At 59.7% G+C, this 57,671-nt stretch carries 47 protein-coding genes and 6 pseudogenes (1 of these 53 running past the window's edge); 33 read left to right on the forward strand and 20 right to left on the reverse strand.

Annotated features, from left to right (window positions below; all coding sequences use genetic code 11):
- Positions 1–113: 113 nt before the first annotated feature.
- The 5 genes from ACKXF7_RS09700 to ACKXF7_RS09720 form a co-directional block, all read right to left on the reverse strand.
- Positions 114–806, reverse strand: coding sequence for a peptidoglycan-binding domain-containing protein (locus tag ACKXF7_RS09700; RefSeq protein WP_097781966.1), 693 nt, complete (start codon positions 804–806; stop codon positions 114–116).
- Between the two features lie 3 nt (positions 807–809).
- The gene (locus ACKXF7_RS09705) at positions 810–3,413 is read right to left on the reverse strand and encodes a peptidoglycan-binding protein (RefSeq protein WP_423741173.1); all 2,604 of its coding nucleotides are present in this window, start codon (positions 3,411–3,413) and stop codon (positions 810–812) included.
- Between the two features lie 128 nt (positions 3,414–3,541).
- Positions 3,542–4,423: a TlpA family protein disulfide reductase gene (locus ACKXF7_RS09710; protein WP_423741174.1), complete on the reverse strand. Its 882-nt coding sequence runs from the start codon at positions 4,421–4,423 to the stop codon at positions 3,542–3,544.
- A 4-nt stretch (positions 4,424–4,427) separates the two neighbouring features.
- Positions 4,428–5,318, reverse strand: coding sequence for a 4Fe-4S binding protein (locus tag ACKXF7_RS09715; RefSeq protein WP_005939881.1), 891 nt, complete (start codon positions 5,316–5,318; stop codon positions 4,428–4,430).
- Positions 5,311–5,454 (reverse strand): CD1871A family CXXC motif-containing protein, encoded by a 144-nt coding sequence (locus ACKXF7_RS09720; protein ID WP_337678835.1) that lies wholly within the window; start codon positions 5,452–5,454, stop codon positions 5,311–5,313. The genes ACKXF7_RS09715 and ACKXF7_RS09720 overlap by 8 nt, the downstream gene beginning before the upstream one ends.
- 151 nt (positions 5,455–5,605) lie before the next feature.
- Between ACKXF7_RS09720 and ACKXF7_RS09725 the strand changes: the two genes are divergently transcribed.
- From ACKXF7_RS09725 to ACKXF7_RS09735, 3 genes are all read left to right on the forward strand, one after another.
- Entirely contained in the window at positions 5,606–6,283 is a 678-nt protein-coding gene (locus ACKXF7_RS09725; RefSeq protein WP_044953424.1) for a response regulator transcription factor, read from the forward strand.
- The gene (locus tag ACKXF7_RS09730; RefSeq protein ID WP_423741175.1) at positions 6,280–7,428 is read left to right on the forward strand and encodes a sensor histidine kinase; all 1,149 of its coding nucleotides are present in this window, start codon (positions 6,280–6,282) and stop codon (positions 7,426–7,428) included. The genes ACKXF7_RS09725 and ACKXF7_RS09730 overlap by 4 nt, the downstream gene beginning before the upstream one ends.
- Positions 7,429–7,523: 95 nt before the next feature.
- Positions 7,524–8,405: an aldose 1-epimerase family protein gene (locus ACKXF7_RS09735; RefSeq protein ID WP_423741176.1), complete on the forward strand. Its 882-nt coding sequence runs from the start codon at positions 7,524–7,526 to the stop codon at positions 8,403–8,405.
- Positions 8,406–8,523: 118 nt separating this feature from the next.
- On the opposite strand, the pseudogene proS reads toward ACKXF7_RS09735, so the two are convergent.
- A pseudogene (gene proS / locus ACKXF7_RS09740) lies at positions 8,524–9,965 on the reverse strand (proline--tRNA ligase).
- Positions 9,966–10,087: 122 nt separating this feature from the next.
- Positions 10,088–10,324, reverse strand: coding sequence for an acyl carrier protein (gene acpP, locus ACKXF7_RS09745; RefSeq protein WP_044953468.1), 237 nt, complete (start codon positions 10,322–10,324; stop codon positions 10,088–10,090).
- A 296-nt stretch (positions 10,325–10,620) separates the two neighbouring features.
- Between acpP and dapF the strand changes: the two genes are divergently transcribed.
- The 6 genes from dapF to ACKXF7_RS09775 all read left to right on the forward strand — a co-directional run bounded on the left by dapF (position 10,621) and on the right by ACKXF7_RS09775 (position 14,982).
- On the forward strand, positions 10,621–11,460 hold the full coding sequence (gene dapF / locus ACKXF7_RS09750; RefSeq protein ID WP_423741177.1) for a diaminopimelate epimerase: 840 nt from the start codon (positions 10,621–10,623) through the stop codon (positions 11,458–11,460).
- A gap of 182 nt (positions 11,461–11,642) precedes the next feature.
- Positions 11,643–12,830 (forward strand): LL-diaminopimelate aminotransferase, encoded by a 1,188-nt coding sequence (locus tag ACKXF7_RS09755; RefSeq protein WP_249237013.1) that lies wholly within the window; start codon positions 11,643–11,645, stop codon positions 12,828–12,830.
- Positions 12,831–12,913: 83 nt separating this feature from the next.
- Entirely contained in the window at positions 12,914–13,333 is a 420-nt protein-coding gene (locus tag ACKXF7_RS09760) for a GntR family transcriptional regulator (RefSeq protein WP_423742626.1), read from the forward strand.
- 2 nt (positions 13,334–13,335) lie between these two features.
- Complete coding sequence (locus ACKXF7_RS09765) at positions 13,336–14,181, forward strand: ABC transporter ATP-binding protein (RefSeq protein WP_423741178.1); 846 nt, start codon at positions 13,336–13,338, stop codon at positions 14,179–14,181.
- Positions 14,178–14,822: an ABC-2 transporter permease gene (locus ACKXF7_RS09770; protein WP_423741179.1), complete on the forward strand. Its 645-nt coding sequence runs from the start codon at positions 14,178–14,180 to the stop codon at positions 14,820–14,822. Before ACKXF7_RS09765 ends, ACKXF7_RS09770 begins: the two co-directional genes overlap by 4 nt.
- Before the next feature lies 1 nt (position 14,823).
- Complete coding sequence (locus tag ACKXF7_RS09775) at positions 14,824–14,982, forward strand: hypothetical protein (RefSeq protein ID WP_348583156.1); 159 nt, start codon at positions 14,824–14,826, stop codon at positions 14,980–14,982.
- Positions 14,983–15,041: 59 nt separating this feature from the next.
- Here the strand turns inward: ACKXF7_RS09775 and ACKXF7_RS09780 are convergent, their stop codons facing one another.
- From ACKXF7_RS09780 to ACKXF7_RS09805, 6 genes and pseudogenes are all read right to left on the reverse strand, one after another.
- A complete protein-coding gene (locus ACKXF7_RS09780) occupies positions 15,042–15,281 on the reverse strand; it encodes a hypothetical protein (protein ID WP_348583157.1) in 240 nt (79 codons plus the stop codon).
- 19 nt (positions 15,282–15,300) lie between these two features.
- Entirely contained in the window at positions 15,301–15,777 is a 477-nt protein-coding gene (locus ACKXF7_RS09785) for a YhcH/YjgK/YiaL family protein (protein ID WP_015537814.1), read from the reverse strand.
- Positions 15,778–16,087: 310 nt separating this feature from the next.
- The gene (locus tag ACKXF7_RS09790; RefSeq protein ID WP_005939926.1) at positions 16,088–16,993 is read right to left on the reverse strand and encodes an SPFH domain-containing protein; all 906 of its coding nucleotides are present in this window, start codon (positions 16,991–16,993) and stop codon (positions 16,088–16,090) included.
- A gap of 50 nt (positions 16,994–17,043) precedes the next feature.
- Complete coding sequence (locus ACKXF7_RS09795; protein WP_423741180.1) at positions 17,044–17,493, reverse strand: NfeD family protein; 450 nt, start codon at positions 17,491–17,493, stop codon at positions 17,044–17,046.
- Positions 17,494–17,750: 257 nt separating this feature from the next.
- Positions 17,751–19,607 (reverse strand): glycoside hydrolase family 13 protein, encoded by a 1,857-nt coding sequence (locus ACKXF7_RS09800; protein ID WP_423741181.1) that lies wholly within the window; start codon positions 19,605–19,607, stop codon positions 17,751–17,753.
- A 75-nt stretch (positions 19,608–19,682) separates the two neighbouring features.
- A pseudogene (locus ACKXF7_RS09805) lies at positions 19,683–22,086 on the reverse strand (glycogen/starch/alpha-glucan phosphorylase).
- 425 nt (positions 22,087–22,511) lie between these two features.
- Between ACKXF7_RS09805 and ACKXF7_RS09810 the strand changes: the two are divergent.
- The 9 genes and pseudogenes from ACKXF7_RS09810 (at position 22,512) to mgsA (ending at position 31,805) form a co-directional block, all read left to right on the forward strand.
- On the forward strand, positions 22,512–22,946 hold the full coding sequence (locus tag ACKXF7_RS09810) for a cell division protein ZapA (RefSeq protein WP_348583163.1): 435 nt from the start codon (positions 22,512–22,514) through the stop codon (positions 22,944–22,946).
- 27 nt (positions 22,947–22,973) lie between these two features.
- A pseudogene (locus ACKXF7_RS09815) lies at positions 22,974–25,050 on the forward strand (DUF3656 domain-containing U32 family peptidase).
- A 94-nt stretch (positions 25,051–25,144) separates the two neighbouring features.
- Positions 25,145–25,591: a dUTP diphosphatase gene (gene dut, locus ACKXF7_RS09820; protein WP_249237002.1), complete on the forward strand. Its 447-nt coding sequence runs from the start codon at positions 25,145–25,147 to the stop codon at positions 25,589–25,591.
- A gap of 34 nt (positions 25,592–25,625) precedes the next feature.
- Positions 25,626–26,180 carry a Maf family protein gene (locus ACKXF7_RS09825; protein WP_249237001.1) on the forward strand — a complete coding sequence of 185 codons (555 nt, stop codon included), beginning with the start codon at positions 25,626–25,628 and terminating at the stop codon, positions 26,178–26,180.
- Between the two features lie 157 nt (positions 26,181–26,337).
- Positions 26,338–27,361: pseudogene (locus tag ACKXF7_RS09830) on the forward strand (rod shape-determining protein).
- Between the two features lie 143 nt (positions 27,362–27,504).
- A complete protein-coding gene (gene mreC, locus ACKXF7_RS09835; RefSeq protein ID WP_339395189.1) occupies positions 27,505–28,335 on the forward strand; it encodes a rod shape-determining protein MreC in 831 nt (276 codons plus the stop codon).
- A 12-nt stretch (positions 28,336–28,347) separates the two neighbouring features.
- Positions 28,348–28,881, forward strand: coding sequence for a rod shape-determining protein MreD (gene mreD / locus ACKXF7_RS09840; protein ID WP_423741182.1), 534 nt, complete (start codon positions 28,348–28,350; stop codon positions 28,879–28,881).
- Positions 28,882–28,900: 19 nt separating this feature from the next.
- Positions 28,901–31,207, forward strand: coding sequence for a penicillin-binding transpeptidase domain-containing protein (locus ACKXF7_RS09845; protein WP_423741183.1), 2,307 nt, complete (start codon positions 28,901–28,903; stop codon positions 31,205–31,207).
- Positions 31,208–31,400: 193 nt separating this feature from the next.
- Positions 31,401–31,805 carry a methylglyoxal synthase gene (gene mgsA, locus ACKXF7_RS09850; RefSeq protein WP_005939970.1) on the forward strand — a complete coding sequence of 135 codons (405 nt, stop codon included), beginning with the start codon at positions 31,401–31,403 and terminating at the stop codon, positions 31,803–31,805.
- A gap of 279 nt (positions 31,806–32,084) precedes the next feature.
- Here mgsA and ACKXF7_RS09855 read toward each other — a convergent pair whose 3' ends face one another.
- Both ACKXF7_RS09855 and rnhA read right to left on the reverse strand, forming a co-directional pair.
- Positions 32,085–32,615 (reverse strand): hypothetical protein, encoded by a 531-nt coding sequence (locus ACKXF7_RS09855; protein ID WP_423741184.1) that lies wholly within the window; start codon positions 32,613–32,615, stop codon positions 32,085–32,087.
- A complete protein-coding gene (rnhA, locus tag ACKXF7_RS09860) occupies positions 32,612–33,076 on the reverse strand; it encodes a ribonuclease HI (protein WP_249236995.1) in 465 nt (154 codons plus the stop codon). The genes ACKXF7_RS09855 and rnhA overlap by 4 nt, the downstream gene beginning before the upstream one ends.
- A gap of 399 nt (positions 33,077–33,475) precedes the next feature.
- Between rnhA and ACKXF7_RS09865 the strand changes: the two are divergent.
- The 14 genes and pseudogenes from ACKXF7_RS09865 to ACKXF7_RS09930 all read left to right on the forward strand — a co-directional run bounded on the left by ACKXF7_RS09865 (position 33,476) and on the right by ACKXF7_RS09930 (position 49,784).
- A pseudogene (locus tag ACKXF7_RS09865) lies at positions 33,476–35,303 on the forward strand (ribonuclease J).
- A 46-nt stretch (positions 35,304–35,349) separates the two neighbouring features.
- On the forward strand, positions 35,350–36,132 hold the full coding sequence (locus ACKXF7_RS09870) for a hypothetical protein (RefSeq protein ID WP_423741185.1): 783 nt from the start codon (positions 35,350–35,352) through the stop codon (positions 36,130–36,132).
- Positions 36,129–37,328, forward strand: coding sequence for a DHH family phosphoesterase (locus tag ACKXF7_RS09875; protein ID WP_423741186.1), 1,200 nt, complete (start codon positions 36,129–36,131; stop codon positions 37,326–37,328). The genes ACKXF7_RS09870 and ACKXF7_RS09875 overlap by 4 nt, the downstream gene beginning before the upstream one ends.
- 23 nt (positions 37,329–37,351) lie before the next feature.
- Positions 37,352–38,455, forward strand: coding sequence for a UDP-galactopyranose mutase (gene glf / locus ACKXF7_RS09880; protein WP_423741187.1), 1,104 nt, complete (start codon positions 37,352–37,354; stop codon positions 38,453–38,455).
- A gap of 290 nt (positions 38,456–38,745) precedes the next feature.
- On the forward strand, positions 38,746–39,201 hold the full coding sequence (gene rplI, locus ACKXF7_RS09885; protein WP_249236991.1) for a 50S ribosomal protein L9: 456 nt from the start codon (positions 38,746–38,748) through the stop codon (positions 39,199–39,201).
- 78 nt (positions 39,202–39,279) lie between these two features.
- A complete protein-coding gene (gene dnaB / locus ACKXF7_RS09890) occupies positions 39,280–40,680 on the forward strand; it encodes a replicative DNA helicase (RefSeq protein ID WP_339395263.1) in 1,401 nt (466 codons plus the stop codon).
- Positions 40,680–42,134, forward strand: coding sequence for a tRNA lysidine(34) synthetase TilS (tilS, locus tag ACKXF7_RS09895; RefSeq protein WP_423741188.1), 1,455 nt, complete (start codon positions 40,680–40,682; stop codon positions 42,132–42,134). Before dnaB ends, tilS begins: the two co-directional genes overlap by 1 nt.
- Positions 42,131–42,679, forward strand: coding sequence for a hypoxanthine phosphoribosyltransferase (gene hpt / locus ACKXF7_RS09900; protein WP_249236988.1), 549 nt, complete (start codon positions 42,131–42,133; stop codon positions 42,677–42,679). The genes tilS and hpt overlap by 4 nt, the downstream gene beginning before the upstream one ends.
- Positions 42,680–42,712: 33 nt before the next feature.
- Positions 42,713–44,863, forward strand: coding sequence for an ATP-dependent zinc metalloprotease FtsH (gene ftsH / locus ACKXF7_RS09905; RefSeq protein WP_423741189.1), 2,151 nt, complete (start codon positions 42,713–42,715; stop codon positions 44,861–44,863).
- A gap of 29 nt (positions 44,864–44,892) precedes the next feature.
- Positions 44,893–45,933: a hypothetical protein gene (locus ACKXF7_RS09910; RefSeq protein WP_423741190.1), complete on the forward strand. Its 1,041-nt coding sequence runs from the start codon at positions 44,893–44,895 to the stop codon at positions 45,931–45,933.
- A gap of 71 nt (positions 45,934–46,004) precedes the next feature.
- On the forward strand, positions 46,005–46,805 hold the full coding sequence (locus ACKXF7_RS09915; protein WP_423741191.1) for a hypothetical protein: 801 nt from the start codon (positions 46,005–46,007) through the stop codon (positions 46,803–46,805).
- A gap of 197 nt (positions 46,806–47,002) precedes the next feature.
- Positions 47,003–47,992 carry a LacI family DNA-binding transcriptional regulator gene (locus ACKXF7_RS09920; protein ID WP_423741192.1) on the forward strand — a complete coding sequence of 330 codons (990 nt, stop codon included), beginning with the start codon at positions 47,003–47,005 and terminating at the stop codon, positions 47,990–47,992.
- 18 nt (positions 47,993–48,010) lie between these two features.
- Positions 48,011–48,859, forward strand: coding sequence for an HAD family hydrolase (locus tag ACKXF7_RS09925; RefSeq protein ID WP_423741193.1), 849 nt, complete (start codon positions 48,011–48,013; stop codon positions 48,857–48,859).
- A 157-nt stretch (positions 48,860–49,016) separates the two neighbouring features.
- Positions 49,017–49,784, forward strand: coding sequence for a copper homeostasis protein CutC (locus ACKXF7_RS09930; protein WP_423741194.1), 768 nt, complete (start codon positions 49,017–49,019; stop codon positions 49,782–49,784).
- An 88-nt stretch (positions 49,785–49,872) separates the two neighbouring features.
- On the opposite strand, the gene ACKXF7_RS09935 is transcribed toward ACKXF7_RS09930, so the two are convergent.
- Entirely contained in the window at positions 49,873–50,325 is a 453-nt protein-coding gene (locus ACKXF7_RS09935) for an S-ribosylhomocysteine lyase (protein ID WP_249236981.1), read from the reverse strand.
- 17 nt (positions 50,326–50,342) lie between these two features.
- The gene (gene pyk / locus ACKXF7_RS09940) at positions 50,343–52,097 is read right to left on the reverse strand and encodes a pyruvate kinase (protein ID WP_249236980.1); all 1,755 of its coding nucleotides are present in this window, start codon (positions 52,095–52,097) and stop codon (positions 50,343–50,345) included.
- Between the two features lie 436 nt (positions 52,098–52,533).
- On the opposite strand from pyk, the gene ACKXF7_RS09945 reads away from it, so the two are divergent.
- Positions 52,534–53,712: a phosphopentomutase gene (locus ACKXF7_RS09945; protein WP_339395175.1), complete on the forward strand. Its 1,179-nt coding sequence runs from the start codon at positions 52,534–52,536 to the stop codon at positions 53,710–53,712.
- 189 nt (positions 53,713–53,901) lie between these two features.
- Here ACKXF7_RS09945 and ACKXF7_RS09950 read toward each other — a convergent pair whose 3' ends face one another.
- From ACKXF7_RS09950 to ACKXF7_RS09960, 3 genes and pseudogenes are all read right to left on the reverse strand, one after another.
- The gene (locus ACKXF7_RS09950) at positions 53,902–55,614 is read right to left on the reverse strand and encodes an LCP family protein (protein WP_423741195.1); all 1,713 of its coding nucleotides are present in this window, start codon (positions 55,612–55,614) and stop codon (positions 53,902–53,904) included.
- 19 nt (positions 55,615–55,633) lie between these two features.
- The gene (locus ACKXF7_RS09955) at positions 55,634–55,987 is read right to left on the reverse strand and encodes a NusG domain II-containing protein (protein WP_005940047.1); all 354 of its coding nucleotides are present in this window, start codon (positions 55,985–55,987) and stop codon (positions 55,634–55,636) included.
- 3 nt (positions 55,988–55,990) lie between these two features.
- Positions 55,991–57,671 (reverse strand): annotated as a pseudogene (locus ACKXF7_RS09960) (NAD(+) synthase); it runs 244 nt beyond the window's last position.

A 57,671-nucleotide genomic window follows, 5' to 3' on the forward strand; every position in this document is an offset into this window, starting at 1 on the left:
TGACGCCGTGCCAGCTCTCCCGAAGGGCGAGCTTTATGAGTGCAAACCATCAGATGCAAAAGAGCTCCCCCTTTCGGGGGAGCTGGCGAGCGAAGCGAGACGGAGAGGGTTTATCAATCGATCGTTGTTTTTGTCCGTCCCACGCCGATGACGGCGGTGCTGATCTTTTTCCAGCTGTTGCAGCCGCACACACCGTCCACACGCAGGCTCGTGCGCCGCTGGAAGCCTTTCAGCGCTTCCTCCGTCCGGGCACCGAAGATGCCGTCGATGCGGCTCCCGGTCTGGTAGCCCAGTGTGGAAAGTGCGTCCTGCAAGATCATCACATAGCAGCCGCGGCTTCCCCGCCGCAGGGTGGGGTAGCCTGCCGTGGTGCCGCTGCAGGCAGGCGTGCCGTAGCGGCGGTCCATGTGCACCCATGTGGGGGTCTGGCTCAGCGGCTCCACATAGCCCCACGCCCCGGTGCCCCGGGCTGCGTTGTAGATGGCCGTGCGGGCGGTCCGGGTCAGGCTTTGGCCCACGTCAAAGGATACGCCCGCGTAGTGCTGGCTGCGGGTGCCGTGGCCGCCCTCCCAGATGCGGCGGAAGGCATATCCCACCGGGATGCCCTTGCCGTACTTGCGGCGGGTCAGGTTCCACGCTTCCATGGCCGCAATGGTGGTCCACAGGGTGGGGCTGGCAGATTTTCCCCGGAACTCCCGCACCCGCAGGGTGGTGCCGGTGCTGTAGGGCATGGGGTCGTTCTCGTTCAGGTTTGCGTAGGTGTAGACCTTGTTCTCGTAGGCGTCGTAGATCAGAAGACGTGCCATCGCTCATTCCTCCTTGCTGCAGTGTGGGCAGCTCTGGGCCTGCAGTGCGGCCCATGTTCCGCGGTCCACGGTGCCGGTCACCAGCAGCCCGGCCCGCTGCTGTGTCAGTCGGACGGCGGCAGTCTCTTCCGGGCCGAAGCGGCGGTTCTCGGTCACATAGCCCTCGGTGCAGTACAGGCAGGAACGCCCGTTCAGCCATGTCTCCACCTGCGCCACGTCCGGCCCCACGCTGCCCGCGCCGATGGCCCGGCCCGGGTAGACCGGGCCATGCCCGATGCTGCGGTCGGGGTTGGGCATTTCGGCGGCGAGCTGCAGGCTCAACGCTTCCACCGCCGTCCATGTCTCGGCGTCCGCGATGCCGGTCTCCGGCAGACCCAGCAGCTCCTGTGCGCTGCGGGTGGCGGCGGCAGTCTCGTCGGTGTACCGGTCCGAAAAGGGCGGGGTCTCCACGCTGGAATAATAGTAGGCGATGCGCTGCAAAAGCAGGCTGTAGTACAGCACCGCACTGCCGGAAGAGCCCACCGCCAGCGGTGTGCCGGGGTAGGGCAGGCGCTTCAGGGTGACCACCGGCCCGGATGCCCGCAGGGTGGACGCCTTGTCGTACAGGCTGTTCCATGTGGTGCGGCCCACCACACCATCCACGGTCAGGCCCGCAAAACGCTGGTAGGCCCGCACGGCGGCTTCGGTGGAAGCACCGAACTGTCCGTCGATGCCGATGGCCGGGATGCTGCTCTCGTAGGCGCTCATGAGATAGAGGTAGAACTGCAGCTCCCGCACCGCTGTGCCGGAAGAGCCTTTGCGCAGCACGCCCGGGTACTCGCCGGGGCGCAGGGAAGAGGAAAGCAGCTTGTTGGCGATATCGTTGTACACCTCGTACAGCTTCAGCCACGTATTGCGGCCCACCACACCGTCGCTGGTCAGGCCAAAGTAGCTCTGGAACCGCTTAACGGCGGCGGTGGTGGCAGCGCCGAATCTGCCGTCCACAGTGATGTTGTTCAGTCTGGAATACACCGTGCGGGCGATCTTGAGCCAGAACTGCACCAGCCGCACGTTCTGTCCGCTTGCACCCTCCCGCAGAGCGGTGCCCGGGTAGGCGTTGGGGGTGCCGTTGTCGGACTGGATGCTGCGGAACTGGTCGTACAGCTCGGTCCATGTGCTCTGCCCCACCACGCCGTCCACGGTCAGGCCGTATTTGCGCTGGAAGGCCCGCACCGCTGCGGCGGTGCCGCTGCCGAACACGCCGTCCACCGTGACCGATGGGATAGAGGAAGTGTACTGGGCCAGTGTGTTCAGCCAGAACTGCAGCTGCTCCACGGCGCTGCCGGTGGAGCCGGTGCGCAGCACGGTGCCGCCCCATGTGCCGTCCGAGAGGGTGCCGCTGGACACCTCGCCCTCGCTGGTCAGCTCGGCCAGATCTTTGACCGAAACGTAGATATAGCTGATCTTGTACCATGTCTGCCGCCCCACCACGCCGTCGGCGGTCAGGTTGAACTGCTTCTGGAACGCCCGGACCGTGGCAGCCATCCGGGCCCCGAACACGCCGTCCACAGTCAGCAGACCGAGGAAGGGATAGTCCTTGGTGATGCGGTTCAGCTGGCGCTGCAGGGTGAACACTGCCGTGCCGCTGTCGCCCTGCCGGATGGGCGAACCGGGGTAGCTCTGGGGGATAGACTGGATGTTCGAGGTGCGGATGATCTCAATGTCGTTGCCGTAGTAATACTTCAGGATCTGCAAGGCGTTACGGCCCTGATTGGCCAGCGAGACCGTGCCCCACTGCTTGAGCCCCGGGCAGGTGACCGATTTGCCGTCGCAGTATTCAGAGTAGTAGGGGTTCACGGTGCCGGTCTTGCGGAGATAGGTGTTGAAGATATCGTCGGTGATGCGCACCATCACGTCGAACACCGCGCGTCCGTGGACGTAATACTGGTCATAGCTGGTGGAGTTGGTGATGTTGAAGGTATAGCCCTTGCTGGGATACCACTCGGTGTAGATGCGGTTGAGCGCCAGCGAGATCTGACAGTGGATGTTGGCCCGCAGGGCCTGCTCCGGCCATGTGGGATACACTTCGCTGGATGCCACATTGGCAATATAATCCCGGAAGGAGACGGTCACGTTCCGTGCGGAGGCTGCAGGCTTGCCCAGATGCACCGTGATGTTCTTGGGGATGATGACCCGGCTCAGCACCCGGGGCATGCAGTTCTCTATGGGGTCCGGGCCGCTGCCGCCGTCGCCGGTGAACAGTGAATGCTCCGGGATGACTATGGGCGGGTTTACCACGTCGCGATCCTCTTCGGTCTCAGGGATCATCTCCGGCTGGGCCAGTGTGACCTGCCCGGCAAAGATCTGCACACCCTGAATGCGCACGGTGCGGAAGCCTGCCTTTGCGGCAGTCAGGTCCACAACGGCATAGGGCCGGATGGTGTTGTCCTCCTGCAGGGACAGCGCACAGGAGGGAGCTTCAATGGAGAGGTCGGCAGCGGTGCCGGTCTCGTCGGTGATACGCTGAGCGGTAAAGCCGTTGCCGGACACGGTGACGAGAACACCCTCGATGGGCGAGGACTGACGGGCACCGAAAGCCTGAATGCGTAGAATGCCGGTGTTTTTCATAGGCGGATGCTCCTTTGCTGTGAGAATGGAATGCTTCTCCCACAGCGTATTCGGCCGCGCCGCCGGACGTGCATGGCAATGCACACCGCAAATAAAAAAGCCGCCCGAAGGCGGCAGGGGAGAAAGGTTTATTTGGCGCTGTCCTTGGCAAGGGCGGCGTCGATATTTTTTTGCAGAGCGGCAAGGTTTTCTTCCTTGTCGATGCCGCCAAGCAGGGGCTGCCCCACAACGTTGCCGTCCCGGTCAAAAACGTAAGTGGTGGGGAAGGCCATGATGTTCAGTGCAAACTTGCCGGCCTCACTGCCGGAGGCAAAGTAGATGTTGCGGTAGCTTGCGCCCGTTGTCTCCAGCAGTTTTTTGGCGGCATCAATGCCCTGCTGGTTGCCGTCCAGCGTCTCGGTGTTGATGCCGATGACCTCACCGCCCTGTGCCTTGACCTTCTCGTTCAGGGCGTTCAGGTCGTCCAACTCCTCCACGCAGGGCTTGCAGCCGTTGAACCAGAAATTCACCACCGTAAAGGCGTTGCCCGCAAACAGGCTGTTGTCCACCGGGTTGCCCTCTAAATCGCTGCCCTCAAACTTGGGGAAGGCGGTGCCCTGTGCGGCGGCACTGGAAGCGGCATCCTCTGCGGGGGCAAGAGCGGCGATCTGCTGTTCGATGGCACGAATCTTTTCGGCATCTGCGGTCAGGGTCTTGTACTCCTCGTCCGAGAACTGATCTTTGGCCTTTTCCACAGCGCTGAGCAGAAAATCGCCGTAGTTGGCGCTGATCGTGGTTTCGGTCACGTTTTTGTCCATGGATGAGAACACTTTCTCCCACAGAGCATCGTTTGCAGAAAGGATCTCGTTTTCCTCGGCCAGCAGCTGCTCCTCGGTTTTGCTTTCTGCTGCCGCAGAGGAAGCGGCAGAAGAGGATGCAGAAGATGCAGAGGATGCGCCCTGCCCGCAGGCGGCAAGGCTGAAAGCCAGCACAAGGCTGAGAAAAAGTGCGGCGATACGATGGATCTTCATGGTTTTACTCCTTTGTTGTTTCGGTATTTGATTGGTCCCCCAGCCCGAACTTGTACTGAATGGCGTCCGTGGGGCAGGCTTTCATGCACATCCCGCAGCGGATGCATTCGGCGTGGTTGGGGGTCTTGGTAATGTCTACGTCCATCTTGCAAGCCTTTGCACAGGCTCCGCAGGAGACGCATTTGTGGGTGTCTACGCGCATCTGGAACAGCGAGACCTTGTTCAGCAGCGCATAGAACGCGCCCAGCGGGCACAGCCACTTGCAGAAGGGGCGGTAGAACACCACGCTGCCCACGATGACCGCCAGCAGGATGCAGGCCTTCCATGTGAACAGCTTGCCCAGCGCAGCGCGGATGCCCGCATTGGTCAGGGAGAGGGGAATGGCACCCTCCAGCACGCCCTGCGGGCAGAGATACTTGCAGAAGAAGGGGTCGCCCATGCCCAGCTCATTGACCGCCAGCAAAGGCAGCAGCACCACCATGACCAGCAGCACCGCATACTTTAAATAGCGCAGCGGCTTCAGCTTTTTGGTGGAAAGCTTGGGGGATGGAATCTTGTGCAAAAGCTCCTGAAACCACCCGAATGGGCAGAGGAAACCGCAGATGAACCGCCCCAGCAGCACCCCAAAGAGGATGAGGATGCCGGTAATGTAGTAGGAAAAGCGGAACTTGGAAGAGCCCACCACCGCCTGGAATGCTCCCACCGGACAGGCACCGGCCGCGCCCGGGCAGGAATAGCAGTTCAGCCCCGGCACGCAGACGTATTTTCCGCCGCCCTGATACAGCGCTCCTTTTGCAAAATTGGGTAGGTGGAGATTGGTCAGCAGGGTAGCCCCGGCTTGTATAAAGCCCCGGAAGCGAGCAAGGGGAGAAAGCTTTTTCTTTTTCTTATCCAATGCCCACACACTCCATACACAGCCGGATGGCTTTTGAAAATACGGTGTCTGCCTCGCCCCGCCATAAGCCGAACAGCAGCATCAGAACCCCGGCGGCAAGCAAAAGCAGCTGCGCCTGTTTTTTTGTCATGAACATCATAGCCTCCTGTTGTTTGATGGCATCAGTATACACCATGCGGGATAAAATCTCTGCTAAGAAAATCTTAACACGAATCTTAACACCGTCTGCTATAATCTGTTATAATGAAGAAAAAACGCAATTTTTATGGGAAAGGTGGAAAACAAAGATGCGCCTTTTGGTGGTAGAGGACGAGCACTCCCTGCGGGAGGATATTGCCCGAAAGCTGCGGCTGTCCGGGTACGAGGTGGATGCCTGTGCAGACGGCGAGGCCGCGCTGGAGGCACTGGCAGCAGAGCGGTACGACCTTGTACTGCTGGACCTCAACCTGCCCAAGGTGGACGGAATGCAGGTGCTGCGCACCCTGCGCCGGCACGACCTTGAGACCTGTGTGCTGATCTTGTCGGCACGCAGTGAAATCGCAGATAAAGTGGAGGGGCTGGATGCCGGGGCGAACGATTACCTTTCCAAGCCCTTTCACCTTGCAGAGCTGGAAGCCCGGGTGCGCAGCCTGACCCGGCGCAAATTTATTCAGCAAGACGTCTGTCTGTGCTGCGGACGGCTGAGCTTCAACACCCGCAGCCGCGTTGCTGCTGTGGACGGTCAGACCCTTGCTTTGACACGGAAGGAGAGCGGCGTACTGGAATATCTGCTGCTGCATCAGGGACGCCCGGTCAGTCAGGAAGAACTCATCGAGCACGTCTGGGATGGCAGTGTGGACAGCTTCAGCAACTCCATCCGGGTGCATATCTCTGCCCTGCGCAAAAAGCTGCGGGCGGCGCTGGGCTACGACCCCATCCGCAACCGCATCGGGGAAGGCTACGAGATCGGAGGCGAGGTACAATGAAACATTTGTCCCTGCAATGGCGCATCACCCTGCTGACCGCGCTGCTCATCGCCTGCGCCTGCGTGTGCATGAACCTGCTTTTATACCACACCGGCGTTACCGGCATGGATGCCCTCAACGGCTTTATGATGCAGTACCAGCCCGGCAGTGCGGATCCGTTGACCATCGAGATCCCGCAGGAGGAAATGTCCAGTCTGCTGGCGCATTTTTCGCAGGAAGTCTACGATGCAAAGGTGGTCTTTGGCCGCAAGGGCTGGTGCATCACCGTCGTGGTCACCATCGTCAGCGCTGCCATTGCTTATTTTGTCAGCGGCAGAGCGCTGAAACCGTTACAGCAGCTTGCGCAGCAGGCGCAGCAGGTCGATCAGGACAGCATCGCCACCACCCGTCTGGACGAAAACACTGTGCAGGAATTCGGGCAGTTGAGCCGGTCGGTGAACCGGATGCTGGATGGTCTGGCGCAGTCCTTTGAGTTGCAGCGGCAGTTTGCGGGCAATGCCGCCCACGAGCTGCGCACCCCGCTGGCTATTTTGCAGACGAAGCTGGAACTGTTTGCAGAGGAGCACCCGGCCATGGACGCCGAAACTGCCGGGCTGATCCGCTCTCTGCGGGAGCAGCTGGACCGCCTGACCGCTCTTGTGCGCACTTTATTAGAGATGAGCAATCTGCAATCAGTCTCCCGCACCGACCAGATCGCCCTTGCGCCGCTGGTGGAGGAGATCCTGACCGACCTGACCCCCCTTGCCCAGAAAAACAATATCTCTTTGCAGCAGGACTGCGAGGAACTTGGCATGGTGGGCAGCGATGCGCTGATCTACCGGCTGGTGTTCAATCTGGTGGAAAACGGCATCAAGTATAACCGCCCCGGCGGTGCGGTGCGCGTCACCCTGCAACAGGAAAAGCAGACTGCTGTACTGCGCGTTGCAGATACCGGCCCGGGTATCCCCGCAGACTGCCGGGAAAGCATCTTCCAGCCCTTTTTCCGGGTGGATAAGTCCCGCAGCCGGGAGATGGGCGGCGTTGGGCTTGGCCTTGCCCTTGTGCGGGAGATCGCTGTGCTGCATGGCGGCAGTGTGACCGTGGAACGCAGCAGCGAAAACGGCACTACCTTTGCAGTCACCCTGCCGCTGGCACAGCCCTGCTGAAACTGGGCGGACTGGGACTTTATTTTTGGCACACGGGGGAGTATACTGGAAGCAGAAGACCCCGGAAAATAAGAAGGACAAAGGAGAATACAGCAATGCAGGCAACCATTCACAACGAATTTTTGACCCTCACGGTGGATACCCACGGTGCCGAAGCAGTCAGCCTGAAAAATGCAGCGGGCGAAGAAATGCTTTGGCAGGCCGACCCGGCTGTGTGGAAGCGCCACGCCCCCATTCTGTTCCCGTGGACGGGCAAGCTGCCCGGCGGTACCTTTGAGGTGGACGGCAAAACGTACAAGGGCGGTCAGCACGGCTTTGCCCGGGATATGGAGCACACCCTGCTCAAGGCCGAAGGCGATACCATCCAGTTGGAGCTGCGCTCGGATGACGCCATCAAGGCCGAGCGCTTCCCCTTTGATTTTGTGCTCACCAGCACCTTCCGGCTGGACGGGAAGACCGTGCACCACACGCTGGCCGTATCGAACCCCGGCAGCGGGGAGCTGCGGTTCGGCATCGGCTATCACCCTGCGTTCAACATTCCCTTCGACGATCAGCACACTACCACAGACTACGAGTTCCGCTTTGACCGGCCGGAGAGCCCGGTCATTCTCGACGCCAGCCCCAACGGCCTGCTGAGCGGCAGATGCTATTACCGGTGGAAGAACCAGCAGGCCATCCCGCTGACCGATGATCTGTTTGCAAACGACAGCTTCTGCATGGCAGGCCTGCGCACCGGCACCATCGGCATCTGCGAGAAAGATACCGGACGCAAGATCACCTGCAATGTGGAAGGCTACCCCTATTCGCTCATCTGGTCGGCTCCCGCAAAGCCGGTGCGGTTTGTGTGCATCGAGCCGTGGCACAGCCTGCCCGCCGCTGAGACCGACCCGCAGGCGTGGAGCCAGCGTGCAGCCGCTGCCTGCCTTGCCCCGGGTGAAAGCTGGGAGACCACCCTGAGCACCACGTTTGAACGATAAAACTCCCTCAGTCTCGTTTCGCTCGCCAGCGATGACGGAAGGAGTTCTGCAAACAAGAAAAAGCTCCCGGAACATCGAAATGCTCCGGGAGCTTTTGTGCTGTCAGTAAAAGGAAAGCTTAGTATGCCACGCCCCAGTAGACCATGGTCTTGGCGGGCTTACCGCAGCAGGGGCACACATCGCTCAGATGCTCCTGCTCAAAGGGCATGCAGCGGCTGGACAGACCGACTTCTTCCTTCATCTTCATTTCGCAGGCAAGGTCGCCGCACCACATGGTCTTGATGTAGCCGGTGTTTGCCTTGGCCAGCTCCTTCACCTCGTCCATGGTGGTGGCAGCCCAGGTGCGCTTCTCGCGGTTGGCAAGAGCACGCTCGTACAGGTCCTTGCGCAGGGCCTCCAGCTGGGCGGGGATGGCAGTTTCCAGCTCGTCCAGAGAGACAAAGACCTTTTCGCGGGTGTCGCGGCGCACCAGCACGCACTGGTTCTTTTCCAGATCCTTGGGGCCGATCTCCAGACGCAGAGGCACGCCCTTCATCTCCCACTGAGAGAACTTCCAGCCCGGGGCATTGTCGCTGTCGTCCAGCTTCACGCGGGCATACTTGCTGATCTTTTCTGCCAGCTCGGCAGCCTTCTCGCTGACGCCGGGCTTGTGGGCAGCAATGGGCACCACCACCACCTGAATGGGGGCCACTGCCGGGGGCAGGATCAGGCCGTCGTCGTCGCCGTGGGTCATGATGATGGCACCCACCAGACGGGTGGAAACACCCCAGCTGGTCTGGAACGGATGATGCAGCTGATTGTCGCGGCCGGTAAAGGTGACGTCGTAAGCCTTGCTGAACTTGTCGCCAAAGTAGTGGCTGGTGCCGCTCTGCAGGGCCTTGCCGTCCTTCATCATGGCCTCGATGGTGTAGGTGGCCTCGGCACCGGCAAACTTTTCCTTGTCGGTCTTGCGGCCCTTCACCACGGGAATGGCCAGTAATCCTGCTCGCAGACGTCTGCGTAGCAGTTCAGCTGCTGCTGGGTCTCAGCCTCCGCCTCGGCGGCAGTCTCGTGGATGGTGTGGCCTTCCTGCCACCAGAACTCGCGGCTGCGCAGGAAGGGACGGGTGGTCTTTTCCCAGCGCACCACGCTGCACCACTGGTTGTATTTCATGGGAAGCTCGCGGTAGCTGTGCAGCACGCGGGACCAGTGGTCGCAGAACATGGTCTCACTGGTGGGACGCACGGCCAGACGCTCTTCCAGCTTGTCGGAACCGCCCATCGTGACCCACGCCACCTCCGGCGCAAAGCCATTGACCAGTTCGCCTTCCTTCTGCAGCAGGCTTTCCGGGATCAGCACGGGCATTGCCACGTTCTCATGGCCGGTGGCCTTGAAGCGGGCATCCATGTCCTTCTGGATCAGCTCCCAGATGGCCTGACCATAGGGGCGCAGGATGATGAAACCCTTCACACTGGAATACTCCACCAGCTCTGCCTTGACGCAGATATCGGTGTACCACTGTGCAAAGTTTTCTTCCTGACTGGTGATCGCCTGTACGAGCTTCTTTGAATCTTTTGCCATTTGTATTTATCCTCCTAAGGCCGTGCGCCAAACGCTGTGCGTTCCGCACGAACCATAATAAAGCCCCGCCTGCAGCCGCGGCCGGGTGCCGCAGCGCGGAGAACGGGGCTTTTCGACTGAAATCAGTTCTGCGCGTGGCTGTCCACAAAGTTTACCACATCGCCCACGGTACGCAGGGACTCGATGGCGTCATCCGGCACCTCGATGCCGAACTCATCCTCCAGCGTCATCACCATGTCCACGATGTCCAGACTGTCGGCCTCAAAATCGCTCATGATGTCACTGTCCATCGTGATCTTTGCCGGATCGACATCCAGCTGCTCCGCCAGCAATGCACGGATTTTTTCAAAAGTATCCATTCCTGTGGTCTCCTTTTTGCAGTTGTTTTGCTGGTCTGTACACTGGGGCCGTGGGTGCGGCGCTGTGATGGTGCGCCTGCGGATGCTGCGCGGCTCCACCGGGCTGTACAGAACGCTCTCTTTTTTTATATCCCATGCCGTGGCTGTTGTCAAGCCCTGTTTTCGCTTTCCCGTCCGGGAACACGAAAAAAGTTCCAAAACGCATATTTTCGCTTGACAGAAGCCCCCGGGTTTCTTATCATTATAGAGAAGTAAGTTCAGGTGAACGGACTGTTCACCAATAAGGAGAATGGAACATGAAGCTTTCATTTACCAAAATGCAGGGCTGCGCCAACGACTATATTTATCTGGACTGCCGCGAAAGCGGTGTGCCGGAGAATATCGCAGCCCTTTCCGAAAAATTGTCCCGGCGGCATTTTTCCATCGGAGCCGACGGCATCATCTGCATCTGCGCTGCGCAGTCGGCGGGAGCCGACGGCATGATGCGCATCTTCAACGCCGACGGCAGCGAGGGCAGGATGTGCGGCAACGGCATCCGCTGCGTGGCCGAGTGGCTGTATACCCACGGCATCTCCAAAGAGACCCTTGCTATTGATACCCTCAGCGGTCTGAAGACCGTCACCCGAAAGGGCGCGGGCCTGTGGCAGGTGGAGATGGGGGCCTACAGTGCCATGCCTGCCGACCTGCCGGCGGTGAACATGGGAGACGGCGCACTTGTGGATAAGACCCTGACCGTGGACGGGAAAGACTGGCAGGTGACCTGCATCAGCGTAGGCAATCCTCACTGCGTGACCGTGGTAGAGAATGTAGACAGCCTGAAGCTGGAGGACATCGGCCCCGCCTTTGAGCACCACGCAAACTTCCCGGAGCGCATCAACACCGAGTTTGTGCAGGTGGTGGATGCCACCCACCTGAAGATGCGGGTGTGGGAGCGCGGCAGCGGTGAAACATGGGCCTGCGGCACCGGCACCTGTGCCACCGTGGCAGCCCTGACCGAGCTGGGCATCTGCCCGGCAGGGGAGGACATCCATGTGCAGCTGCGGGGCGGTGTGCTGACCATCCGGGTATTGCCCGGCAGACAGCTGCTGATGACCGGCGCCGCCGAGACCGTGTGCGAGGGCACGACGGAAGTGTAAGGAAAACGAGAACCCTCTCAGTCGCCTGACGGCGACAGCTCTCCCGAAGGGCGAGCTTTTCCACATCAAGAGGAAAAGTTTTTCTTCACAACAAAAAAGCTCCCCCACTCGGGGGAGCTGGCATCGAGCGGACGCGAGATGACTGAGAGGGTCATACCAAAACAGAAGCGAGGGAAAGTACTATGAAGATGAACAAACACTATAACGAGCTGAAGGCCAGCTACCTGTTCGTGGACATTGCCCACAAGGTGGCAGCCTATCAGGAAGCACACCCGGAGAAGGAAATCATCCGTCTGGGCATCGGCGATGTGACCCAGCCGCTGGCAAAGTGCGTGGTCAAGGCCATGCATGACGCTGCCGATGAAATGGGCACAAAGGAAGGCTTCCACGGTTACGGCCCGGAGCAGGGCTACCCCTTCCTGAAGCAGGCCATTCAGGGCTACTATGCAGGCCGCGGTACCCAGCTGGCAGAGGACGAGATCTTCATCTCGGACGGTGCCAAGAGTGATCTGGCCAATGTGCTGGGCCTGTTCGATGTGGACAACACCGTGCTGGTGCCGGACCCCGTTTACCCCACCTATGTGGACGATAACGTGACCGACGGCCGTAAGATCATCTACAGCCGCACCGGTCAGGAGAACGGCTTCCTGGGTATGCCGGACGAGAACGTAAAGGCGGACATCATCTATATCTGCAGCCCCAACAATCCCACCGGTGCCGCCTACACCCGCGACCAGCTGAAGGTCTGGGTGGACTATGCCCGCAAGAACAATGCCATCATCCTGTACGATGCCGCCTACGAGTGCTTCATCTCGGACGAGAACCTCGCCCGCAGCATCTTCGAGATCGAGGGGGCCCGCGAATGCGCCATTGAGATCTGCTCTTTCTCCAAGATCGCAGGCTTCACCGGCACCCGCTGCGGCTACACCGTGGTGCCCAAGGAGCTGGAGCGCGAGGGCATGAACATCAATAAGCTGTGGCTGCGCCGCCAGACCACCAAGTTCAACGGTGTGCCTTACGTGGTGCAGCGCGCCGCCGCTGCGGTGTTCACCGAGAGCGGCATGGCCGAAATCCAGCAGAATTTGGACTACTACCGCAAGAATGCCAAGGTCATCGCGGACGCTCTGGACGAGTGCGGCGTGTGGTACTGCGGCGGCAAGAACAGCCCCTACATCTGGCTGCGCTGCCCCGGTAACATGAAGAGCTGGGAGTTCTTCGACTGGCTGCTGGAAAACTGCGGCGTGGTCGGTACCCCGGGCGTGGGCTTCGGCGAGTGTGGCGAGGGCTACTTCCGCCTGACCGCTTTCGGTGACGCCGAAAAGACCAAGATGGCCGCCGAGCGCATCAAGACTGCCATCAAGGCACTGTAAAACCTAAAAAATGCACCTGCTGTCCGTTTTGGACGGCGGGTGTATTTTTTTGCGCATTCTCTTGACAAATCTGTATCTACTGTATATACTGTGCATATACAGATAAAACACAAGAGCCAAAGGAGCAGCCGATGGAACTGTTTATCAACAACAAAAGCGGCGCGCCCATCTATGACCAGATCTACAACCAGATCAAGCAGCAGATCATCAGCGGGGCTTTGCAGCCGGACGAGGCCATGCCCTCCATCCGGGGGCTGGCACGGAATCTGCGCATCAGCGTCATTACCACCAAGCGCGCCTACGATGAACTGGAAAAAGAGGGCTTCCTTTACGCAGTACCGGCAAAGGGCTTTTTTGTAGCCCCTAAAAACACCGAGTTGCTGCGGGAAGAGAACCTGAAAAAAATTGAAGCGCACCTTACCGAAGCCGTCCGCCTGTCCGTATCCTGCGGGCTGAGCAGGGAAGAGCTGCGGGAGATGCTGGAACTGCTGTGGGAGGGCTGAACATGAACGCACTGGAACTGCGGGGACTTACAAAGCACTATAAGGACTTTACCCTCGGACCGCTGGATCTGACCCTGCCCGGCGGCACCATCTGCGGACTGATCGGTGAAAACGGAGCGGGCAAAAGCACCACTATCCGGTTAATCTTAGATATGGTGCAGCGGGACGGCGGTACCGTGACCATCCTTGGCAGGGACAGCCGCACCGCTTCCGTCCGCACCAGAGAGGAGATCGGTGTGGTGCTGGGCAGCGAGGGCATCCCCCTGTGCCTGAACGCAGTGCAGGCAGGCAAGGTGATGGCGGGCATCTACCGCAACTGGGATGCTGCTGCCTATGCGGAGCTGTGCCGGAAGTTCGGCCTGCCGGACAAAAAGCAATACAAGGACTACTCTACCGGCATGAAGATGAAGCTGTGCATTGCCGTGGCGCTGGCGCACCACCCGAAGCTGCTGCTATTGGACGAAGCCACCAACGGGCTGGATCCGGTGGTGCGGGACGAGGTGACCGACCTGCTGCTGGACTTTACCCGGGACGAAAACCACTCTATCCTCGTCTCCTCCCACATCGTCAGCGATTTGGAAAAGCTGTGCGATACCATCGCCTTCCTGCACAAGGGCAGGCTGCTGCTCTGTGAGGAAAAGGACGCTTTGCGGGAGGAATACGCCCTGTGGCACGGTACGGCGGCGCAGCTGGCGGCACTGGATACGCGGGTGTACGGCAAGCGGGTCACTCCCTACGGGATAGAGGCGCTTGTGCGCCGGGATGCAATGCCCGCCGGGGCAGAACTTGACCCGGTAAGCATTGAGGAACTGTTTGTGCTGATGGTGAAAGGGGAGAATGTACAATGAAAGGTCTGATATTAAAGGATGCATATCAGGCATGGTATTACGCAAAAATGGTCGTTGTGGCAGCTGTAGTCATGATGGGTGTGGGCGTGATCTCGATGATGAACGGGGCCAATTTCTTCATTGTCTATGCGGGCTTTTTGCTGGGTATGATGCCCATGACACTGCTGGCATACGACCAGACCAGCAAATTCAACGAATACAGTGCCGCGCTTCCGGCCACAAAAGAGCAGCTGGTAGGGTGTAAATACATCGTTGGTCTGTGCGGGCTGGTGCTGGCAGAGGCTTTTGCTGCCGCGGCGCTTGGCGTGGCACAGCTGCACTGGGTAGCCGTGGATAGCGCGCTCGTGATCTCTACGCTGGTGCAGGTGGGCATGACCACCCTGCTCAGCAGCACCATCCTGCTGCCGCTGAGCTACCGCTTCGGCTACGAAAAGGCAAAGGTCGGGTTCTATTTTATAGTTGGTGCACTCTCGGCCCTGATGGGCTTTTCCGTGGCCGCAAACGAGGACGGTCTTGTGAGAAACCTTCTTCCGCAGAGCATCTCGTCGCTGGGGCTGCTGGGTATTGCGGCGGTGGTGCTGACGCTGTATGCTCTCTCATGGCGGCTATCCGTTGCATGGTACGGAAAGGCAGAGCAGTAAAATGAAGAAAAGTCAAATCGCGGGTATCCTGTTCGGTGTTGCTATGGGCGTTTTGTTCAGCGTGACGCTGGGAACGGTCGGTTTTGTGCTGGGTGCCAGCTTTGTCAGTCTGGGTATGGTAATGTTCAAAGGGCTGGATGACCCACAGGATAAAAAGTAAGGTGTAAAAAGTGCGACGCCCCTGCAGGAAATGCTTTTTCTGCAGGGGCGTCGCTGTATTTATTTCTCGGACTCTTCGGCGGGTTTCTGTGCGGCTTCCAGCTCGTCCACCCGCTTTTGCAGGGCGGTGATCTTGTCGTCCATTTTCAGGAACGTCCAAATCAAAACCGCAAGCACTACCGCAGGCGGAACCACCATCCACAGGGACTGCTGACACCAGAGCAGCAGCGAATAGCCGCCGAACACGGTAAAGAGGAACACGGCGAACAGGCTTGCAGCCAGTACAGCAAAAAATCCCATGCAGAAAGTCTCCTTTCGGTTATTCCTCCGTCTCTTCCTCGTCCGGATCCAGCTCGATGCTGAACACGGCTTTCTTCAGTTTACCGCAGCCCTGCGCCTTCAGACCGGATTTATAGGGTTCTCCGGCCAGATACAGGGCGAACCGCCCCTCGCACAGCATTCCGGCAATGCTGGTACCGGCGGTGCCCACGGTGGTGTCGGCGGCTTCATCGGTGGGCTTGGTGGGGGTCAGCTCTGCAAGGCTCACCTCAAACAGCTCGCTGCCGTCCAGATCGGTCTCCAGCGTGATGTGGTTGTCGTGGCGCTGGAACAGAGCCTTGTCGGAGGTCTGGGGCGTGACGGTGCTCACGGTGACCACGGCCTTGTCTCCATCGATGCGGGTGCGCCCGGCGGGCAGGGTGGTGATATCCCGGGCCATGATGTACTCAATGACGGTGTCCAGATTGTCGCTGACGCCCAGATAGTTGGGCAGGTTGTTCAGGGTATCGTAGATCATGGAAAAGTCCTCCAGCTGTATCGTTTTGGTTATCTGTATGGTATCACAGGCAGGGCACAGATGCAATACGAACGATTTGAATGTGCTCCGCTTTGCTCTGCACAGATTCAGCGGAAATGAATTTTTAATTTTGAAATACCCTTTTTTTCACAAAGAAGGGCTGAAACCAGAAAATGCATGTTTCCATTCCGGCCTTTCCAGTGAAAATGCACCTCCGGGCAGACCGCAGTCTGCCCGGAGGTGCTCTACTTAAAAGTAATTTCCGCTGAAAACAGCCAGAGCGAAGCGGAGGCGATTCAAAACAAAAAGCTCACTCTGCGTCCTTGGGGTCGGTCATCAGTTCCTTGATGCTGGGCACAACGCCGCCCAGATTCTGCAATTCCGAGGGAATGATGATCTTGGTTGCCTTGCCGTTGGCGACCTTGGCCAGAGCTTCCAGACTGCGGATGGCCAGAACCTTATCGCTGGGCATGGCCTCGTTCAGCAGGCGGATGGCGTCGGCGTTGGCCTTCTGCACGGCCAGAATGGCCTGTGCTTCGCCCTCGGCTTCCAGAATGCGCTGCTGCTTCACCGCGTCTGCACGCAGGATGGCGGCTTCCTTTTCGCCCTCGGCGGCAGTAATGGCGGCCTGCTTTTCACCGTCGGCCTTCAGGATCACGGCGCGCTTCTCGCGCTCAGCCTTCATCTGCTTCTCCATGGCTTCCTGAATTTCACGCGGCGGGATGATGTTCTTCACCTCCACGCGGTTCACCTTGATGCCCCACTTGTCGGTGGCTTCGTCCAGGATGGCAGTGATCTTGCCGTTGATGACGTCACGGCTGGTCAGGGTGTGGTCCAGCTCCATTTCGCCGATAATGTTGCGCAGGGTGGTGGCAGACAGACTCTCGATGGCGGCGATGGGCTGGTTGACGCCGTAGGTGTAGAGCTTGGCGTCCATTACCTGAAAGAACACCACGGTATCGATCTGCATGGTAACGTTATCGCGGGTGATGACCGGCTGAGGGGGAAAGTCTGCCACCTGCTCTTTCAGGCTTACCTTTTTGGCGATGCGCTCGATGAAGGGGATCTTGATGTGCAGGCCTGCCGACCATGTGTCGGAGTAGCTGCCCAGCCGCTCAACGACATACACCTTGGACTGGGGCACGATGACGATGTTGGTGATGATCACCAGCAGGACGACAAAGACCAGCGCGAGGATCAGAAAAAACATGACCATAGTGGTTCTCCTTTTTCAGATGGGTGCAACGTTTCAGCGCAGAACGCAAATCACGCTCTGCGGCTTTCGGTCAATACGGGCTCCACGATGAGCAGGGTGCTGTGCAGTTCGGTCACACGGCAGCGCTGCCCGGGGGTGAGGATGTCGCCGGGAGTGGCGCAGCGGGCATTCCAGTCCACGCCGTCCAGCCGCACACGGCCCGGCAGGTCGGCGGTGACGGTGGTCAGCACGGTGGCCTCCCGGCCAAGGTTGCGGTCGCCATTGGTGGGAACGTTTTTCTGGCGCAGCTTTGCGGCCAGCGGGCGGAACATCAGCAGGCACAGGGCGCTTACCACAACGAACACCAGTGCCTGAACGCGGAAGGAACCGGTGAACAGGCAGGTGAGCAGAGCGGCAGCTGCGCCGACGGCGAACCAGACGGAGGTCATGCTGAAGGTGGAAGCCTCTAACAGCAAAAAGCCCACCACGGCAGCCAGCCAGAGAAATGGAACAGGATTCATGGTTCTCCCTCCTTATGCCCCTATTATAGAGTATCCCCCGGGTGGAAGGTCAAGCGTTTTTTGCTGGAACGTTGCGCAGAAAACGAAATAAAGAACAAAATAAATGAAAAGCAGTGCAAGATGTAGTTTGCGGATACGGCCCTTTGCGTGAAAATGCAACAACGGGCGGCCCGCAGGCTGCCCGTTGTTGCGAAAATAAAAGATAAAAGTTCCTCTGAATATGCCCAGAGCGAACGCGGCGGGCATTCAAATCGGTTTTACTTGATATCGTAATAGCTGTGGTTCGGGTTGTGACCGTTCTCCTCCACCACGATGGTAAAGCCCATAGGGTTCACCTCCGTGTGCTTTCCGGAAGCCAGCGGCTCCACGATGATGTGCTCCGAGCGGTTCACGATGATCTCGGCTGTTTCCGCTTCGCCTACGCGCTGGTAGTGCAGGATGCCGTCCTGCGCCCGCAGCACCCGCAGCTCACCGGTGCGGAAGGCCTCGCAGCTGTGGCGCAGCTGCGCCAGCTGTGCCAGCACCGGCTTCAGGCGCTTTTCGTGGCTGTCCCAGCAGAAGAAGGCACGGTTGAAGGGGTCGCGGTAGCCCTGCATCCCGATCTCGTCGCCGTAATACAGGCAGGGCACGCCGGGCAGCGTGTAGATGATGGCATAGGCCATGCGCAGGCGCAGCATCCCTTCCTCGTAGGCCTCGCCGGTCACACAGCGGCCGCTCTGCCACTCGCGGCCCCGGCCGTTGGCGGGCTCGTCCGCAATGACGGTGAGAGCGCGTTCGGTGTCGTGGGTGGAGAGAAAGTTCAGCGCAGTGTCCATGGCAGGGGCGGGGTAGTGCTCGCAGATGGACAGGATCTCCCCCATGGCCTGCTGGGCGGGCTTGCCCTTTACAAAATCCAGCACAGCATTCTTGAAGGGGTAGTTCATCACGCTGTCCAGCCCTTTGCCCAGCAGGTAGGTGCGGCGCTGGCCAAAGCCGTATTTGGTGGTGGCATCCTCCCACACCTCGCCCAGCAGGAATTTCTCCGGGCTGACCCGCTTGACAGCGGCGCGGATCTTTTCAATAAAGTCGTCCGGCAGCTCGTCGGCCACATCCAGCCGGAAGCCTGCGGCACCGCGCCGCAGCCATGTGTCGATGACGCCGCCCTCGCCGGTGATGAACTCCACAAACGAGGGGGTCTCTTCGTTCACTTCGGGCAGAGTCTCGAAACCCCACCAGCTGCGGTAGCCGCCCTTGTACTTGGGGTCGAAATCGTACCAGCTGCGGTAGGGAGAGCTGGGGTCGCGGTAAGCGCCGCCGTCCCCATAGCGGCCTTCGCGGTTGAAGTAGCGGCTGTCGGAGCCGGTATGGCTGAACACGCCGTCCAGCACGATGCCAATGCCGTACTTGGCGGCCTCGCGGCAGAGCACCTCGAACTCCTCGTTGGTGCCCAGCAGCGGGTCTACGTTGAGATAGTCAGCAGTGTTGTAGCGGTGGTTGGAGTGGGCCTCAAAGATGGGGTTGAGATAAAGGTAGTCCACCCCCATCTCCCGCAGGTAGGGCAGCTTGATGCGGATGCCTTCCAAGTCGCCGCCGAAATAGTCCTCGTTCAGGTGGCCGCCGGTCTCATTGGGCTGCCAGAAGGGTTCGGCGTGTTTGTCGGCCTGATACAGCCGGTCCGGGAAAGGCATGGGCTTGTTCTCAATGCCCTCGCAGAACCGGTCCGGGAAGATCTGATAGAACACCTTGCCCTTGATGCACTCCGGGGTCTGGAAACCGGCATCGTAGACGGTGATCTGCCACTTTTCGCCTTCCTGCCAGCTGACAACGCCGCAGTTGTCCGGCCCACGGTAGATGCGGCGGAAGTCGGTGTAGAGGTCGAAGTAGTAGAAGTACAGGCCTGGGTCATTCAGCGGCAGCTCCACGGAAAAGTGGTTCTGCTGGGGGGTCTGGCCGTCGAACTTCATGCGGTAGTGCACCGGCACGTCATATTTTCCCTCTTTCTGGAGCACCAGGTGAGGATCGACATAGCCCAGCTCTTCCGGGATGCAAAGGGTCAGGCGCATGGTCTGACCGGCCCGCAGCGCACCAAATGGCTGCTTGAAATAGGGGTCGTAGCTATTGAACAGACAAGACAAAGCAGGGTCGTCCTTTCTCAAAAAAGCCCCGGCGGGCCAAACGCCGCCGGGGCAGATGGATTTTTTAAGGGAAAATTACTTGCCCATGGGCACCGGGGAAGCGTACCAGATGTCGTGTGCGTAATCCAGCACAGAGCGGTCGGCGCTGAAGATGCCGCTGTTGGCAATGTTCTTCAGGCTCATGTGTGCCCACTTCTCGCGGTCGGCATACAGCTTCTGCAGGTCGGCCTGTGCGCGGCGGTAATCCTTGAAGTCGGCCATGACCATATACGGGTCGCTGCTGCGCAGGTTCTCGGTCACTTCGTGGAAGTTCTCGCCATTCCAGCCGCGCTCCAGGAAGTTCAGAGCGTTGTTGGCAACATCGTCGCCCATGATGAAGGCGTTGGGATGGTAGCCCACCTGCTTGAGGTTGTTCACCTCGGGGGTCAGCATACCGAAGATCAGCTCGTTCTCCTTGCCGGCAGCATCTGCGATCTCCACGTTTGCGCCGTCCAGAGTACCCAGAGTGATAGCGCCGTTCAGCATGAACTTCATGTTGCCGGTACCGGAAGCCTCGGTGCCTGCCAGAGATCTGCTCAGAGACCTCGGCGGCGGGCATCAGGTGCTCGCTCAGAGAGACGCAGTACTCTTCCAGATAGACCACGCGCAGCTTGTCGCGCACAGCGGGGTCGTTGTTGATGAGGTCGCCCAGCTTGCAGATCATGCGGATCATCTGCTTTGCCATGTAGTAGCCGGGAGCAGCCTTTGCACCGAAGATATAGGTCTTGGGGATGAAGTCGGCGTTGGGGTTCTCCTTCAGGTACAGGTACTGGGCAGCGATGTTCAGCGCGTTCAGGTGCTGGCGCTTGTACTCGTGCATACGCTTGACCTGGCAGTCAAAAATGGAGTTCGGGTCGATGATCTGACCGGTGCTCTTTGCCAGATAGTTGGCAAAGCTGGTCTTGTTCTCCAGCTTGATCTCGTTCAGGCGCTTGAGAATGGTCTTGTCGTTCTCGAACTTGTTCAGCTTGGACAGATTGGAAGCATCGTGCTTGTAGCCGTCGCCGATGGTCTCATCCAGCAGCTTGCACAGGCCGGGGTTAGAGGCCAGCAGCCAGCGGCGGTAAGCGATGCCGTTGGTGACGTTCTTGAAGGCCTGCGGCTTGAACAGGTAGTAATCGTGGAAGACGCTGTCCTTGATGATCTCGCTGTGCAGCTTGGACACGCCATTGATGCTGTTGGCGGTGTAGGCGCAGATGTTTGCCATGCGCACCTGATTGTCGCCGATCAGTGCCATATAGTCGATCTTGCCCTTGTCGCCGGGGAATACCTTCTCCAGCTCAGCACGGGCACGGCGATCCATCTCCACCACGATCTGGTAGATACGGGGCAGGGTCATCTTGAAGATGTCCACGTTCCACTTTTCCAGAGCCTCAGCCATGACGGTGTGGTTGGTGTAAGAGAAGACCTTCTGGCAGATGTTGAATGCCTTGTCCCAGTCAAAGCCGCACTCGTCCAGCAGAATGCGCATCATCTCGGGGATGGCGAGGGTGGGGTGGGTGTCGTTCAGCTGGATGGCGACCTTGTCGGGCAGGTTCTCGAGGGTCGCATAGCTGGACAGGTGGTTCTGCACGATATCGCCGATGGAAGCGGCAGACAGGAAGTACTGCTGGCGCAGGCGCAGGATCTTGCCCTCCACGTGGTTGTCGTTGGGGTACAGCACCTTGGAGATCAGCTCTGCATTGGCGTTCTTGCTCATTGCAGTGTTGTAGTTGCCCAGAGAGAAGCTGGACATATCAAAATCCGGTGCCTTTGCCTGCCACAGACGCAGCTTAGCAACGCCCTTGCCGTCGTAGCCCTGCACATACATATCAGAGGGAACAGCCATGACGCTGTTGTAGTTGGTGTGCTGGATATAGTGGAAGCCGTTGTCCCAGTTCTCGTGGATCTCGCCGTCAAAGCGCACTTCCACTGCCTGATCCGGGTGGCTCTTCAGCCAGACCTGACCGCCGGGCAGCCAGTTGTCAGCACGCTCCTGCTGCCAGCCGTCCACGATCTTCTGCTTGAAGATGCCGTACTCGTACAGGATGGAGTAGCCGGTGCCGCAGATGCCGGTGGTGGCCATGCCGTCCAGGTAGCAGGCAGCCAGACGGCCCAGACCGCCGTTGCCCAGACCTGCATCCGGCTCTTCCTCAAAGATGCCGTCAATGCTGATGTCGGCATCAGACAGGGCCTTCTTTGCCACCTCGTCCAGACCCAGATTCAGCAGGCTGGTCTTCAGGCTGCGGCCCATCAGGAACTCCATGCACAGGTAGTACACCTGCTTGGTGCCGGTGCCAATGGCCTTGGACTGAAACTTCTTGTGGTTCTCGCTCATCATCTGGCGGCAGATCAGTGCCAGAGAGCGGTAGATCTGCTGGTTGGAAGCAACACTCAGCTCCACGCCGTACTCGCTGGTGAGCTTGTCCTGAAGAAGTTTACCGAATTCTTTCGATGTCATAAAGGTACTCCTATCCGCATAAGTTTTCAGCTTTGCTAAAATAATTGAAATAATTGGCGCCTGCAGGCACTTTCCCTCACTTGCTCTGCCGCCAACATAACAAGGATATTATAATATGGCAGAATGACAAATGCAAGGAATCAGGGGATTTTTTCCGTAACTGACATTTTTTTATTGAACTTTCTGATAAATATGCCAAAATTTCAAAAAATACACTTTTTCTTGATGCTTATTTATATTATAATAGGGAGAGAAAACTGCTTTCCGAAACATTTTCGGGCACAAATTCCGGGGGAAATGTGCCGGGTAACTCTCCCGGAGGAGAACAAAACGCCGAAACGGTACCGGAAACGGTGCCGTTTTCCGGAAATTACCAAGAACAGAACCGCCTGTGCAAGGGCGGAAAAGGATAAAGGGGAATAGATATGGTCAACAAGGTACGGGTGAACATTGCGGGTACGCCGTATGCCATCGCTACGACGGACCCGGAAAAATATATCCAGTCGCTGGCAAAAAAGCTGGACGAGGATATCACAAAGCTGCTGGATGCAAACGAAAACCTTTCGGTGACGAAGGCGGCGGTGTTCTGCGCCATGGATTATCTGGATGAGTACCGCAAGAGCACCGGCAGCGCGGAGAATATGCGCAGCCAGATCCAGGACTACATTGCGGACGCCGCCCGCGCAAAGCTGGCAGAAGACAAGGCAAAGGCGGAAAACGAGGTGCTGCGCCGGGAGGCTGCCGCTCTGCGGGAACAGCTGGAAAAGATGCGCAGCAAGGAAGCCCGGCGCGAAGAGCGCGCCCAGCAGGCCGCGCAGCAGACGGCGGGCAGAAGCGAAGACGCGGAACAGAAGGGCTGAGCGCCTTTTACAGGATAAAGGAGAAATATGTCAAAGATCGAGATCCTTGCCCCGGTGGGCAATGAAGAAATGCTGCGTGCCGCCGTGTTCAGCGGGGCCGATGCAGTGTATCTGGGATTTTCGGGCTTCAACGCCCGCACCAGTGCCAACAATTTTGACGCAGACACGCTGAAAGATGCGGTGCGCTTCTGCCATGCCCGGGGCGTGGCCGTGCATGTGGCACTGAACACTACCGTCTACGGCGGGGAACTGCCCGCGCTGGAAGCAGCCATTCGTGCCGTTGCCGCCAGCGGGGCAGATGCGGTCATCTGTCAGGACCTGGCGGTGGCAACCCTGATCGGCAGGATCGCTCCGCAGCTGCCCCGCCACGGCTCCACACAGATGAGCGTGCACAGCCTGCAGGGTGCACTGGAGCTCAAGGAGCTGGGCTTCACCCGGGTGGTGCTGGCCCGGGAGCTGAGCCTGCCTGAGGTGGAGCACATCACGAAGCACTGCGGCATCGAGACCGAGTGCTTTGTGCATGGCGCGCTGTGCATGTGCGTCAGCGGCCAGTGCTATATGTCGGCTTTTCTGGGCGGGCGCAGCGGCAACCGCGGCTCCTGTGCAGGCCCCTGCCGACTGCCCTTTGAGGCAAACGCTCTGCCGGAGGGTAAGCCGGGCCGTCTGCACCACCTGTCCCTGAAGGACAACTCGGTCATCGATAAGCTGGACCAGCTGCAGGCGCTTGGCGTGGCATCGGCAAAAATTGAGGGCCGTCTGCGCACGCCGGAGTACGTGGCGGCGGCGGTCAGCGCCTGTCTGGCAGGCCGGGAGGGCCGCGCCTACGACCGTGACCTTTTGAAAAATGCCTTCAGTCGTTCGGGCTTCACCTCCGGCTATCTGGATGGGAAAATTGACGGTACCATGTTTGGTGTGCGCAGCGAAGCGGACGCCGAGCAGACCAAAAAGACCCTGCCCATGCTGCGGGAGCTTTACCGCCGTGAGCGCAGCCGTGTGCCGGTGAAGATGAAGCTGGAGAATCGAAGAGGGCGGCGAGAAGCTCACCGTCATGGACGCCGACGGCAATAAGGCCTTCGCCTATGGCGACGCTGAGCCGCAGCCCGCCCGCACCGACCCCACCGAGAGCCTGCACCGCAGCCTTGCCAAGACCGGCGGTACGCCCTTTGCGGCATCGGCAGAGGATATCACGGTGGAAATGGACGGTGGGCCGTGGTTCGTGCCCGGCAGCGCCGTCAACGAGCTGCGCCGGGAAGCGCTGGATGCCCTGCTGAAAAAGCGGGAAGTGCTGCGCCCGTGGCCCACCACGGACGAGCATGTGCCCGCTCTGCCGCTGCGCACCCTGCCGTCCCGCCGCACCCTGCGTGCCCGGTTTGAGAACTGGGAGCAGGTGCCGGAGCGGGCGCTTGACGGCATCGAGTATCTCATTCTGCCCATTGCACAGGCTGACCGCGTGCCCCGGGAATGGCGGGCAAAGACCCTTTTGGAGCTGCCCCGGGTCATGTTCGGCCGTCTGGAAGAGGACACTGCCCGCCGCATCGCGGCCACGCAGGATGCCGGTTTTGCGGGCTATGAGGTGAGCAATATCGCCCACCTGCGCCTGTGCCGGGGCCTGCCCATGAGCGGCAGCTTTGGCCTGAACATCACCAATCAGCTGGCCGCACAGTTCTATGCAGACAACGGCCTTGGCTCCGTGCTCATCCTGCCCGAGGTGAAGGACAGCGACATCAGCACCATTGCCCCCACCCATGACGGCAGGCCGGTGCCTACCGGTGTGCTGGTGTACGGTCACATGCCGCTGATGGTCACCCGCGCCTGCCCGCTGCAGAACATCCACGACTGCGTCCACTGCGATAAGACCGGTGTGCTGACCGACCGCAAGGCAAAGAAATTCCCGGTGCGGTGTGGCCTTGGTGTGCGCACCATCTACAATCCCGTACCTATTTATATGGGAGATAAGCCGGGCGCACTGACGGTGGACTACGGTGTGGCCTACTTCACGCTGGAAAGCCGGGAGGAAGCAGCGCAGATCCTTGACATGATCCGCACCCACGCACCCTTTGAGGGTGATTTTACCCGCGGACTGTATTTTAAAGGTACGAACTGACCCTCTCATCGGCATCGTCCGCCTGCGGCGGCGCAATGCCGGAGCTCTCCCGAAGGGCGAGCTCGCAGTAGAGGAATAAAAAACGAGGTATACTATGGAACCCATCACTGTAAAATATAAGGTACTGGATGCCCGGGCAAAGGTGCCCGCCTACGCCACCCCCGGCTCTGCCGCCGCCGACCTGTGCGCCGTGCTGGACGAGCCGCTCACCCTTGCCCCTATGGAGCGGGCACTGGTGCCCACCGGCCTTGCCATCGAGCTGCCGGGTGCCCACAGCGTGGCACTGGTGTATGCCCGCAGCGGCCTTTCCATCAAGCACGGCCTGTGCATGGCCAATGGCGTGGGCGTGGTGGACAGCGACTACCGCGGCGAACTGAAGGTGCCCATGGTCAATCTGGGCAGGGAGGCTTACACCATCCAGCCCGGTGAGCGTGTGGCGCAGCTGTGCATTGCACCGGTGTACACCGCCGCCTTTGTGCCCGCCGAAGAACTGGGCGATACCCAGCGCGGCGAGGGCGGCTTTGGCTCGACGGGTAAATAAGCGGGCAAGGATGTTGAAAAGAAAGATGGATCCTATGAATTTGATTTTAGCTTCCGGCAGCCCGCGCAGGCGGGAGCTGCTTTCCCTGTACACCACCGATTTCACCGTCTGTGTCAGCGATTTTGACGAGAGTACAGTGCAGGCCGACACCCCTGCTCAGCTGGTGGAGCAGCTGGCCCGGGGCAAATGCCTTGCTGTTTCGGCCCAGCACCCGGGTGCGGTGGTCATCGGCTGCGACACCGTGGTGGATGTGAACGGTGAAGTATTCGGCAAGCCCCACAGCACAGAGGACGCAAAGCGGATGCTGCGGGCCCTTTCCGGTGCTGCCCACGAGGTGCACACCGGTGTGTGCATTTCGGACGGGACCCGCACCGAAAGCTTTGTGGACAGCTGCCGCGTTACCTTTTTTCCGCTGAGCGGGGAGGAGATCGACTTTTACGCTTCCACCGCTGAACCCTACGACAAGGCCGGGGCCTACGCCATTCAGGGCCGTGCGGCCCTCTGGCTGGACCGCATCGAGGGCGACTACTACACGATCATGGGCCTGCCGGTGAGCCGCACCGTACAGCTGCTGGCACATTTTATGTGAGAAAACTGGAAAAAACGAAGAAAACTTGCGCAAACGCTTGAGAAATCATTGGCTTGCGGCTATAATAGAACCGTGTTATTCTGCGCAGGGCGGCGTAAAAAGTCCGCCGGACGCTCTGGATAGATTTCAATGGGAAGCAATAAGGAGAGAAATTACAATGGGCCTGTTTTCAAAAGATGTGGGTATCGATCTGGGTACCGCAAATACTCTGGTATATATGAAGGGCAAGGGCATCATCATGCGTGAGCCTTCGGTGGTGGCCGTGGACACCAAGACCGATGAGGTGCGCTGCGTGGGTGCCGAGGCAAAGGCAGTCATTGGCCGCACTCCCGGCAGCATCGTAGCGGTCCGCCCCCTGAAGGACGGCGTCATTGCCGATTTTGACATCACGGCCAATATGCTGGAGAACTTCCTCAAGAAGGCATGCGGCAACAGCATGTTCTCCCGCCCCCGCGTGGTCATCTGCATCCCGTCGGGCGTCACCGAGGTGGAGCGCCGCGCGGTGCGCGAAGCGACCCTCAAGGCCGGTGCCCGTCAGGTGTCCGTCATTGAAGAGCCCATGGCTGCTGCTATCGGTGCGGGCCTGCCCATCAGCGAGCCTACCGGCAGCATGATCGTGGACATCGGCGGCGGCACGGCTGAGATCGCTGTCATTTCTCTGGGCGGCATCGTGGCCTCCCGCAGCGTGCGCATGGCCGGTGATATGTTCGATCAGGCCATCATTGCCTTCATCAAGCGCAAATACAACCTGCTCATTGGTGAGCGCACCGCAGAGCAGATCAAGATCGAGATCGGCTCTGCCTATGTGCTGGACCCTGAAATGACAATGGAGATCAAGGGCCGCAATCTGGTGGACGGCCTGCCCAAAAACATCGTGGTCCACTCGGAGGATGTGCGCGAGGCACTGCTGGAGTGTCTGGTCAAGATCACCAGCGCCATCAAGGAAACGCTGGAGCGCACCCCGCCGGAGCTGAGCGCGGATATCATCGACCGCGGCATCACCCTGACCGGCGGCGGCGCACTGCTGCGGGGTCTGGATCGAGCTGATCCAGAGCGAGACCGGCATCGACGTGCACATTGCGGAAGATCCGCTGGACTGCGTGGCCAAGGGTGCCGGTGCGGTCCTGGATCACGTGGACGTCCTGCATGATGTGCTGGACACCGACGGCGGACACATGTAACACGGGCCGCAGCCCGTACTTGCGGAAAAAGCTCTTTTGCGCAGCGCCTGCGCTGATTTCCGCGGCAAACAATGTTCCTTGCGCGGATGGCAGAGCTGTCCGCGCTTTTCTTATGGCAGGAGCCCGAACAGGAGGACACCCCCTTGAAGGATTTTTTTGACACATGGAAATTTAAGATACTGGTAGCGGTGGCGGTATTTCTGGTGGGGATCATGGCCTATGCCGGCGCCAATGGCCGACTGACTGCTGCCCCGCAGGAGCTGCTGAGCGTGGTGCTTACGCCGTTTCAGAAGGTGACTTCGGCCCTGAGCGGCGGCATCGGTTCGGTGTGGGAAAAATACACCAGCATCGATGATGTGATGGCCCAGAACGAACAGCTGGAAGCCGAGAACGCCGAACTGCGCCAGCAGATGGTGGACTACGACCGCATCAAGGCGGAGAACGAAGCCTACAAGGCGCTGACCCGCATTCAGGATACCAACAGCGAGGCCAGTTATGTTTCTGGTTTTGTGATCGGCCGCGACCCGCTGGATGAGTTTGGCGGCTTTACGCTGGACTGCGGCACCGTGAACGGTGTGGCCGTGAGCGATGCCGTGATCAGCGATAAGGGCTACCTTGTGGGCGTCGTGGTGGAGGCAGATACCACCAGCTGCAAGGTGATGACCGTCCTGCATCCCAGCTTCAACGCAGCGGGCGTTGTGTCCCGCACGCGGGAAAACGGCATCCTCACCGGCAGCACCGACTACGCCGGTGACGGCCTGTGCGTGCTCACCAATCTGGAGCGCGCCGCCGAGACCCAGATGGGCGATCAGGTCATCACCACCGGCCTTGGCGGCGTGTTCCCGCCGGATGTGCTGGTGGGCGTGGTGCAGAAGGTGGAGCCGGAAGTCAGCGGCAAATCCTCGGTGGCGGTCATCCGCCCGGGCGCAGACCCGCGCACCGTCAAGCATGTTTTTGTCATCACCGACTATTAAGGAGGCACCGGTATGGAATCACGCCATATGCGCAGCCGCAGTCAGGCGTTGAAATGGGTCTGCTACACGGCAGCGCTGTTTGTGTGCGCGGCATTACAGACCACGCCCGGCCTGTTCCGGCTGGGGCAGGCAAAACCGCTTTTCATCCTGCCGCTCTGCCTTGCGGTGGCGGTGTACGAGGGCGAGTTTGCCGGGGCGCTGTTCGGCGCGGTAGGCGGCCTTTTGTGGGATTACACCGCCGGGCGCACGGTGGGAATGCTGGCGCTGGAACTGCTTTTGCTCTGCTTTGCGCTTTCGGTGCTGGTGCAGGTGTATCTGCAGGGCAGCACATGGAACTTTGCGCTCATCGGCACCGGCACGGCCCTTGTGGTGCTCTCGCTGGACTGGCTGTTTTTTTACTATATGCCGGGTTACAGCTGGGCGCTGAGCCGCTGGCTCACCTTTGTGCTGCCCTCGGCAGTGATGACGCTGGTGCCGTCGCTGATGCTGTTCAGTCTGGTGCGGCGCATTTATAACGAGTTCAAAATCGACAACGGCGTGATCTGAACCGCCGGAGGAAACGCGGATGAACCAAAACGAACGAAAAACCGTCTTGCACCGGATGCTCCTGCTCATCGCAGTGGCCTGTGTTATCATGGGTCTGTATGCGATGCGGCTGATCTTTCTGCAGCTGGTCAACGGCGACGATTTCAAAGCCAAGGCGACCAACACCACCGACTATAATTTCACGGTCACTGCGGCCCGCGGCGACATCGTGGACAGCGCCGGGCGGCGCATTGCCACCACGGCCACCAGCTATAATGTGGTGCTCAACAAGCTGCTGATGGGGGACCGCGATCTGGACGCCATGCTGCAGCAGATCGTGGAGCTGCTGCGGGAAAACGGCGAGAGCTGGAACGATACTCTGCTCATCGGCCAGCCGGACGCAGCAGGCCGCTATGCCTTTACAGACGATGATTCTTCTGCCAGCGATCAGAAGCAGCTGGCGGATATGAAGGAGACCCTTGGCCTGCAGCAGTATGCCACCGCTAACGATGTGATGGAAATGCTGGTGGAAAAGAACGAGCTGCAGGGCTTTTCGCTGGAATGGCAGCGGGTGCTGGCCGGCATCCACTACGAGATGGACCGGCAGGCCTTTTCCAATGTGAACAACTTTGTCATGGCAGAAAACGTCAGCGCGGCAACGGTGGCTACCATCAAGGAGCACAGCCTGCAGCTGCCCGGCGTGGAGATCGTGGAGACCAGTGCCCGCAGCTACGATCAGAGCGATATCATCCCGGCCGTGCTGGGCCGTGTGGGCAAGATCACGGCTGAAAAGTGGAAGGTGACCGATTCAAATGGTCAGGTGACCTATCCGCTGCGGGAAAAAGGCTATAATATGAACGATGTTCTGGGTATTTCCGGCCTGGAATCCGTTTATGAGGATGAGCTGCGCGGCAAGGATGGCGTGGAGACGATCACCCGCAACTCGGACGGCGTGATCGTGGATACCCGCCTGACCACAGTGCCGGAGCCGGGCCACACGGTGCAGCTGACCATCGACAGCAACTTCCAGCGCGCTGTGGACAAGGCACTGGCAGAGAACATCGACATGATCAACCGCGTGTACAACACCGGCACCATGAAAGCTGCCGCCGGTGCGGTGGTGGTGCTGGATGTGAAGGACGGCAGCGTGATGGCAGCGTCCAACTACCCCAGCTATGACCAGAACCTGTATGCGTCCAACTACAGTGAGTACAGCTCTGACCCGAGCCTGCCGCTGTTCAACCGCGCATTGCAGGGCCTGTATACGCCGGGCTCCACCTTCAAGCCCGCCGTGGCGGTGGCTGCGCTGGACAGCGGCCTCATCAATCAGTATTCTACTGTATACTGCAACGGCGTGTACAACTACTTTAAGGACTATCATCCCCGCTGCACCCGCCACGGCCACAGCGGCAACATCGATGTGATCACAGCCATCAAGTGGAGCTGCAACGTCTTCTTCTATGATGTGGGCCGCCGCCTGACCAGCGATGTCTATGATGCCTATGCCTATAAGCTGGGTCTGGGCCAGCGCACCGGCGTGGAGGTGGGTGAGGCGCTGGGACGGCTGACCACCAAGAACGACTCCAACTATACCGCATCGCTGGACGTTCAGGCCGCCATCGGTCAGGGCAACACGGTGGTCACCCCCATCCAGCTGGCCACCTATGCGGCAACGCTGGCCAACAACGGCACCCGCTACCGCACGCATTTCGTCAAGGCCATTCTGGATACCAATACCGGCGAGGTGCTCAGCGAGACCAAGCCCGAGGTCATGGATGTCATCGAGGGCACCGGCAACACCTTTGAACTGGTGCGTCAGGGCATGAAGCAGGTGCCCAGCACCATCAGCGGCAAAATTTCAAGCTATCCGGTGCCCATCGCCTGCAAGACCGGTACGCCCCAGCGCAGCGAGACCTATGCCTCAGGCAAGCACTATCTGAACGCTATGATGGTGGCTTACCTGCCGGCGGACGATCCGCAGATCGCCATCGGCATCACCATTGAGTACGGCGGCTACGGTGCCCGTACCGGTGATCTGGTGGTGGATATCGCCAATGCCTACTTTGCCCTGAAGGACGGCTCTCTTGCCCAGCAGGCAGAGGAAGAAAAAGAGGCCGAGCAGGCCCAGCAGGAAAAACAGGACGCGTCCCAGACCGATGCCGCAGGACAAACGGCAGTCGGGCAGACCGCCGACACCGCTGCGCCGCAGGCCGGGCAGACGGCTCCCGCAGCGCAGGACGCTGCACCGGAAGGGCCTGCCGCAGACACAGCGCAGCCTGCTGTACAGGATGGGCCGGACGTAGCGCAGGCCGAACAAAACCCCGATGCCATTGCGCCGGAGAACTGAAAACGGGAGACAAAACCGACGCGGGAAAGGGCGCTGCAGCGGTGGTTTGAATGGGAACACCCCTGAAAAGAAAACAAAATTGAATGTTTTGTATAAAAAACGGTTGTAAAAGATTGGATTTTGTGATATCATTTCAACCGAAGGACTTTTTACAAGTGGGTCCGCATCGTGAAGAAAGAGGAGAGGGTAACGGATGACGATCGCACTCATTGCACATGACTCCAAAAAGGAGCTGATGGTTCAGTTTTGTACGGCTTACTGCCGGATCCTGAGCCAGCATAAACTGGTGGCCACCGGTACGACCGGTAAGTTGATCGCTGAGGCTACCGGTTTACAGGTGCAGCGCTTTCTGGCCGGTGTGCAGGGCGGCGACCAGCAGATCGCATCCCGCATCGCCTGCAATGAGATCGACCTGCTGCTGTTCTTCCGCGACCCCATCAACGCAAAGCCCAGCGAGCCCAACGAAATGACGCTGCTGCGCCTGTGCGATGTGCACAATATCCCCATGGCCACCAACATCGCCACCGCCGAGGTGCTGATCCACGGCTTGGAGCGCGGCGATCTGGACTGGCGCGATATCGTGCATCCCCAGAACTGACAAATCGATTTGAGATGGCTCCGCGTGCGCTGCGCCATAATCAGAGGAAACATTTTTTATATTAGAATTCCGGAAAATCTGCGGATTTTCCGGAATTCTTTTTTCACAGGAAAGGCCGCTGCGGCACACGGCAGCAGAAATGCATTCTGCAGTTTAGACCCCGCTCCCGTGAAAATGAAAATCGGGAGCATCCGCAGATGCTCCCAATTTTCGTATTATCAATAGAATTTCCGCTGAATAGGGCCAGAGTGCAACGGAGGCCATTTAAAATTGTATTTGTTAAACTTTAAAATCTTCGGCCATTTCGGCTACGTCTTCCGGGGCAAAATCGCCCAGCGGTAAAATCAGCCGTGCCAGTGTCTCCTGCGGCAGAGCTGCAAGAATCGTGCTGTCATCGCTGCCGGTGCCTGCGGGCGGGCAGACAGTGTGCACGCCGTCTGCGCCGGTCTCCACCCGGGCACGGTGAGCGGTTGCCACATACTGCATCCCAAGCTTGTCTGCAGCCGTCAGCAGGGCGGCAAACAGCGGCGTGCCGCCTTCGCCCAGAACATCGGCGTCCTGCCCGGCCAGTGCTTCGGCGTTCAGCACGATGCACTCGATGCCAAGGGCTTCCGCCGCCTTTCGGGCCGCCTCCACTCCGGCGGCCTGCCCGGCGTCCAGCCGCACGGCGGCGCCTGCCACGGCAAAGCCCTGCTGCTGTAAAATGCGCACGGCTACGGCGCATTCTCTGCTGCCGTCCATCTGTACCAGAACTTTATCCTGACTCTCGTAGGTGTCAAACCCGCTGCCGGGCAAAAATGTGTCGCTCATGTTCCCTGCCTCCCGCCATGTGCTTTGCTCTGTGCCACGGCCAGCTGGTCGCAGCGTTCGTTCTCCGGGTGGCCTGCGTGGCCCTTGACCCAGACGTAGGTGATCTTGTGCCGGGCTTCCTGCTCCAGTGCCTGTGCCCAGAGGTCCGGGTTCAGGGCAGGGGAGCCATCCGCTTTTTTCCAGCCCCTGCGCTGCCATCCTCTGGCCCAGCCCTTCTGCAGCCCGTTGATGACATACTGGCTGTCGGAGCACAGCCGCACCTCGCACGGCTCCTTGAGCTGACGCAGCGCCTCGATAAAGGCTGTCAGCTCCATGCGGTTGTTGGTGGTGCTGTCATCACCGCCGCTGAGCTCCTTTTCATAGACTTTGCCGTTAAAACGGTAGCGCAGCACGGCACCCCAGCCGCCCGGGCCGGGATTGCCGCTGCATGCGCCGTCGGTGTACACTTCGACCTGCTTCATGCGGTTCTCCTTATAAAATGAGTTACTTCTATTTAGCGCTATTTTTGGGCTTCTGTCAAGTGCGAATGTATATTCCGTGCCGGAGCTGACAAACCTTGGAATTGACAAAAACGCCGGGAAATACTATACTTATCCTAACAAAATGCGTATAGGGGCGCACCGCAGGCGTGTGCCCGGGCGTTCCAACAGAAAAGCCACGGTCGCATCGAGCAGATGGACTTATCTGGCACAAAACCTCTTACGGAACAGGCAGCGGTTTGCAAAAAACACGCTGAGAAATAAATTCTATACGGTGCATCCAACGGAAGCCGATGCGATTTTTCAAGGTGCTTCCCATGCACAGCGCGGCTGTTCCCACAAACGGGGACGGCCTGCGCTGTAATTATTTTGGAGGTCAGAATGGCACAGTCGAAAGAAAATACCAATGTTTCCGCACGCGGTAAGGCCGCAGCAGCGAATCAGAATGCGGGCGCACCTGCCGCGCAGACGGGCGAAAAGCGCCCCCGTACCACCCGCCGTCCATATTATAACCGCCGGCCCCGCCGCCCGCAGCAGCCCAGAGAGGCTGCGGTGCCCATCCACATCTATCCGCTGGGCGGTCTGGGTGAAGTGGGCAAGAATATGACGGTCTACGAGTGCAACGGCGACATGATCATCGTGGACTGCGGTCTGGTGTTCCCGGACAGCGACATGTACGGCGTGGACATGGTCATCCCGGACTTCACCTTTGTGGTGCAGAACAAGGATAAGATCAAGGGCCTGCTCATCACCCACGGCCACGAGGACCACATTGGCAGCATCCCGTATCTGCTGCAGAAATTTGATCTGCCCATCTATGGCACCCGCCTGACCTGCGGCCTGATCCGCAACAAGCTGGAAGAGTTCGGTCTGGCAGGCAAGACCAAGTTCGTGGAGATCACCCCCAGACAGAAGATCAGGCTGGGCTGCTTTACCATTGAGCCCATCCATGTGAACCACTCCATCCCGGACGCGGTGGCCTTTGCCATCGACAGCCCGGCGGGCACCATCATCCAGACCGGCGACTTCAAGATCGATTATACCCCGCTGGCCTGCGGCGTCACCGACCTGTCCACACTGGCCGAGTACGGTCAGCGCGGCGTGCTGGCCCTGCTGAGCGATTCCACCAACTCCGAGCGCCCGGGCTTTACCGCCACCGAGCAGAAGGTGGCTGCAGGCGTGCGCAATCTGTTCGCCCGTGCCCGCAACAAGCGGATCATCATTGCCACCTTTGCTTCCAACATCTACCGCGTGCAGCAGATCATCGATCTGGCTGTGGAGGATGGCCGCAAGGTGGCCTTCAGCGGCCGCAGCATGGTGAACAACACCGCCATGGCGCAGGAGCTGGGCTATATGCACATCCCGGAGGGCACCCTCATCAGCGTGGATGAGCTGAACCAGTATCCCCCGGAGCAGGTAGTGCTCATTACCACCGGCAGTCAGGGCGAACCCCTGAGCGCCCTTTCCCGCATGGCGTCCTGCAGCCACCGTCAGGTGCGGGTGGGCCCCGGTGATTTCATTATCATTTCGGCAAATCCCATCCCCGGCAACGAGAAGAGCGTGACCAAGATCGTCAACGGTCTGCTGCTGCTGGGTGCAGAGGTCATCTACGAGAGCATGTACGATGTGCACGTTTCCGGCCACGCCTGTCAGGAAGAGCAGAAGCTCATGCTCACCCTGACGAAGCCCAAGTATTTCCTGCCGGTGCACGGCGAGTACAAGCAGCTCAAAAAGCATGCCCTCACCGCTGCAAGCCTCGGCATCCCCACCAGCAACATCCTCATTGCGGAGAATGGCTCCAATGTCATCCTCAGTCAGGATGAGATGAAGCTGGGCGAGCCGGTGACGGCCGGTGCCGTCATGGTGGACGGCTTGGGCGTGGGCGATGTGGGAAATGTAGTCCTGCGCGACCGCAAGCACCTGTCCGAGGACGGTCTGGTGATCATCGTGGCCACCGTGGACAGCAAGACCGGCAAAGTGCTGGCCGGCCCCGACCTTGTGAGCCGCGGCTTTGTGTATGTGCGCGAGAACGAGAGCCTGATGGACGGTGCACAGAGCATCGTGGAAAATGCGCTGGACCGCTGCGTGGACGAGCATGTGCGCGACTGGAACAGCGTCAAGACCCGTGTGCGCGAGGCACTGAGCAGCTATATCTATCGGCGCACCAAGCGCAGCCCGATCAATCCTCCCCATCCTGATGGAGGTCTGATCCGGGCACGCTGCCGCAAACAATGCGGCGGAAGGCAGGAGATTTGATGAAACAAAAACCAAGATGGACATTGGAGATGCTCACCGCCAGTCTGGCCGTGCTGTGCGGCCTGCTGGTGCTGGTGCTGCTGGTCCAGCGGCCCACGGCATGGCCGGCGCTGCTGGCACTGGTGGTGCTGTGGGGCGTTGTGGTGGTGCTGTTCCGCTGCCAGCTGCGCAAGTGGGTGGCCCGGTGGATGTGCGGCGGAAGCTTTGAAAGCTCCAAACTGCAGTTCAGTCTGGAGCCGCTCTCGCAGCCGGCCGCGCTGCTTTCCGGTGAGACGGTGCTGTGGTACAATGCACAGTTCCGTGCCCGCCTGTTGAACGGGCAGGATGTGCTGGTGAGCCGTGTGCAGAAGGTGATGCCCGGCCTTGACCTGCAGCAGTGCCGCAAGCAGGAGGGCCAGCTGCTGACCCTCGCGGACGGCATGTGGAGCGTGCACAGCTCCACGGTGCCCGGTAATGCCGAGAGCATGACCCTGCTGGTGCTGAACGAGGAGACCGCTCTGCGCAAGGTGGAGGCGGAATATAAGGCCAGCCGTCCGGGTTATCTGGTGTTTCTGGTGGACGGCTACGATGATGTGTTTGGTGACATGCTGGACAGCGAGCGCGCCCGCCTGCTGGAAGGCATCAACCGCACGCTGGAGGATATGATCGGCCGGGGCAGCGGCTTTTTGCGCCGTGTGGCCAGCGGCCGCTACATCGCCGTGGTGGAAGAGCGCCAGATGGAGCAGTTCGCCAACCGGGGCTACGATGTGCTGGACAAGATCGCGCACTGGACCCCAGCGTGAATCTTTCGCTGTCCATCGGCATTGGCCGCGGTGCCAAGACCCTGCGGGAAGCGCAGGATATGGCCGTGCAGGCACTGGATATGGCGCAGGGCCGCGGCGGCGATCAGGCGGCTGAAATGACGCCGGACGGCTTTACCTTTTACGGCGGCGTGAGCCATGGTGTGGAAAAGCGCAGCAAGGTGCGCAGCCGCATCGTGGCCGATCAGCTGGTGAAGCTGATCAAGGAAGCTGACCATGTGGTCATCATGGGCCACCGTATGAGCGATCTGGACGCCATTGGCTCTGCCGAGGGCGTGCTGCGCATCTGCAAGATCTGCGACGTCCCAGCGGTGATCGCAGTGCGGCGGGACGCCACGCTGGCGGGCAGCCTGATCGATGCCCTGTGCAAAGCGGGCCAGCGGGATGATTTTATCGACCCGAAGGATGCCCTGCCCATTATTTCCAAACGCACCCTGTGCATCGTGGTGGATACATATCAGGCAGGTCTTGTGGAGAGCAAGGAGATCCTGGAAAAATGCGGCAGGGTGGCCGTCATCGACCACCACCGCAAGGGCGTGGGCTACATCCAGAACCCGGACCTTGTCTGCCACGAGCCCTATTCCTCCTCGGCCAGCGAGCTGGTCACCGAACTTTTGCAGTACGTGGGCGAGCGCGACGACAAACCCAACCGGGTGGAAGCCGAGGGCCTGCTCTCCGGTATCATGCTGGATACCCGCGATTTTACCCTGCACACCGGTGTGCGTACCTTTGAAGCCGCCGCTGCTCTGCGCCGCTACGGTGCGGAGACCGAGCGGGTGCGCCAGCTGTTCGACGTGACGATGGTGGAGTACAACGCCAAGGCGGGGCTTGTGGAAAAAGCAAAAATGTACCGGAACTGCGCCATTTCCATCGGCGGTGAGGTGGCCGCGGAGGCCCGTGTGGCCATTGCACAGGCGGCAAACGACCTGCTGACCATTCAGGGCGTGGATGCCAGCTTTGTGGCGGTGCAGGTGGGCACAGGCGTGAACGTCTCGGCCCGCAGTCTGGGCGCTGTGAACGTGCAGGTCATCATGGAGAGTCTGGGCGGCGGCGGACACCAGACCATGGCCGCGGCACAGCTCAAGCACATCACGCCGGAGGCAGCCCGCTCCCGCATCGAGGGCGCCATCGACAAATACTACGCATCGCAGAAAAAGGGCGGTGCCGAGGGAAAATAACCAGAAGAGTGAGGTCTACACCTATGAAACAATACGATTACCTGATCGTCGGCGCCGGCCTTTATGGTGCCGTGTTCGCACAGGAAGCAAAAAAAGCAGGCAAAAAGTGCCTCGTCATTGACAAGCGCGGCCACATTGCAGGCAACATCTACACCGAGCAGGTGGAGGGCATCAACGTCCACCGCTATGGTGCGCACATTTTCCACACCAACAACAAGGTTGTGTGGCAGTATGTGAACCAGTTTGCGGAGTTCAACCGCTACACCAACAGCCCGGTGGCGAACTATCACGGCGAGATCTACAACCTGCCCTTCAACATGAACACCTTCAATAAGATGTGGGGCGTTGTTACCCCCGCCGAGGCCAAGGCCAAGATCGAGGAGCAGAAGGCTGCTGCCGGCATCACCGACCCGCAGAATCTGGAAGAGCAGGCCATCAGCCTTGTGGGTACCGATATCTACGAAAAGCTCATCAAGGGCTACACCGGCAAGCAGTGGGGCCGTCCCTGCACGGAGCTGCCGGCCTTTATCATCAAGCGCCTGCCGGTGCGTTTTACCTACGATGATAACTATTTCAACGCACTGTATCAGGGCATTCCCAATGGCGGCTACACTGCCATGGTGGAAAAAATGCTGGACGGCACCGAGGTGCGTCTGGGCGTGGATTATCTGGCTGACCGTGACGCGCTGAACGCACTGGCAGAGAAGGTTGTCTACACCGGCCCGGTGGACGCATACTTCGGCTATCGTCTGGGTGCGCTGCAGTACCGCAGCGTGCGGTTTGAGACCGAGGTGCTGGACACCGACAACTATCAGGGCAACGCGGTGGTCAACTACACCGACGCCGAGACCCCCTACACCCGCATCATCGAGCATAAGCACTTTGAGTTCGGCACCCAGCCCAAAACGGTCATCAGCCGCGAGTACAGTGCTGAATGGAAAAAGGGCGATGAACCGTACTATCCCGTCAATGACGAGAAGAACGGCGCCCTGTATGCCGAGTATAAGAAGCTGGCCGATGCGGAGCCGGGCGTCATCTTCGGCGGTCGTCTGGGTGAGTACAAGTATTACGACATGGACAAGGTCATTGAGGTGGCTCTGGACGTGGCTGCAAAGGAACTGGCGTAACCGCTTTGCTTAACGCTTTTCGTATTAAAGTCGCTGCGCGACGGCCGCAGGCCGACAGCAGCGTATGCCGTTTGCCGTTACGACCCCTCCTGTGAAAAAGTAAATCAGAAAAATCCGCAGATTTTTCTGATTTACAAATTAAAAATAAAATTTCCGCTGAATATGGCCAGAGCGGAGCGGCGGCCATTTTAAATGGTCAGGCGCTTCCTCTTGCCCAAAAGCGGCAAATGCGCTATACTATAAACACAACAACTGCACCGGTTTTCCGGTGAGAAGTGAGGGATACTATCATGAAAGTGATTCTCAAGCAGGATATCAAGGGCATTGGCAAGAAGGATGAGATCCATGAGGTCTCCGACGGCTACGCCCGCAACTATCTGTTCCCGCGCAAGCTTGCCGCTGTGGCAGATGCCAGCGCTGTGAACGTTGCCCGCAGCAAGGAAGCTGCAGCCGACTTCCATGAGGCTGAGACCGTGGCCGCTGCCAAGGCTCTGGCTGCAAAGATCGAGGGCAAGACCGTGACCATCAAGGCCAAGGGCGGTGCATCCGGCCGTCTGCACGGCAAAGTCACCGGCAAGGAGGTTGCCGATGCTCTGGCTGTGCTGGCAGGCGCTCCCATCGATAAGAAGAAGATCGAGCTGGAAACCAAGGACATCAAGGACGCCGGTGTGTTCAACGGCAAGGTCCGCCTGCACGTTGGTGTGGTTGCTTCCTTCAAGATCCAGGTGGAAGTGGAACAGGCCTGATTTTTCTGCCATCTGCGCCCCCTCACAGCAGGGGGCGCTTTTTGGCTTTTCAGCAAAAACGCAAAAGGATAAATGACCATGCCGAATGAACGACGTTATTCCAATGAACTGAATCTGGAAAGTGTGGGCATCAACCTGCCCTATAACATGCAGGCAGAGCAGAGCGTGCTGGGCGCGGTGCTGCTCAAACCAGAGACCCTCACCGATCTGGTGGAGATCATCCGGCCGGAGATGTTCTATACCCGGCAGAACGCGCAGATCTATTCGGAGATGCTGCGGCTGTTCACCGCCGACCAGACCATCGACTTTGTTACCCTGCTGGACGCGGTGATCTCGGACGGCGTGTTCCCCAGTGCCGACGAAGCAAAGGTCTACCTGACCGGCCTTGCCGAGACGGTGCCCAGCATCTCCAATGTGAAGGCCTACGCCCAGATCGTGCAGGAAAAGTATCTGGTGCGCCAGCTGATGGGGGTGGCAAAGGACATCCTGCAGGATGCCGGAGATGAGCCGGACGCCGATCTGCTGCTGGAAAACGCGGAACAGCGCATTTATGAGATCCGCTCCGGCCGCGATTCCAGCGCACTGACGCCGCTTTCCTCCAGCATGGTGGAGACCCTGACCAACCTGCAGAAGATCAGCGGCCCGGATGCAGACAAATACAAGGGCATCCCCACCGGGTTCCGCCTGCTGGATACGGTGCTCACCGGCCTTGGCCGCGGCGACCTCATCATCCTTGCAGCCCGCCCCGGTATGGGCAAGACCAGCTTTGCGCTGAACATCGCCACCCGTGTGGCCATGCAGCAAAAGGTTCCGGTGGCGATCTTCAGTCTGGAAATGACCAAGGAACAGCTGACCAACCGTATCCTTTCTGCCGAAGCCGGCATCGACAGTCAGGCCTTCCGCACCGGCGCCCTGCGTGCTGAGGACTGGGAGTATCTGGCTCTTGCCACCGAAAAGCTGCACGATGCACCCATCTATATGGACGATACCTCCGGCATCACCATCACCGAGATGAAGGCAAAGATCCGCCGGGTGAATCAGGACCCCACCCGCCCGAACGTGGGCCTCATCGTCATCGACTATCTGCAGCTGATGACCACCGGCCAGCGCAGCGAGAACCGCGTGCAGGAGATCAGCTCCATTACCCGAAACCTCAAGATCATGGCGAAGGAGATGAATGTGCCCATCATCGCGCTTTCCCAGCTGTCCCGTGCGGTGGAAAAACAGGGCAACAACTCCAGCCACCGGCCCCAGCTTTCCGACCTGCGCGATTCCGGCTCCATCGAGCAGGACGCCGACTGCGTTCTGTTCCTGTACCGCGATTCCTACTATGCCAGCCAGAACCCGGATGGTGCAGAGGTGGACGCCGACACCGCCGAGTGCATCGTGGCAAAGAACCGTCACGGCGAGACCAGCACGGTGCCGCTGGGCTGGGATGGTGCCCACACCCGCTTTATGGATGTGGACTTCAAACGCTGATGGAAAACGAAACGATCCTTGCCCGGGTGCGGGAATACTGTCTGCAGGAAGCACTGCTGACCCCGGGTGCCCCGCTGCATGAGCTGCATTTGGCAGCGGCAGTGTCCGGCGGGGCAGACAGCATGGCGCTGCTGCGCATTCTGCTGGCCCTGCAGCCGGAGTTCGGATTTGAGCTTTCTGCCTGCCATGTGAACCATGGCCTGCGAGGTGAGAGCGCCCACCGGGACGAAGCCTTTGTGCGGGCCGAATGCGCCCGTCTGGGCGTGCCGCTGCGGGTGTTCCATGCGGAAGAGCTTGGCCCTGTGCCGGAACATGCCGGGGAGGACTGGGCCCGCCGCCTGCGCTACGCCTGCTTTGAGCGTTTGTGCAGGGAGGGGATAGACGCCGTTGCAACAGCCCATACTGCAAATGATCAGGCGGAGACACTGCTGCTGCGTCTGGCCCGAGGCACGGGGATGCACGGCGCAGCAGGCATCCGGCCCAGACGCGGGCCTTATCTGCGGCCTCTGCTGCCCCTTACCCGGCAGGATACCGAAAGTTTCTGCCGTGCAGCCGGGCAGCGCTGGGTGACGGACGAGACGAACGAGACCGATGCCTATGCCCGCAACCGGGTGCGCCGTGCGGCACTGCCTGCACTGCAGAGCACCAACGGCGCAGCGGTGGAAAACCTTGCCCGCTTCTGCGAAAAAGCGGCCCGGGCGGATGCCTATTTTGCCCGGAAAGCGCAGGAACTGCTTTCCGCTGCGCGTCTGGATGGGACTCAGGCCGGTATCAGGGTCCCGGACGCCTGCAGGGTGTGGCGGCTGGGCCCGCTTTCCGCTGCGGATGCGCCTGTTCTGGAAGAGGCCATGCATTCGCTGACGGCCCCTGTGCGGGACGCAGAGGAAAAATATGTGCAGCTGCTGTGCGCCCTTGTGCGGCGCGGCAGCGGCGCGGTGCAGCTGACCGGCCGGGTGCGCTTTTGTGCAGGGAAGGGCTTTTTCTGGCAGGAAGAGGTGACGGAGCTGCCGCAGAGGCAGACCACGCCGCAGCCCGAAAGCTGGCCTTTTGTGCCGGAAAAACAGGCAGAATACGGCTTTTCAGGCGGCTGGAAGGTGACTGCAGAGCTTTTTACGGCTGATTTTGAAGAAAAAATACAAGTCGTTCATAAAAAAGACTTAAAAAATCAGGCGGATTATGCTAGAATAACTACGTTGTATGCTGGTCTTGTTCTGCGCACCCGCCAGCCGGGGGATGTCTACCGCCCGGCGGGGCGAAGTGTGCACAACCGGCTGCGCAAGTGGATGAACGAAGCGGGCATCCCCGCGCAGATGCGCGACCAGCTGCCGCTGCTGGCGGCAGGCAGCGAGGTGCTCTGGGTCTGCGGTGCAGGCTTTGCAGAGGGCCTTGCCCCGGACGAGGACACTGCACAGGTGCTGCAGATGGAAATGGAACATAGGGAGGAACTATCATGAGCATGCATGATGATATCAAGAACGTTCTGGTCAGTGAAGAAGAGCTGAAGGCAAAGGTGGCTGAGCTGGGTGCACAGATCAGCAGGGACTACGAGGGCAAAAACCTTGTTCTGGTGTCCATCCTCAAGGGTTCGGTGGTGTTTATGGCCGACCTGATGCGTGCGGTGAGCATTCCGTGCAGCATCGATTTCATGGTGGTGTCCAGCTACGGCGGCAGCAACACCGTTACCAGCGGCCTTGTAAAGATCATCAAGGATCTGGACGGCGATCTGTCCGGCAAGGATGTGCTGATCGTGGAGGATATTCTGGATACCGGCGTCACCCTCTCGAACCTTGTGCCCATGCTCAAGATGCGCAACCCCAACTCGGTGAAGATCTGCACCATTCTGGACAAGCCCAGCCGCCGCAAGGCCGATATCCAGCCCGACTACGAGGGCTTCCAGGTACCGGACGAGTTCGTGGTGGGCTACGGTCTGGACTACGATGAAAAGTACCGCAACCTGCCTTATGTGGGTGTGCTCAAGCCTGAAGTTTACGAGAAGTGATTTCTCACACTATAATTCATCCAAGAACTGGAGTTGATTTTTTTGCAATCCAAGAGACCCCGTTTCAATCCGCTGATCCTGGCGCTGGCGCTGGCGGCGGTGCTGATGGTCTGGTCGGTGCTGGGCGGCACCGGCTCTGCCAGCAGCTCTTCCATGGAGTATTCCACGGTGGTGCATTACTTTGAAAGCCTGCAGGTCACGCAGTTCTCGCTGGACCTGAACACCGGCGTCATCACCATGGATATCAAGGAAGGCGGCAAAAATAACCTGCCCCTGCCGGATACCACGGCCCCGAGCACCACACAGGCCACCGGCGGCCTGCTGAGCGGGATGCTGTCCTCTTCGGACAGCACTGCATCCGCTGCGCAGAAGAACAGCGACGGCACTGTGACGGTGCGCTACAAGCTGCCCTATGCCTCCATGTTCGTCAAGTATGTGGGCGACTACATTGCCGCCTATGACGAAGCAAACCCGGATGCTCCCATGGTGTACGATTATACCCCTGTCAAGGAAAGCATCCCATGGATGGAGATCCTGTTCTATCTGGCAATGCTGGGCTGCACCGGCTTTTTGCTCTTCTCCATGATGCGCGGCGGCGCTGGCGGCGGCGGGATCATGAACGTTGGCAAGGCCAAGGTGAAGGATGAGCACGAGAACAAAAAAACGGCTACCTTTGCCGATGTTGCCGGTGAGGACGAGGAAAAGGAAGAGCTGAAAGAGGTCGTGGAGTTCCTCAAGAGCCCCGAAAAGTTCAACACTCTGGGTGCCCGCATTCCCCACGGCGTGTTGCTGGTAGGCCCTCCGGGCACCGGTAAGACCCTGCTGGCCCGTGCCTGCGCCGGTGAGGCCGGTGTGCCGTTCTATTCCATTTCCGGCTCTGACTTTGTGGAAATGTACGTCGGCGTGGGTGCATCCCGCGTGCGTGACCTGTTTGATAAGGCAAAGAAGTCCATGCCCTGCATCATCTTCATTGATGAGATCGATGCTGTGGGCCGTCAGCGTGGTGCCGGTCTGGGCGGTGGCCACGATGAACGCGAGCAGACCCTGAACCAGCTGCTGGTGGAAATGGATGGCTTTGAGGCCAACGACGGCATCATCGTCATGGCGGCCACCAACCGCGCCGACATTCTGGATAAGGCTCTGCTGCGTCCGGGCCGCTTTGACCGTCAGGTCTATGTGGGCCTGCCGGATGTCAAGGGCCGTGAGGAGATCCTCAAGGTCCACACCAAAAAGAAGCCGCTGGCCCCGGATGTCTCTCTCAGGGTCATTGCACAGCGCACCGCAGGCTTTGCGGGCGCAGACCTTGAGAACCTTGTCAACGAAGCGGCCCTGCTGGCTGCACGCCGCAACCGCAAGGCCATTACCATGGAGGATATCGAGGAAGCTTCCATGAAGGTCATGGCCGGTCCCGAAAAGAAGAGCCGCGTTGTGACCCCCGAGGAAAAGAAGCTGACTGCTTACCATGAGGCAGGCCACGCGGTGGCAGGCTTCTACTGCAAGCATCATCCCCGTGTGCACGAGATCACCATTATCCCCCGCGGTCAGGCAGGCGGCTACACGATGTATCTGCCCGAGAAAGACCGCAGCTATGTGACCAAGGGCGAAATGTTCGAGGATATCGTTTCCAGTCTGGGCGGCCGCGTGGCCGAACAGCTGATTTTGGAGGATATCTCCACCGGTGCTTCCAATGATCTGCAGCAGGCTACCAACATTGCCCGCCAGATGATCACCAAGTACGGCTTCTCGGAGCGGCTCGGCCCTGTGGTGTACGGCACCTCGCAGGAGGAGACCTTCCTGGGCCGCGATCTGGGTCAGGGCAAGGGCTACAGCGAGACCACTGCTGCCGAGATCGACGGCGAGATGCGGGATATCATCGACGAAGCCTACGAGACCTGCCGCCGCACCCTGACCGAGCACATCGATCAGCTGCACGCGTTGGCAAAGGCTCTGATGGAACGCGAAAAGCTCAATGAGCAGGAGTTCAACACCATCATGGCCGGCGGCACCCTGCCCCCGCGTGAAGGGGATGAGCCGGAGCAGACCGTGCAGGCTGCACCGGCCGAGACCACAGAGCAGGCGCAGCCTGCAGAAGCTGCGGAGCCTGCCGAACAGGCCGAAACGGCCCAGCCGCTGCCGGAGACCGCTGCACCGGAAGCGCCGGATGCACAGGACCCGCAGAACTGATTTGATCCAAATGGAAAGGAGCGAGTGTCGTGGAGGAAAATTTTAACCCGGTCGCACGGACCCGCGCAAACTATTACACCCCCGGCAGTCCGGTGCAGTTCGTCTGCGTGGAGCTGCTCAAGGGGGATGTCAGCGGTGAGCACGCGGTCTGCCTGACCTTCAAGAACATTTCCAAGGTGACGTTGACTGCGCTGGAGATCCACTTCAAGTGCAAGGGCGTAGACGGTGTGATCCTGTGCGAAGACCGGTTCGAGTACCGCGATCTGGAAGTGAAGCCCGGCGAAATGTTTGGCATGGATGATGCCGTGTTCGTTACCTCCAAGGCGATCACCAGCGTGGATGTTTCGCTGTGCAATGTGTACAACGGCAAGCGGGTGGTGCATCTGGATGCCATCAAGCGCGTGCGCCTGCCTGCCCCCAAGCGCCTGTCCGCAGAGCTGGAAAAGGCGCTGGAGGTCCGCATGAACCGCCCGGAGCTGAAGTATCAGCCTCAGGTGTTTGAAAACGGCTGGTACTGCGCCTGCGGTGCGTTCCATCCCAAGGAAGAAGATACCGTTTACTGCTCGGAGTGCGGCTGTGACCGCATCCTGCTGCAGAACGCGCTGAACACCCTGCTGCAGCCGGAACAGCCTGCCCAGACCGAGCCGGAGCTGGAAACTCCTCTGGCGCCGCAGCCGGAACAGGAAGAGCCGACCCGTATCATGGGAGCCGCCCCTGTGCAGCCGGCACAGGAGGAGCCCACCCGCATCATGGGCGCACCGCGCCGCCCGCAGCCGCAGGAGCCTGCTGCAGAGCCGACCCGTATGCTGGATGACGGAATGCGGGAACAGTTCCCGGACAGGGCAGCGCGTGCACAGGCAGAGGAAGGCACCCGTGTGATGCCTGCCGCCTCCCGCCGTGCACAGCCGGTGGCCCAGCAGCCGGAGCCTGATTATGAGGACAATGAGGAGTACGAGGACGAGCGCGACAGCGTGGCAGAAACGCTGATCCGCTGGGTGCCGCCCATCACTGCCGTCATCTGCGCGGCTGTGGCGCTGTGCGGCTTCGTGTACTATCAGTTCGTACTGTAAACACAAACAGCAGCGGAGAGGGCTGACCTGCCTTCTCCGCTTTTTTGCATATCAGAAGGGAGAACCCGACCATGCCGGAAGAAGCCTTACAGGCCGCTTTTGAGATCAAGACCGCCTGCGATGAGATCAGCCGCCGCCTGCTGCGCTGGCACTGGGAGCACAAGCCCGGCTCCAACAGTCTGGGCGCATTGCTTGACCATATTGCCCAGCGCCAGCAGGAAAGTCCGGACTACTATGACCGGATGCCGGATCTTTCTGGCAAGAGCAGCTGGCAGCAGCTGGACACCACCATCTGTATGCGTGTGCTGCTGGACCCGGAAAAGGATGCGGAAAAGCCTCTGGATCTGCTGGGAAACACCAGTAGCCCGGGTGCAGCCCGCCGCGCCTGCAACACCGTGCGAACGGCCCGCAACGAAGCAGCCCACGCCACCGACCAGACCGACGCGGCGCAGGCGGCGATCCTGTTCAACGAAGCCATCGAATGTCTGGAGGATGCCTATGCGGGCACGGCCTTCCGGGAAAACGAGCTGGCCCGCTATTACCGTCAGGCAGAGGAGTTTTTGTCCCGCTGCGGGGCAAAGGAGCCTGTTGCATCCAGCCGTGCACCGGCTGACGAAAAGCCTGCCGCCCGCAGTACATCCCGCCAGAGCACAAGGCAGTCCCAGAGCCGCAAAACGGGCAGCAGCCGCTCTTCCGGCAAGAGAACGGCAGCGCATAGCAATTCCGGCCGCAGCAGCTCTGCAAAGGGTCGCGGAAATACAAATTGTAAAAAGAAACGGAAAAATTCCGGCAATCAGACAGTCATGATCGTGCTGCTGGCGGCGCTGGTGCTGGGGCTGCTGGTGCGTGCCTGGAGCATGGGGGCAGTGTGACCTGTCTGTTTTGAAAAAATGGTGGCTTTTCGCTGGGAGAAAAGGCTGTCTTTTGTGCACGGTCAATAAAAAAACAAATCGCATACCGGGATAAACCGGAAAAAGCGCATCTTGCAGGATGGGTGAAAGCGGTTTATAATAAGCGTGAAAACGTTTACACACAACAATGCACCCCAAAAGAGAGAAGTACCGCGAATATGACCATCAGTGATATTGCAAGAATGGCTGGCGTGTCCAGTGCGGCCGTCAGCCGTTACCTGAACGGCGGGCCTTTGAGTGAGCAGAAGCGCGCCATCATCCGGGAGGTTGTGGAGAAGACCGGCTACCGCCCCGATACGACCGCTCAGACCCTGCGCACCGGTAAAGTGAATCAGATCGGCGTGATCGCCCCCAGCATCGGCTCCCAGTCGGTCGGGCAGCTCACCGCCGGGATCGCCAGTGAGCTGGATGCCAGAAACTATCTGTTGCTGCTGGGAAACACCGAGCTGGACGCCCAGCGGGAGCTGGGCTATCTGACTGCCATGCAGCGCAACCACGTGGCGGGCATTATCCTGCTGGGCAGCTACTATACCCCTCAGCTGGCACAGGCGCTGAAAAACTGCAGTGTACCGGTGGTGGTCACAGGCCAGCGTTTTCCGGACGTGGCCTGCGTGTACAACGATGACCATACCGCCGTCCGGGAGCTGACCCAGCGGATGCTGGAGCATGGCCGCAGAAGGATCGTTTACATTGGCGGCTCCGAACGGGACGACGCCACCGGCATCCAGCGCCGGGAAGGCGTGCAGGATGCCTTGAGGGATGCAGGGCTGGATGGCGACCAGCTGCCCCGCATCTGCTGCAATGCATTCACCGTGGAAGAGGGACAGCGTTGTATGCAGGAGCTGCTGACCCGCTGCCCGTTTCTGGATGGTGTGGTCTGCGTGACCGATACGGTGGCCTTTGGCGCCATGCATGCGCTCAAGCAGGCAGGACGGCAGATTGGACGGGATGTGGGCCTTGCCGGCATTGGCGACAGCTGGGCGGGCAGTGTGACCGACCCGGGTCTGGCTACGGTACGGTTTTATCAGAAGCAGGTGGGGCAGGAAGCCGCCCGGATCCTGCTGCAGATGCTGGAAGAGAAGGAATATGGCGGCCCGGTGCGTCAGGTGACGCTGGGGTATCAGGTAGTGGAGCGCGGTTCTCTGTAAACAGAGGGTAAGGATGATATGGATCGTAGATTGATTTTTCTGGATATTGACGGTACCTTGCTGCCGCCGGGGGATATGTTGATCCCGGAAAGCACGCTGGCCGCGCTGGACAGCGCCAAAGCAAACGGGCACAAGCTGTTTTTGTGCACCGGCCGCAACCACCGCATGACCGAGCCGCTGCTGCGCCACGGCTGCTTTGCGGGTGCGGTGTGCAGTGCAGGCGGTTATGTGCTGTGCGATGGCAAGACTCTGGTGGATATCCCCATGGAGCCGCAGCAGGCCGAAGGCGTGCGCGCGGCGCTGGAACGCCATGGCGTGGAGTGCACGCTGGAAGCCCGGGATGCCACTTTTGGCGGTGTCAAAATGACCCAAAGGTGGAGTTTTATCCACCAAAAGAAGGGCGCACCGCTGAACAGCGAAGCAGAGCGCTGGCGCAAAGCCATGGAAGATGGCATGTCCATGCTGCCGCTTTCCGATTACAAAGGGGAGCCGCTGTATAAGATCGTATTCATTGCCGACCACGAAAGCGACCTTGCCGAGGCAAAGCGGCTCTATGCGGATCAGTTCGTGTTCTGCGAGAGCAAGCTGGACAGCCTGACCGATGGCTTTGTGAATGGTGAGCTCATCAACCGCAAATTTGATAAGGGTACTGGCATCAAGGCCATCTGTGACCATCTGGGCTGTACGCTGGCAGATACCATTGGCTTTGGCGACAGCGATAATGATCTGCAGATGACCGATGTGGCAGGCATCAGCGTGTGTATGGCCAATGGCTCTGAAACACTGAAAAAGCGCTGTGACCGCATTGCGCCCTCGGTATATGAGGACGGCATTGCAAAGGAGTTCAAGGCGCTTGGCCTGATCTGAACAAAACAACAAAGGCTGCGGCAGGGATAAGACCCGGGCCGCAGCCTTTTTTCTGCCGCATCGCCGGAACACAATAAAATAATTTTACAAACCGGAAAAATGTGGTAGAATAAAACAAAGCGCCGGAGAGCCATCCGGCAAAAAAGGAGGAATTATCATGCGTTCCGTTCTGGAAGTATGTGTGGACAGCACCGCCAGTGCGCTGGCGGCAAAGCGCGGCGGTGCCGACCGGCTGGAACTGTGTGCCGACCTCATCGTTGGCGGTACAACGCCCAGCCTGACGCTGGTGCAGCAGGTCAAGGCAGAGACCGGCCTGCCGGTGCGGGCGCTGCTGCGGCCCCGCTTTGGCGATTTCTGCTATGACAGCTATGAGCTTGCCCAGATGGAACAGCTGGCCGCAGAGCTGGTGGAAGCCGGGGCAGACGGCATCGTGACCGGTGTGCTGACCCCGGAGGGTGCGCTGGATGCAGGAGCCATGCAGCCCATCTATGCGGCGGCACGCAAGGCAGCAGAGAAGGCGGGCCGTCCGGTGGCGTGTACCCTGCACCGCGCTTTTGACGTCTGCGCGGACCCCTTTGCTGCGCTGGAAACAGCCCGGAGCATGGGCCTTTGCACCATCCTCACCAGCGGACAGGCGGCCAGCGCGCCGCAGGGCGCTGCACTGCTGCGGCAGCTGACAGAGCGTGCAGGGAAGGATGTGGAGATTCTGGCAGGTGCCGGGGTCTCGGCACAGAACATCCCGGTGCTGGCCGCGCAGACCGGTGTGCGGGCATTTCACCTTTCCGGCAAACAGGTGCTGCAAAGCCGCATGACCTTCCGGCGCGAGGGCGTGCCCATGGGCCTGCCCGGCTTTTCGGAGTTTGAGGTGTGGCAGACCAGCGAAGCAAACATCCGTGCTGCACGGCAGGCATTGGATAGCCTTTAAAAACCGAATAAAACGAAAGCGCTCTCCCAACGGAAACCCGGTGGGAGAGCGCTTTTTTATGATGATGAATTTGAAGGGTGAAGATAGCTTAGTAATGCAGCTCGTCGCCGGTCAGTGCTTCCAGCACCGGCAGCATGGCAGCGGCTTCGGCCTTGGCAGCGGGCAGGTCCATATCGCGGTAGTTGCCGCACTCCACTTCGCTGGCACCGGGCACTGCGCCCTCAAAGCCAGCCATGAAGCGGAAGGACTCCACCGTCAGCTCCAGAGCCTCGGCGGGGGTCAGGCCGCGGGTGAGCAGATAGAAGCCGGTGCGGCAGCCCATGGGGCCAACGTAGATCACGCTGTCTTTAAAGGCGCTGTTGCGCGCATAGGTGGCAAACAGATGCTCCAGCGTGTGGGCGGCACCGGTGGTCAGGTAGTCGCCGTGATTGGGTTTTTTCATGCGGATGTCCCAGGTGAGAACATCGCCGTCCTGACGGCTCAGATACATGCCGCGGTCCAGCTTGGTATGGTCAACACAGAAGCTTGCAATGCGTTCCATGAGTTTTCTCCTTTGGCTTATGCCTGCAGGCGCTGCACGCTGCCGTGCGCGCAGTCCACAGCGACCATCAGGCCGTCACGGATGTGGCTGGTGGCACCGGCAGCACCCACGACGGTGGGCTTGAGCAGGGCCTTGCCGGCAATGGCGGCATGGCTGTTCAGGCCCGGCTCTTCCACCACCAGAGCGGCGGCGTCGCGCACATAGCTCAGCATTTCGTTGCTGGTAGCGGGGACCACCAGCACCATGCCGGGCTTGAACTTTGCACGCACCTCTTCCAGAGTGCGGCAGACGCAGGCCTTGCCGGTGGCGCTGGTCACATCGGCATTCTCGCGGCCAACGCCCACGCCGGTAGCCAGACAGTTGCCCACCATGTGGATCTTGATCATGTTGGTGGTGCCGGACACGCCCACGGGCACGCCTGCGGTCACGACTGCCAGCTCACCGTTGTGCAGGTAGCCGTTCTCCTTGGCCAGAGAGGTGGACATTTCGATCAGCTCATCGGTGCTGTGTGCCAGAGGCATCATCAGCGGGGTGATGCCCCAGCTCAGGGCCAGCTGACGCTGTACCTGTTCCTTCATCACGCAGGCGATAATGGGCTGCTCCGGGCGGTACTTGCTCAGCAGACGGGCGGTGTTGCCGGACTCGGACACCGTAACGATGGCTGCGGCGTTCACGTCCTTGGCGGTCAGGCAGGCAGCGTGTGCAGTGGCATCGCTCACGCTGATCTTGCCGGTGTTCTCGGTGAGGGGGACAAAGCGGGCGTGGTTCTCCTGCTCGGTGCGCTCAGCAATGGCAGACATGGTCTTGAGAGCATCCACCGGATAAGCACCGGCAGCAGTCTCGCCGGAAAGCATGATGGCAGAGGTGCCGTCGTAGATGGCATTTGCCACGTCGGAGATCTCGGCACGGGTGGGGCGGGGGTTCACGATCATGCTGTCCAGCATCTGGGTAGCGGTGACGATGGGCTTGCCAAAGGAGAAGGAGCGCTCGATGATGTTCTTCTGAATGCCGGGCAGCTCGGTAAAGTCGATCTCAACGCCCAGATCGCCGCGGGCCACCATGACGGCATCGGCAGCAGCCAGAATGCTGTCGATGTTGTTCACGCCCTCACGGTTCTCGATCTTGGCGATGATGCGGATGTCGGAATCGTACTCGTTGAGCAGGTTGCGGATGTCGTACACATCCTGCGCGGTGCGCACGAAGGAAGCAGCGATGAAGTCGAAGCCCTGCTGTGCGCCGAAGATGATGTCATCGCGGTCGCGCTGGCTCATATACGGCATGGACAGGTGCACGCCGGGTACATTGACGCCCTTCTTGTTCTTGATCTTGCCGTTGTTCAGCACCTTGCAGACGATGTCCGTATCGTTCACGGTGACGATCTGCAGCTTGATCAGGCCGTCGTCCAGCATGATGGTGCCGCCGGGCTGCACATCCTGCGGCAGGTCCTTATAGGTAATGGAGCAGATCTCCTTGGTGCCCTCCACATCCCGGGTGGTCAGGGTGAAGGTCTGGCCTGCTTCCAGCATTTCGGTGCCGTTCTTGAAGTCCTTCAGGCGGATCTCGGGACCCTTGGTGTCCAGCAGGGCAGCGACCGGCTTGCCCAGCTCTTCACGGATGGCCTTCAGCTTTTCAAAGCGGCCCAGATGCTCCTCGTGAGAGCCGTGGGAAAAATTAAAACGGGCAACATTCATGCCGTTGGCGACCAGCTCGCGCAGAACGCCTTCCTGATCGGTGGACGGGCCCAGAGTGCAGATGATCTTTGTTTTTCTCATATACTTTTACTACCTCCAACTACTACTTCACATTCTCTATTTTGCGGCAGGCTGTCCGCTGTCATACAGACAGCTGCGCGCGGCCAACGGGAAAAATCCCGTGCTGTGGTACAAAAGCGGAAAAATCCTGTGGTTCAAAACTTTTCCATCTATTATTATATCTGCTGGGATACAATAGAGCAAGGGAAATTTTGCGCTGTGGCTGAATTTTTTAGGCGGTCAAGAAATCTTTGCCGCGGAATGACGTATTTACGCTCAAAAATCAAAAAACGCCCGGCCGATTCGTGAACAAAATGACGAACATTTTGGTGAAAATGACGGATATTTGCAGGAGGGCGAAAAAGCTTGCATCCGGTGCGGGATTTGCTTATAATGATAAGTAAAGATAGTATCACTTATCCGGGGCATGCTCCGGAGGAAATGGAGAAAAAACGATATGGAGAAGCGTGTTTTTCTGATCGTCCTTGACAGCTTTGGAATCGGTGCAGAGCCGGATGCCGCCGCCTTTGGCGACGAGGGCACCAACACCCTGGGCGCCATTGCAAAGCATCCCAACTTCAACTGCCCCAACCTGCGCAGACTGGGCATGTTCAACATCGATGGCGTCACGGCAGGCGAAAAGACCGATGCACCCATCGGCTCCTTTGCCCGCCTGCAGGAGCAGAGCATGGGCAAGGATACCACCATCGGCCACTGGGAGATTGCGGGCGTTGTCAGCCCCAAACCGCTGCCTACCTTCCCGGAGGGCTTCCCGGAGGCGCTCATCCATGAGTTTGAGGAAAAGACCGGCCACAAGGTGCTGTGCAACAAGCCCTATTCCGGTACGCAGGTGCTGAAGGATTACGGCGAGCAGGCCATGAAAGAAAACGCCCTTATCGTCTACACCAGTGCCGACAGCGTATTTCAGGTGGCTGCCAACGAAGAGCTGGTGCCGGTGCATGAGCTTTACCGCTACTGCGAGATCGCCCGCGAAATGCTCAAGGGCGAGTACGGTGTGGGCCGCGTGATCGCACGCCCCTTCCTGGGCCATACTGCCGACACCTTCTACCGCACCACCAACCGCCACGATCTGAGCCTGAAGCCGCCCCGCGCCACCATGCTGGATCTGCTGAAGGACGCGGGCAGGGATGTCATCGCCGTGGGCAAGATCTTCGATATCTTTGACGGCGAGGGCGTGACCGAGAAGATCAAGACCACCGGCAATACCAACGGCATCGCCTTCACCAAGGCACTGCAGACCCGCGACTTTGAGGGCCTTGCCTTTGTAAATCTGGTGGACTTCGATATGCTCTACGGCCATCGCCGTGATGTGGCGGGCTATGCCGCCGCTGCTACGGAGTTCGACAGGTTCGTGGCAGACTTCATCCCCGGGATGCGGGAGGGCGATCTCCTGATGGTGACGGCTGACCACGGCTGCGACCCGTCCTATACCAAGACCACCGACCACACCCGCGAGTATGTGCCGTACCTGATCTGCGGCAAGGGCGTGAAGCCTGGCGTTGACCTTGGCACCCGTCTGTGCTTTGGCACCATTGCCCGGACCATCTGCGAGTATCTGGATGTGGATGCTTCCAGTCTGGATGGCAAGAGCGTCTGGAACGAGATCAAAGCGTAATGATTTTATAGAATGAGAAAGCCGCCTGCATCTTGAACCAATGCAGGCGGCTTTTTTATGCAGTTCAGCGGCACGGCCTTTCTGGTGAAAAAGCAAAACAGGAAATGACCGCAGTCGTTTCCTGTTTTGCAAATAAAATAATAGTTCCGCTATAGAGTCCGGAGCTTGCGCAGAGGATATTTCAAATCGTCAGGCCGCGTCGTTCTGCTGAGATGCGGCATCCTGAATGGCACCCCAGATGGAGGAAGCCGCATTGTAGATGGACGATGCAGCCTGTTCCACCTCTTCCTGCGTGGGCAGGGAGATAGACGGAGCTTCGGTGGAACCGTCGCCGCCGGTCTCGCCCTCAGCGGGAGTTTCCGGCTCCGGCGTCTGGGTGTCGGCAGGCTGCTCTGCATCTGCAGGCTGGTCGGCCGGGACGGTCTCTTCCGGCACGCTCTCGGCGGGCACTTCCTCGGGAACGCTCTCGGCAGGCACCTCCGAAACAGCGGCGTTCGGGTCGGTGGTGGGGGTGAACACCTCGGTCTTTTCCGGTTTCTGGGTGGTGTCGGCAACGGTGCCCTCACCGCCCAGCACGGACGCGAGCATTTCCCTGGCCTTGCTTACAGAAGAATCGTCCGGCTTCATGACGTAGAGCTTCTGTCCCTTGGCGGAGTAGCATTTGGTGCTGCTGGAGCTTGTGCCGGTGACGGTATAGCTTTCAATATCCCACTCGGCAAAGTCGCTCAGCTGCATCCGCACCAGCGCACTGATCTGATCCTGTGAAAAGCTGGTCACAAAGCAGTCGGAGGCGGCATCCATGATCTTGGAAAAGCCCATCAGCAGGGCAGGGGACTTGATCTTGTTCAGCATGGCATCGATCACCTTCATCTGATTGATGCCGCGCTGGATATCGCCGGACGCAAAGGCGTGGCGTTCACGGGCAAAGGCCAGTGCGGACTTACCGTCCAGATGGTTCCAGCCTTCCACAAAGGTGGTGGGATCGTAGTATCCGGGGCTGCCCACCGAAGTGAACGCCTGATCGGAGTAGACATCCACACCGCCCAGCGCATCGATGATGCTGATGAAGCCTGCAAAGTTGATACGGATGTAATGATCCACGTTGACGCCGTACAGGTTGCCCAGCGTTTCCATGCTGGTCTCCACGCCGTACAGACCGGCGTGGGTCAGCTTGTCCTTGCTGCTGGTACCGGCAAGATCTACGTAATAGTCGCGGGGCGTATTGACGAGGGCCACCCGCTTGGTGACGGGGTTCACGGCAGCAAGGATGTTCACGTCGCTGCGGGCATTTTCGGTCAGCTCGCCGCGGGTATCCACACCGCTGAGGTAAATCACAAAGGGCTCTTTGGTGATCTTATTGGCCTCGGCACCGGTGAGCAGGCCGGAGGTCATGCTGCCCAGAGCGGAAAGGCCCTGCTGAGCCCAGAAGCAGCCCAGCGCCATGGCGGCGCACAGGAACACCGAGAACACCCGGGCCACCTTGCCGGGAACATTGTACTCCTGACAGCGCTTTACCAGCAGCCACAGCAGCGCCAGCAGCGCGGCCAGAATGACCAGATACAGAACCGGAAGCATCTGGGTGCGCCACAGCTGCACCAGAGCCAGAACACTTAAAAGGCCTTGTAAGATCAGCAAAATATTCCCCCATTTGGAAGGTGCTGCCACAGCTCCGTCCACGGGCGGATGCGCCTGCGGCGGTACCGGTGCATCGTGATGCTTGTGCGTGGGCTTCTGGGCAGAAGGACGCTTGGGCGGCGGGGTCTGCGGCGGTTCCGGAGGAGTCTCGGAAAAGAACGCCGAGCTGTCCACCTCAATGGGCGCAGTATCATCGGAGCCTTCCTTGCGGCTGATGTGCCGCAGAGAACGGCGGTCTTCGTGGGAACGATCGTTTTCATCCATCATTCAAAACCACTCCTTTTTGTCAGGAAACAGGTACAATGGTCAGCACTGCACGGGCGGGAAGGCAGGTGGCGGTCTGATCCTCGTTGGAAAGCCAGCCGAAGCCTTCGCAGATGTGATCCGGGCAGGGCGAATCCACAAACCGGGCTGCACCGTCCTTGATCTGGATGTGGACGGTATAGTAACCGGTGTCCACATCATAGGTCTCATCCACGTCCAGCGGCAGGTTCATGGTGGTGTTGTTGTCGCCGTAGATCAGCTCGGCCCGCAGTCCGGAGCCGGAAGCGTGCACGCGGCGTACCACCAGCAGCACAGCGGCAATGGCCAGAATGACCACGGCAAACAGAAGATTGGTAAGCAGCTTTTTGTTTTTCATGCGTTAATCCTTGATCTGTAATTGTTCCAGCTCAGCCAGCCACAGTGCGGCACAGGCATCGCTGGGCATCCGCCAGTCGCCGCGGGGCGAAAGGGTCACGCTGCCCACCTTGGGGCCGTCGGGCAGGCAGCTGCGCTTGAACTGCTGGGCAAAGAACCGCCAGTAGAAGTTGCGCAGCCACTTGTACAGCACGCTGTCCGGGTACTCCGGACGGCCTGCGAATGCAGCCTTTGCCAGCCGGAAGATCTTGGCCGGGCCAAAGCCGAAGCGCAGCACCTGATACAGGTAGAAATCGTGCAGCTCGTAGGGCCCCACAAGGTCCTCGGTCTTCTGTGCGATCTCGCCGTCCTTGGCGGGCAGCAGCTCCGGGGAGACAGGCGTATCCAGAATATCCAGCAGCACGGTGCGCAGAGCATCGGTGGCGGCAATGTCGGCTTCGTAGCGCACAAGGTGGCGCACCAGCGTTTTGGGCACACCGGCGTTGACGCCGTACATGCTCATGTGGTCGCCGTTGTAGGTGGCCCAGCCCAGTGCCAGCTCCGAAAGGTCGCCGGTGCCCACCACGAGACCGCCGGTGCGGTTGGCGGTGTCCATCAGCTCCAGCGTGCGCACGCGGGCCTGTCCATTTTCAAAGGTGACGTCCAGCACGCTCTCATCCTGACCGATGTCTGCAAAATGGCTGTGCACGGTGTTGGCGATATCGATCTCCTTAAAGGAGACCTGCAGCTCATCGCACAGGATCTCTGCATTGCTGCGGGTGCGCTTTGTGGTGCCGAAGCAGGGCATGGTCACAGCCAGCACATCCCGGGCGGGGCGGCCCAGCTGCTTCATGGCACGCACGGCCACCAGCAGCGCAAGACAGCTGTCCAACCCGCCGGAAATGCCGATGACCGCCGTTTTGGCGTGGGCATGATCCAGCCGTTTGGCAAGGCCGTCCGCCTGCATCTTCAAAATAAGCTCACAGCGTTCGGCGCGGCGCTTGGGGTCGCCGGGCACAAAGGGCGCGGGATCAATCCAGCGGGTCAGCACGGTCTCCGCCGGCTCCAGATCGAACTCCACGGTCTGGTAGCCCTCACCGGCCGGCTCAAAGCTGGTATTGCGGGCACGCTCGGCTTCCATGCGCTGGCAGTCGATCTCGGTCTCGGCACAGCCGCCGTCAAAGGGGGCGTTCTCAGAGAGGACGGTGCCGTTCTCGGCAATAAGGTCATGTCCGGCAAACACCATGTCCTGCGTGCTCTCACCGTGCCCGGCGGAAGCATAAAGGTAGCCGCACAGCAGGCGGGCAGACTGGTTGGACACCAGCGCCCGGCGGTACTCGGCCTTGCCAACGGTCTCATCGCTGGCGGAAAGGTTTGCGATCACGGTCGCACCGGCCAGCGCGTGGAAGGTGGAGGGCGGCAGGGCGCTCCACAGACCTCGCAGATCTCCACACCCAGCACAAAGCTGGGCATCTGGCGGCAGCGGAACAGCAGGGAGGTGCCAAAGGGCACCTGCTGACCGCACACCTCCGTCAGCTCCACATCGGTGCTGCCCGGGGTGAACTGGCGCTTTTCGTAGAACTCGCCGTAGTTGGGCAGATAGGTCTTGGGCACAAGGCCCAGGATCCTGCCATGGCACAGCACGGCGGCGCAGTTGTACAGCTTGCCGTGCACCAGCAGCGGCAGGCCGACCAGAGCCACCACGT

This window comes from Faecalibacterium sp. 7, from assembly GCF_049562865.1.
GTDB lineage: Bacteria > Bacillota > Clostridia > Oscillospirales > Ruminococcaceae > Faecalibacterium > Faecalibacterium wellingii.

Coding starts and splice junctions, on each gene's coding strand:
- ACKXF7_RS09700 (WP_097781966.1), bottom strand. CDS start 806: ATGGCACGTCTTCTGATCTACGACGCCTACGAGAACAAGGTCTACACC.
- ACKXF7_RS09705 (WP_423741173.1), bottom strand. CDS start 3,413: ATGAAAAACACCGGCATTCTACGCATTCAGGCTTTCGGTGCCCGTCAG.
- ACKXF7_RS09710 (WP_423741174.1), bottom strand. CDS start 4,423: ATGAAGATCCATCGTATCGCCGCACTTTTTCTCAGCCTTGTGCTGGCT.
- ACKXF7_RS09720 (WP_337678835.1), bottom strand. CDS start 5,454: ATGTTCATGACAAAAAAACAGGCGCAGCTGCTTTTGCTTGCCGCCGGG.
- ACKXF7_RS09725 (WP_044953424.1), top strand. CDS start 5,606: ATGCGCCTTTTGGTGGTAGAGGACGAGCACTCCCTGCGGGAGGATATT.
- ACKXF7_RS09730 (WP_423741175.1), top strand. CDS start 6,280: ATGAAACATTTGTCCCTGCAATGGCGCATCACCCTGCTGACCGCGCTG.
- ACKXF7_RS09735 (WP_423741176.1), top strand. CDS start 7,524: ATGCAGGCAACCATTCACAACGAATTTTTGACCCTCACGGTGGATACC.
- acpP (WP_044953468.1), bottom strand. CDS start 10,324: ATGGATACTTTTGAAAAAATCCGTGCATTGCTGGCGGAGCAGCTGGAT.
- dapF (WP_423741177.1), top strand. CDS start 10,621: ATGAAGCTTTCATTTACCAAAATGCAGGGCTGCGCCAACGACTATATT.
- ACKXF7_RS09755 (WP_249237013.1), top strand. CDS start 11,643: ATGAAGATGAACAAACACTATAACGAGCTGAAGGCCAGCTACCTGTTC.
- ACKXF7_RS09765 (WP_423741178.1), top strand. CDS start 13,336: ATGAACGCACTGGAACTGCGGGGACTTACAAAGCACTATAAGGACTTT.
- ACKXF7_RS09770 (WP_423741179.1), top strand. CDS start 14,178: ATGAAAGGTCTGATATTAAAGGATGCATATCAGGCATGGTATTACGCA.
- ACKXF7_RS09775 (WP_348583156.1), top strand. CDS start 14,824: ATGAAGAAAAGTCAAATCGCGGGTATCCTGTTCGGTGTTGCTATGGGC.
- ACKXF7_RS09780 (WP_348583157.1), bottom strand. CDS start 15,281: ATGGGATTTTTTGCTGTACTGGCTGCAAGCCTGTTCGCCGTGTTCCTC.
- ACKXF7_RS09785 (WP_015537814.1), bottom strand. CDS start 15,777: ATGATCTACGATACCCTGAACAACCTGCCCAACTATCTGGGCGTCAGC.
- ACKXF7_RS09790 (WP_005939926.1), bottom strand. CDS start 16,993: ATGGTCATGTTTTTTCTGATCCTCGCGCTGGTCTTTGTCGTCCTGCTG.
- ACKXF7_RS09795 (WP_423741180.1), bottom strand. CDS start 17,493: ATGAATCCTGTTCCATTTCTCTGGCTGGCTGCCGTGGTGGGCTTTTTG.
- ACKXF7_RS09810 (WP_348583163.1), top strand. CDS start 22,512: ATGGTCAACAAGGTACGGGTGAACATTGCGGGTACGCCGTATGCCATC.
- dut (WP_249237002.1), top strand. CDS start 25,145: ATGGAACCCATCACTGTAAAATATAAGGTACTGGATGCCCGGGCAAAG.
- ACKXF7_RS09825 (WP_249237001.1), top strand. CDS start 25,626: ATGAATTTGATTTTAGCTTCCGGCAGCCCGCGCAGGCGGGAGCTGCTT.
- mreD (WP_423741182.1), top strand. CDS start 28,348: ATGGAATCACGCCATATGCGCAGCCGCAGTCAGGCGTTGAAATGGGTC.
- ACKXF7_RS09845 (WP_423741183.1), top strand. CDS start 28,901: ATGAACCAAAACGAACGAAAAACCGTCTTGCACCGGATGCTCCTGCTC.
- mgsA (WP_005939970.1), top strand. CDS start 31,401: ATGACGATCGCACTCATTGCACATGACTCCAAAAAGGAGCTGATGGTT.
- ACKXF7_RS09855 (WP_423741184.1), bottom strand. CDS start 32,615: ATGAGCGACACATTTTTGCCCGGCAGCGGGTTTGACACCTACGAGAGT.
- rnhA (WP_249236995.1), bottom strand. CDS start 33,076: ATGAAGCAGGTCGAAGTGTACACCGACGGCGCATGCAGCGGCAATCCC.
- ACKXF7_RS09870 (WP_423741185.1), top strand. CDS start 35,350: ATGAAACAAAAACCAAGATGGACATTGGAGATGCTCACCGCCAGTCTG.
- glf (WP_423741187.1), top strand. CDS start 37,352: ATGAAACAATACGATTACCTGATCGTCGGCGCCGGCCTTTATGGTGCC.
- rplI (WP_249236991.1), top strand. CDS start 38,746: ATGAAAGTGATTCTCAAGCAGGATATCAAGGGCATTGGCAAGAAGGAT.
- dnaB (WP_339395263.1), top strand. CDS start 39,280: ATGCCGAATGAACGACGTTATTCCAATGAACTGAATCTGGAAAGTGTG.
- tilS (WP_423741188.1), top strand. CDS start 40,680: ATGGAAAACGAAACGATCCTTGCCCGGGTGCGGGAATACTGTCTGCAG.
- hpt (WP_249236988.1), top strand. CDS start 42,131: ATGAGCATGCATGATGATATCAAGAACGTTCTGGTCAGTGAAGAAGAG.
- ACKXF7_RS09915 (WP_423741191.1), top strand. CDS start 46,005: ATGCCGGAAGAAGCCTTACAGGCCGCTTTTGAGATCAAGACCGCCTGC.
- ACKXF7_RS09920 (WP_423741192.1), top strand. CDS start 47,003: ATGACCATCAGTGATATTGCAAGAATGGCTGGCGTGTCCAGTGCGGCC.
- ACKXF7_RS09925 (WP_423741193.1), top strand. CDS start 48,011: ATGGATCGTAGATTGATTTTTCTGGATATTGACGGTACCTTGCTGCCG.
- ACKXF7_RS09930 (WP_423741194.1), top strand. CDS start 49,017: ATGCGTTCCGTTCTGGAAGTATGTGTGGACAGCACCGCCAGTGCGCTG.
- ACKXF7_RS09935 (WP_249236981.1), bottom strand. CDS start 50,325: ATGGAACGCATTGCAAGCTTCTGTGTTGACCATACCAAGCTGGACCGC.
- pyk (WP_249236980.1), bottom strand. CDS start 52,097: ATGAGAAAAACAAAGATCATCTGCACTCTGGGCCCGTCCACCGATCAG.
- ACKXF7_RS09945 (WP_339395175.1), top strand. CDS start 52,534: ATGGAGAAGCGTGTTTTTCTGATCGTCCTTGACAGCTTTGGAATCGGT.
- ACKXF7_RS09950 (WP_423741195.1), bottom strand. CDS start 55,614: ATGATGGATGAAAACGATCGTTCCCACGAAGACCGCCGTTCTCTGCGG.
- ACKXF7_RS09955 (WP_005940047.1), bottom strand. CDS start 55,987: ATGAAAAACAAAAAGCTGCTTACCAATCTTCTGTTTGCCGTGGTCATT.